Genomic DNA, 55,155 nt, shown 5'->3' with positions numbered 1-55,155 from the left:
AAAGGTCAGGTGTTAAAGTGTGGAACAATGAGCACTGGATGCCGAAGCTATATTGGGATCAAAGGTGGTTTCCATGTTCCCGAATATTTAGGATCAAAAGCAACCTTTACACTGGGGCAGTTTGGTGGGCATGCAGGGCGTAATTTATTAATTGGCGATATGCTTGCGATTACTGAATATTCATCTGATCAAAGCAAAAGTTTAGCCGCAGACCAAATCCCTAAATTTGCGCGTCATTGGGAAATTGCAGTGATGTATGGTCCGCATGGCGCACCAGATTTCTTTACCAAAAACGATATTGATAGATTCTTTAGCAACCAGTTTGAGATTCACTATAATTCCAGTCGTACCGGTATTCGTTTAATTGGCCCAAAACCTGAGTGGGCACGTGAAGATGGCGGTGAAGCAGGTTTACATCCATCAAATATCCATGACAATGCTTATGCAATTGGTGCGATTGATTTTACAGGCGACATGCCGATCATCTTAGGGCCTGATGGTCCAAGCTTAGGTGGTTTTGTTTGTCCAGCAGTGGTGATTCATTCTGAACTTTGGAAAATTGGTCAACTTAAAGCAGGCGATAAAGTTAAATTTATTCCTATCAGTTATGCGCAAGCAAAAGCCTTGGATCAAACATATCATCAAAGTCTTATTGCTTCTGACACAGATGCGGTAAATTTTAATCCTGTATTCCACGCGGAAAATGACACATTAGAAAATGCTGTTTTAGCCACACGCGTAGCACAAGCAGATTTACCGAGTGTGACTTATCGACCTGCGGGGAATAGCTATTTATTAGTTGAATATGGTGATCTGGTTTTAGACTTAAATTTACGTTTCCGTATTCATGCTTTGATGCAATGGGTAAAAGAGCAGAATATCCACGGAATTATTGATCTCACCCCGGGGATTCGTTCATTACAAATTCATTTTGATTCAATTCAAATTGATCAACTTGAGCTCTTGGAAAAACTTCAACATGCGGAAGCGGAACTGCCGGATATACACAATATGCAAGTGCCTTCACGGACCGTGTATTTACCACTGGCATGGGAAGATTCACAAACCCAATTGGCGACTGAGCGCTATACACAAATCGTCCGTCCTGATGCGCCGTGGTGCCCTGATAATATTGAATTTATTCGTCGTATCAATGGCCTAGCATCAAAGCAAGCGGTAAAAGATGTGGTCTATAGTGCCAATTATCTGGTCATGGGATTGGGTGATGTCTATTTAGGTGCGCCCGTAGCCACACCACTTGATCCGCGTCAGCGTTTGGTCACAACAAAATATAACCCTGCAAGAACTTGGACACCAGAAAATGCTGTTGGTATCGGTGGGGCATATATGTGTGTTTATGGTATGGAAGGTCCCGGGGGCTATCAATTTGTGGGACGTACCACACAAATGTGGAGCCGTTATCGTAAAAATGCCAATTTTGAAGCTGGCAAGCCGTGGTTATTACGCTTCTTTGATCAGGTTAAATTCTATGAGGTTTCAGAAGCAGAATTACTACAAATGCGTGAAGATTTTAAAGCAGGGCGTTTGCAACTGCGTATTGAAGAGGGTGTGCTTAATCTTAAAGAATACAATGATTTCCTTGCTGCAAATCAGGACAGTATTCATGCTTTTAAACAGACTCAACAAGCCAACTTTGAGGCAGAGCGCCGTCGTTGGCATGCCGCAGGTTTACAAGAATATGTATCTGAAAGTTTAGATACTGTAGAGGATGGTGAAGCGGTCAGTATTCCCGAAGGTGGTTGTGCAGTTGAATCACATATGCCAGGTTCAATTTGGAAAATCGAATGTGCTTCTGGAGATATTGTTGAAGAAGGTGCAACCCTTGCGGTGATTGAAGCGATGAAAATTGAAATTCCGATTGTTGCACCTGAACGGATGAAGGTAGAAGCCATCACCATTGAAAAAGGCCAGACGGTTAAGACTGGACAGGTGTTGTTTACCTTGGCACCTGTAGCCTGATTAAATAAAAAGAGCCACCTAAGGGTGGTTTTTTATTGACATTTTATTTAGAAATTAATAAATTGGCGTGAATTTTTAAAAAGCATAAATAAATGAGTGAAGAAGATTGTATAAAGTGGCATCCATGTATTAAGAAAATGATAAAAATTTTCGTTAGTTTATGGAGGTGGTTATTTAGTTTATATCCTATAGAAAAGTCTGAATCTAAAACTCCTCATGATATGTTACTGGATAGTATGAGGAGTACTGCTAGTTGTCGTTTTAACGCTTCTGTTAGGTTAAAGTATTTAAATAATTTCTCATTATTTACGGCAACTTATCTTTCTTTGGGATTGATTTTAATACCGTTAATACAGAATACAGATATTCATTTACATTTTTACCCAAAAGTATTAAATCTTATGCAAGTTTTTTTAGCAGTTGCAGTCTTAGTTTATTCAACAATTAATGCAACAGCTAGATATGATGCAAGATCAATTGCTTTAAATGAATGTGGAGATAAAGTAAAGGACTTAATACGAATTCTTAGGGCAAAATCAACAGAAAAAGATATATTGATTACTATTCAAGAGCGTTATAATGATGCTGTGAAAGATTCAGAAAATCATACACGTCTAGATTATTTGAAATATATGCTTGAAAAAACCAAAGATTTTCATATTACTGGTTTGAAGAGATTTTGGTATATAATAAAGTCATATATGCAATCTTTATTTCCATTCTTTTTACCAACACTAATGATTTTAATTGAGACTATTTTTATTCTTGATATGGTTGGAGTTACAGGAATTTTGCCAATGTATTTAGGTGGAGTCCCTCCTCAATAAAGATTATTATCAATTAATTTTATTAAAAAATCTAATAAATGTTTTATTTTTTTATTAATGATTTGGATCTAAATGAATTTTAAATGGAGTTTGTTGATTTTTAGCTTTAATGCGAAGTGTTATTTTAAGAAAAATATTTATAAAATATATTTTTAGATAAGCTATAATTAAATAAATCTATGATTTATAAAGTTCTTTCAAATACAGAACTTATTAAAAAAAATTACTAAATAGGGCTTCTCTATTAAAAAGTAAGTATTTCTGTAATTATCAATTAATCGCGCTATGCTTGTGCATTTAATTTATTTTTGCCCAAAAATCATCCATAAATACACGCTAAAACCAGCAAAAACGTGGTTAAAAACTGGCACATTTTCTGCATTGTTATATCAGTAATACAAAAACCTAATTTGGTAATACTGAGATGGAGTTGTGCTATGAATCATGTCAAAGCAACAGTCAAAAAAACACATCCGCTTAAAGCATTTTTTATTGATTTATTCAGTGTACGTGCAGGCGTATATATCAAACAAAACACTCAAAAAATTTCTGTCAACAAGGTAAAAGGATAAGTTTGTGGCTAAACAAAAGTTGGCTCGAATCAGCATTACTGTACCTGAAGCAACGCTAAATGCACTCGATCAGAAAATTGTTGATCAGCACTACGAAAGTCGCTCTCAAGCGATTGTTGACATGATTAATAAACACCTGATTGCGGAACAGGCGCAAGCAAATGAAGTTATGGTCGGCACTTTGACCATCCTTTATGATGCAGGACAAATGCCACTTCGAAATCAACTAATTGATTTACAACAACAGTTTTTAACACAAGTGATCAGTTCACTGCATATTCAACTTGATCAACAAAAAATTTTACAAGTCATGCTGATGCAAGGGGCAAGTTCTGAGCTTCGGCATATAAGCCAACAATTTACAGCACTCAAGGGTGTGATCAAAGGGCATCTAGAGCTGATGGATGCTGTGATGCCACCAATTCTGCAAAATGATTAAATCGGGAGTAGAGTGATGCAAGACTTATGGACGATCCAAGACTGGCAAAATGCATATACCAGTCAGCAAATCAAGATTGAGGGTTTAATCGATTATGTTAAAACCATTCACAATGACGATCATGCTTGGATTGAAATCGCATCTGCCACGCAAATTCAGGCACAAATCGAAGCGTTAAAACAGCAAGATATAGCTGATTTACCTTTATACGGTGTGCCATTTGCTGTTAAAGACAATATCGATGTCGCAGGGTTCCATACCACCGCCGCGTGTAAAGACGTTGAATATTTAGCAACCACAGATGCAGTGGTGATTGCCAAGTTAAAAAAAGCCGGTGCTGTGGTGATTGGAAAAACCAACCTTGACCAGTTTGCAACGGGATTGGTCGGGGTACGTTCACCTTATGGTGCGGTCAAAAATAGTTTTAATCCAGAATATATCAGCGGTGGTTCAAGCTCTGGTTCATCGGTTGCGGTTGCAAATGGTAGTGTGCCATTTAGCTTAGGGACCGATACAGCAGGTTCGGGTCGTGTGCCAGCAGGGCATAACAATATTGTTGGTCTTAAACCGACCAAAGGCTGGTTTTCAACCACAGGCTTAATGCCTGCTTGTAGAACAATTGATGTAATTTCTATCTTTGCTTTGAGCAGTGACGATGCTTGGACGGTTGCCAGTGTTATGCAGGGCTATGATGAAACAGATGAATATTCACGCACTCACCCCGCCAATGTTCCGACTCAGTTTTCTAAAGGGAAAATTGCCATACCCGCACAGCTTGAGTTTTATGGTGATAGCGAAACTGAAAAAGCTTTCGCAATCGCTGTAGAAAGAATTCAATCACTCGGCTATGAAGTTGAAAATATTGATTTTACGAATTTTAATGCACTTGCCAAAGCACTCTATAACGAGGCTTGGGTTGCTGAACGAACAGTAGCGGTCGAAAAAGTGGTAACACGCGAACAAGCACATCCTGTTATCGCTGAAATCATTGCCCAAGCAGATAGCTTTAGCGCCACCGATGCACTTCAAGCTGAATATAAACGCGCTGTATTGGCTCGAAAAATTAATTTGGCTTTACAAGGCTATGACGCATTGATGGTACCGACCTCACCCACGATTTATTCTATTGCTGATGTTGAAGCTGACCCCATCATAAAGAACTCACACATGGGGGCTTATACCAACTTTGTTAATTTTGCCGATTTAGCTGCAATAGCATTGCCCAATACAATTCGCGCAGATGGTTTACCCAGTGGAGTGACTTTTATCGCGCCTGCTTGGCACGATCAAGCTTTGGCAAATTTTGCCCAAAAATGGCAAGCACTGACAGCGCTTACATTGGGGAAATCTCAGCAGCATTATCAAAAAACGCTTGAGATTACTTCGAAAAATTCAGTCAAGTTAGCGGTAGTGGGCGCACATTTAACAGCGATGCCACTTAATTTTCAGCTCACTACACGTCAAGGGACTTTATTAAACAAAAACTATACCGCTAAAAATTACAAATTATTTGCTTTAAAAAATACCAGTCCAGCAAAACCCGGTCTGCAATCTGATGCAACAGGAACGTCTATTGAAGTTGAGGTTTGGGATATTCCATTGGCAAATTTTGGGGCAATCGTTGCAGAAGTTCCAGCGCCGTTAGGAATCGGTAATGTACAACTTGAAGATGGTAGTTGGGTTAAAGGTTTTATCTGCGAGGGCTATGCAATCAATGACGCTATAGATATCAGTCATTTTGGGGGGTGGCGTGCATATATACAGTCGCTAAATCAAACCAATACACAATTTACAGGCGAAAAAACAGGGGGCGTTTCTGTATGATCCATAAATCTTTATTATCAGTATCACTATTGTCTGCGATGTTGTTCGCTGGTTGTGACAACACAGCAAAAATTCCAGAAGCGAAAGAAGCTACTCAAGCTTCAGCAAATGCGAAAGCAATCACCATCGGTTATAGTGATTGGCCCGGTTTTGTGGCATGGCAGGTTGCGATTGAAAAAGGCTGGTTAAAAGAAGCTGGTCTCAATGTTGAGTTTAAATGGTTTGATTATTCAGCATCACTCTCAGCCTTTTCAGCCAATCAATTAGATGCGGTATTTGTCACCAATGGCGATAACTTGGTGACGGCGTCAGGTGGTACCCAAGGCATGATGATTATGGCGACGGACTATTCTGCGGGCAATGATGTGATTATTGCCAAAGATGGGATCAATAGTATTCAGGATTTAAAAGGTAAATCTGTTGGTGTTGAAAAAGGTCTGGTCGATCACTTGCTCCTTGCAACAGCAATGTCAGATCAAAAAATCCCAATCAATGAAATCAAATTGGTCAATTCTGCGACCAATCAATTACCGCAAGTCCTATCCAGCCCCGATGTTTCAGCGATTGCAGTATGGCAACCTGTAGCCAGTCAGGCATTGAAAGCGGTTGCAGGATCAAAAATCATTTATACCTCGAAGGATAAACCCGGTTTAATTTATGACACCTTGACCGTAAATATGAGTCATTTAACTGCACATAAAGATGAATGGAAAAAGATCCTTCAAGTGTGGGACAAGACGGTGAAATACATCAATGATCCTGCGACACATGCAGATGCTGTAAAAATTATGGCAATTCGTTCTGGGGTTGATCCAAAACAATACGAAACGATGGTGAATGGTACCCATTTACTTGATTTAGAAGCCAATCAAAAAGTCTTTAGTAAAGGCAATGGCTTTGATTCGATCTATGGCTCGTCGTATCACGTCAATAAATTCAACGTGGAAAATGGGATTTATAAAACTGAACAAAATGTCGATGGTTTGATTTATCCAACATTGTTACAAGAGCTGAAATAATGTTTTTTAAAAGAGTCGAATAATTTGAAAAATAGCCTAAGCATGTCTTGGGCTATTTTTTTAGCTGCAAAAGTTTTATTTAGAGCATAGAGATTAATCGCAAACTTTAAACAGATTTGAATGCTAGAGCCGCATTAGAAACTAAACAAATTTTAAAATTTTCACTTTAGTAGATTTGATAAAAAATCAGCAAGTTAAGTTTAAATTGAATAACAAGGGCATCACTTCAATCACATTAAAATATAAATATCTATTGATTATATTTCTGTGCTTTTTGAAAAAAGATGAATAATTAAAATTCCAATAATCATAAATATCAAACCGATGATTGCAGCTAAATCTAAGTGTTGTTTGTAGTAAAAGAAGCCGACTAAAGAGACTAAAATAATACCTGCACCCGACCAAAGCGCATAAGTAATACCAACAGGAATCGTTTTCATGGTCAGTGATAAAAAATAAATGGCAACCGCATATCCGATCACGGTGATGATCGATGCAGACAACTGACTAAAACCATTTGAGGCTTTCATGGCAGAAGTCGCGATGACTTCTGCCACAATGGCAATGATTAAATATAAAAAAGACATTGCTTGAAAATATTCCTTATAAGGCTATTTTTGCATGATGGAAAAGGTGATTTTCTTCATGATCAAACCAATTTTGGCTAGCAGTTGAAGTGCCCGTAAGTGTTGTAAAACAAAAATCTGCCTGAAATACATCAAGTGTGAAATATAAACGGCAATGTTCACCATCGATAATTCGCTGTTGTACCAGTGTGTTGTGATCAAGCTGTTGGAAATTTTCAAGATCAATCTTGCTTCCAACTTTGTCGGTGACAGTACTAAGATCAATGATCTGTTGATCAAAACTGATCGAAACCTCATAGTCTTGGATAGCTTCTAGACTGATCTGTTGCTTTGAAATAGCGTCTGATAACGTCTCAGCAGATTTAAAAGCCTGTTGTATATCGGGATGTCGAGACTTGGCAAAGGCAATAAAATGATCACAAAGGATCAAGCCGCCATCCGTAGGATAACTGGTATTTAACTCAGTATTTTCAATTTTAAATAAACGTAAGCCAAGATAAATGCCACGCGTCGCTTGTTGACGCCAATCCTCAACATAAGCATGGCTGGGTGAAAACTCGAGTATGGCATTGCCAATCGAATACAATTTGGCAGGTTCGGGCCATTGCACATGATTTTGATAATTACTGCTGAGATGCCATGAAAGCAATTGATTTTGAGCATCCCAAAGGGTATCGCCAACCCAACCTTGTCGTTCTAAAACGGGTGTTGATCTAGGGTCTTTTAAGCGTAAATCAATGGTAAATGTCTTGGATTGAAACCAATAGACGAGGGTGTTTTCATCGGTTAAACCATTGGCAAAGGTAATGCTCTTACGGCGGAAAGCACCCAATAAGTATTGGGGCAATAAGCAGGTTGAGTCATCCGTTGGTTTAAGTTGTGTACAGAGGTCTAATAAGTTCATTTCGACTCCTCATTTTGGTTTAAACCAAATGAATAAAGCGGGCGGGCATTTTCAAGTTGAATTTCGCCCCGTGCTACTTTTTCTTTGAGATACTGAAAGGTTTGTGCGGTTTGATTAAAAAGATGTTCACCACCTTTTAAAGGCGCATATTGTGCAGGCTGATCTTTGATTAAAGGCTGAATTACATAGTCATAATCACAAGAGAAGAAAAATGGGAATGAATAGCGTTCTTCAGCCACTTTTTTAACACGATGTTTGGTTGCTAAATATCGGCCATTGGATAAAATCTCCATCATATCGCCAATATTCATGACCAATGTATTTTCAAGCAGGGGGATATCAATCCATTGCCCCGTTTTATCAAGCACTTGTAATCCGGGCGCTGTGGGTAAGAGTAAAGTAAAACATTCATAATCGGTATGCGCACCGATACCTTCTTTATCCTGAATTTCAGGATGGTAAGGATAATGAATTAGGCGAAGTTGGCTGGGGGCTTTGGAAATATGTGCATCAAAATAATGCTCATCTAGACCTAGTGCCAGTGCAAAACTTTGGAAAATTTCATGCCCAACCGCTTTGATATGCTGATAATAGGCAGTGACTTGCTGCTTAAATATCTGGTCATCAGGCCACTGTGTTGGGCCAACCAAGGGGCGACGATCTGCTTGGCTCTGGTGATCATAATTGACATCATAGGCCTCTTTGAGATCATAACTTGTTTCAACAAAGCGTTCTTCACCGATCGGCACATAACCACTATGATTTTCTGATAAGCCAATATAATGCTGCATCTTAATGGCAGTATCTTGGGCAAAGTATTGCTGGGCAGTGTGATAAAGCTTTTGAAATAACTCAGGTTTAAATTGTTCTCCTGTTAAATATAAGAAACCAACATCTTTACATGCCTGATCTAAAGCGTGTGCGACCGTGAGTCGATCTTGAAGCTCAGGGCTGGAGAGTAAAGAAATGTCCACAAGCGGTAAAACATATGTGTTTGACATGAATATCACCAAGGTTGGCCGTCCAACAAAGAATTTAGCGATTTGGGTCGTCCCAAATGCTCTTAAAATCCGTTTGCTTATTGACCTGTACTGACTTGGGTCATACGCGGTATTTTGGGTAAGTCTTGTAGTGATGGATCAAGCTCATCTTCCTGAGCATGGACCAACTGATCCACTCGCGCTCTTAAATGTTGAAAAGCGGGCGTTGTCATAAGATCTAATGAACGCGGGCGTGGTAAATCTACTTCAATAATTTCTTTAATTTCACCAGGATTGGCTTTTAACGCGACAATACGGTCAGCCAATAAAATAGCTTCATCCATATCATGCGTAACAAAAATAATCGTGATATCAATGTTTTGCCATAAATCCATTAAGTGCTTTTGCATCTTCTGGCGGGTATGCGGGTCAAGCGCACCAAAAGGTTCATCCATCAATAAGATTTTTGGTTCATTAACCAAAGCTCGTGCAATAGCAACGCGCTGTTTCATTCCACCTGAAAGTTGATGTGGATATTGGTTTTCGTATTTGTCTAAGCCAATAATATTGATCCATTCCCGTGCATGGGCTTCCGCAGTCATTTGGCTGGCACCTTTCATTCGTGGGCCGAACATGACGTTTTCTTTAACCGTTTTCCAAGGAAATAGGGTGTATCCCTGAAATACCATGCCACGTTCAGGGCTTGGGCCTGTAATAGCTTCGCCATCGACCAAGATCTCACCACTATGGTATGGATCTAAACCTGCAATCACTCGGCTTAAGGTTGATTTTCCACAACCTGATGGACCGATCACACAAATAAATTCACGCTTATGGATTTTAAGATCCAGTTGATTTAAAACGGTTCGTTCAGTTTTACCATGTTTAAAAACTTGACTGAGTCGTTTGGTCTCTAAGATGACAGGGCGTGCATAAATTTTTTGAAAATATTCAGCTGAATTAAAAGTTGAGTCATTCATTATTTTGCCCCTGCTTTCCATGCGAACATACGCTCGCCCAATTTCATTAATAACACATCGCAAACCAGTCCAATCACCCCGATAATCAAGATCGCAGCATAGACATTGTCAAAGTTTTGATAGCGTGCTTGTTGGGTAATAAACCATGTAATACCTGAGGTGGTACCAATCAATTCAGAGACAATCAAATAGGTCCACGCCCAACCTAGCAAGACACGTAAATCACGGTAAATATCTGGAAAAGCAGCAGGAATCACCACATTGAATAGGCTTTTAAGCTTATTGGTTCCAAGGGTATAGCCCGCTTCAATTAAACCTTTATCGACCATACGGGTTGTATTGGCGATGATAAGGATTTGTTGAAATAGCGTTCCAATTACAATAATCGCGATCTTAGGCGCATCATTGATTCCGAGAATGGCAACAGCAAGCGCACCGAATGCAGGTGCAGGTAAATAACGGAAAAATTCAACAAAAGGTTCTGTAAGTAGCGATATTTTTTGTGAGAAACCACAGAGGATCCCCAGCGGAATACCAAAAATTGAAGAGATTAAAAAAGCGGAAAAAACGATTTTAATACTGTGCCATAAGCTTTGATGAAACCATGGTGTATCTGGTTGTTCTGGCGGTGTGGTAAATGCAGTCACCAAGGCTTTAGCCACTTCATGTGGTGCAGGTAAGTAAATGGGATTAACTAAAATACCTTGTGGTGGTGCAGAATGGTGATCGACCGCATTTTGTGCCTCACTATAGAACACACTTTTTTCAACTCGGCTGCCAACTTGAAAATACGAGACACTACCAGAATCTGTAATTTGCACTTGAGGGTGCCAAATAAAAGGTAAATAACTGACCGCACACCAGAGCAAAATAGGGATCAGAAAAGAACACAAGCTCAGTAATAGCTTGTTCTTTTGACCAATTTCCTTTGCGACATAACCCATATTTACCGCCCTCATTTTAGCTTGAGTATTACGATTATTGAAAAACGTAATATTTATTAAGCAAAATAAGTGCCATGAATAAACAGGAGGGATTGGATTAGTCTGAGTATTTCAGCAGCTCGTGAATACGAGGTGATCAATGATCTTTATAAGTGACTGGTAAAGAACTCAGTAGAGGCTCAATAAAAGGACAAGATAATCAAGAAATGGATAAAGTAGGAATAACGAAAAAGAAATAATCAAACAAGAGATTATGGATGGTAAGCAGTTGATTCACAAGTTCAGTGCTTAAGACAAACATCTAAATGCAATCGATAGCGTGATCAATTGAAAATTAAATCGTCGTTGTATCGAGGGGAATACAACGACATTTTAATCACGAAATACATATCAAATCATAAACTTCAGTTGAATATTTAAGCAGATCCAATTTTATTAGGTTGGCATCCGCTTAAAGTGGAAGAGGTTCTAAACCTTTGACAATATCACTAAATTCAGAACCATTGAGCCAAAATGATTTCTTTAAAAATAATGTGGTCATGATACTTTCAGCGATATCGCTATTGGTATTTTCACAAAATAAACCATACTGGCTGCCTAACACATTATTGTCTTCAATCAAACGAATATAGTAAGCATGTTGTTCGTCTGCATAACCAAGAATTGCATCACGTTGAGTCGCCATTTTTATGTCTCCACATAGAAAATCAATCAATTAAGTGCTTAAGTGGGATCAGAGAACTTATTCAAAAATATCAATAAATTAACAAGATGTCTGTATTCTAAATTATTGATTTATGATAAGTATATTGATTATCTTTGTCGTCCTTGTTCAAATAGATGTATCAAAACTGATCGATAGAGTTATTGTTATTCAAAAAAAACTTGCCGTCAACTTGAATTTGTAACTTTTTCAAGCTATATTGATTTTACAGGCTTTTATGAAGCATATAGGATAAATAATGTCTAAGAAAGTAGAATTTGAACACGGAGGTGCGAGAGCCAATGCTGGGCGTAAGGCACAGTTTAGTGAGCCGACCAAAGTCATCCGTGTCCCAGAGTCACAAGTAGATTTTATCAAAAACTGGTTACTGAAAAATTTCAAAAACGGCCAGCTCAGTGATTTAAGCTCTAGCATAAATATCCAGACCATTCAGCCTAAGAATGATAAGGTTTATCAGATTCCGCTTGCGACAGAACGAGTCGCTGCTGGCGTGCCATTTTCTGTTCAAGATAGCATAGAACAATCATTGGATATGAATGAATATTTAATTCGAAATGAGAGTTCTACCTTTATTGTTAAAGCAAATTCACTTTCAATGCTAGATGTTGGTATTGATATTGAAGATCCATTGATTGTAGATCGTAGTATTTCTGCAAAATCTGGTGATATTGTGATTGCACGTATTGATAATGATTTTACGGTAAAGCGCCTGATGATTGATAAACAGTTTGATCCACCGAAAGTTTGGTTAAAAGCTGAGAATCCAGAATTTAAAAATATTTATATTGAAGAAGGGCAAGAATTTGAAATCTGGGGTGTGGTAACCTATAACTTAAAACGGATGCGTTGATTGAAACAATCTATTCGGATAAGGCTGAAAGTCTTTGCTATTTTAAAGCAACATTCTTGTTGCTTTTTTTATGATAGATTAAAACGATTTGATTCAATGTCCAAATTTTAATGGGTAGGTCTATGTTTGGGATGTCGAATTATTTGAAAAAGATTCATTTCATCAAAAGTCTTTTTAGTTTTATGTCAAAAATATGCTGATGTTATGTTGAGCGTGTAAACGAATAGGATAAAAAATCCGAACGTTAACATTCTTTATCAAAAGCCTCAAAAAAACCAACCTAAACATAACAAGTATTCGGCATATTTTTTGCTGTTATTAAATGAACAAATTAATAGAATGGTAAAACAATGAGCTATCGAATTTTTCCTTGTGTTACTCAGCAAGATGCTGAGATTGTCGTTTTATCTTCAGGTTTAGGTGGGCACGCCTCATTTTGGCAACCACAAATTGAAACCTTAACCCAATATTTTCAAGTGCTTGTTTATGATCAAGAAGGTTGTCATGCAGATTCTGATGCATTGCCAACATCATACTCAATCAAAAATATGGCCAAACAAATTCTCGATATTCTGCATCAACAACAGATCAAACAATGCCATTTTATTGGACATGCTTTGGGCGCAGTCATCGGGGCAGAATTGGCGGTTTTGGTTCAGAATACAGATATATCATTAACCAGTCTCACTTTTATTAATGCTTGGGATGCGCTTGATCCGCATACACAGAAGTGTTTTCAGGCACGTATGACTTTATTAGAAAATGTAGGTGTTGAAGCTTATATACGGGTACAAGCTTTATTCCTATATCCGCCTGCCTATATCTCAAAACATATTCAAAAAATTCAGGATATTGAAAATTCTGGATTTGATGATTTTCCACCGATCAACAATGTATTGGTACGTATGAATGCATTGATGAATTTTAAAATTTTACCTGAACATGTCGCAGCTTTGTCGAAAACAGATGTGTATTATATTGCCAACAAAGATGATTTTTTAGTGCCATATCAAAAGAGCATCGATCTTAAAAAAGCATTGGGACATGGCGTATTGACACTGTTGGAAACAGGAGCACATGCATCCTCAGTAACGGAGAGTAAGACATTCAATCAGATTTTAATTCAAAATTTAGTAGAAGAGGTTTTATAAACCACAACCTAAATATGGATTCACATCAATTGTGCTTAGCGGCCACAACCTACAATGGCTGGTGAGATAAAGCAATCAGTGCTGAACAAATTCAGTAGATTTATGATGTAGTAAAAATGGGGCCTATTTCTGCCAATCGTTGTCCTGTACGATTTATATTTTTTGACGATATTTTAGGTCAAACTAGGATGAAAGCCAGTGCTTTCTTTAGAAAATGAAAGTTAGGAAAAAGCATAACAGCTGCTAATAGGATTATTAATATTGGTTATGTTGCTCATAAAGAATATATGCAAGATTGCCTCGATTAGCTGTTGAGGATGCTTATAAAATATTATAAATATTGATTTTGTTATAGTTATAATTGCGGTTTAAATTTTGATTTTTATTGGGTTATTTATTGTATTTAAATATTGGTTTATTAAAAGCCAATTGTTATGCCATCGAACCGCATTTTTATGCGGTTTTTTATTTTTTGTTCAATCAGATTTTAGAATTTTCAATGATCTAAAATGATGCATTTATGCACTATTTTAGTTTAATTTTTTTGCTTAAGAAAATCGTAAATTTTACCAAAAGGTAAAATAAAAAATAATAATTAAAATTTTTATAATAAAAACAATTCTCTAAATTTAGTGGCATGCAGTATGCATTGTTGATAATTATAAGCTGAGTGAATTTTTAATCAGATTTTTTTAGAATGTTTTTTGTCCAGTGAGGTTTAGCTATGAAAATTGGTGTGTTTTGTCCGATTGGAAATAATGGCTGGTTGCTTTCAGAAAATGCACCGCAATATAAGCCAACATTTGAGTTAAATAAACAGATTGTACAACGTGCAGAGCATTATGGTTTTGACTTTGCATTGTCGATGATTAAATTGCGAGGTTTCGGTGGTAAAACTGAATTTTGGGATTATAACTTAGAAACTTTTACATTAATGGCGGGTTTAGCTGCCGTCACCAGCAAAATTAAAATTTTTGCGACAGCTGCGACTTTGGTGATGCCACCAGCTATCGTGGCACGTATGGCATCTACGATTGATTCAATTTCAAATGGACGTTTTGGGCTAAATGTTGTGACGGGTTGGCAACCACCAGAATATACCCAGATGGGGCTATGGCCAGGGAATGATTATTTCTCTAAACGTTATGATTATTTATCTGAATATGTCGAAATTTTACGTGAACTTTGGGCAACAGGAACATCTGATTTTAAAGGTGAGTTTTTCCAAATGGAGGATTGCCAAGTTAAGCCTAAGCCACAAGCTGATATGAAAATTATTTGTGCAGGCCAGTCTGATGCGGGCTTAGCATTCTCAGCAAAATATGCAGATTATAATTTTGTCTTTGGCAAAGGGTTAAATACACCAACCGCCTACGCTGAAATTAATGACCGTTTAAAAATACATACCGACCAAACTGGAAGAGATGTACAAACCTATGTGCTGTTTATGGTGATTGCCGCAGAGACAGATCAACACGCCATGGCGAAATGGGAGAGCTATAACCAAGGCGCAGATCTAGAGGCGATTAATTGGTTAATGAACCAAGGCGGCAAAGATCAAACATCGGGTACAGATACCAATATTCGTCAAATGGCTTCAAGTGTTTCACCCGTCAATATCAACATGGGAACAATCGTTGGTTCTTATGAAAATGTAGCCAAGATGCTGGATGAAATTTCTACAATTCAAGGTACAGAAGGGATTCTTTTAACTTTTGATGATTTTATACAAGGAGTTGAGGATTTTGGACAACGTATTCAACCGTTGATGACTTGTCGCGAGGAGGTTGTTGCAAGCTATCAAAAACCAGCTCAACCCGTTTTGGAGAAAAGCGCATGACTATGATGAATGACGCTAAAGCTGTAGAACATCTGGTCTGTACAGATTTTACCGCGCATGCAGGAACCGGCAGAGTCTTAAAAGCAGAACCAGAATCAATTCAGCTTGCACCAGAACAAACGGCGCTTATTGTGATTGATATGCAAAATGCTTATACCTCAATCGGTGGTTATTTAGATTTGGCTGGTTTTGATGTTTCAGCCACTCAACCTGTGGTCGCCAATATTAAAAAAAGCATTGATGCAGCACATACCGCGGGCATCCAAGTGATCTATTTCCAAAACGGATGGGATGAGCAATATGTAGAAGCTGGTGGCCTAGGTTCTCCTAACTTTCATAAATCCAATGCCTTAAAAACCATGCGTAAAAATCCTGATTTACAAGGCAAGTTATTGGCAAAAGGGGGGTGGGATTTTGCATTAATTGATGAGTTAAGGCCTCAAGCTCAAGACATTGTGATCGAGAAACCACGCTATAGCGGTTTTTTTAATACAGCGCTGGACAGCATTTTACGTGCTCGTGGCATCCGAAATTTAGTTTTCGTCGGGATTGCCACCAATGTTTGTGTGGAATCAACCCTGAGAGATGGTTTTTTCTTGGAATACTTTGGTGTGGCGCTTAAAGATGCATGTTATCAAGCGGGTCCTCCAGCAGCGCAAGATGCAGCCTTATATAACATTCAAACTTTTTTTGGATGGGTGTCTGACACGACGTCATTTGTAAAGACTTTTAATACTCAACAGGCACAGCCAAATCACCTCACTTTCAGTCGAACGGCTTAATGGTTTTCAACAGATTATGTGTCTTGTGCCTTCTCTTGTATTGAAGTCTATGGCGAAGATGCTTTCAGGAAAAATAAAGGAATTCAAAATGTCGAAACAAGTTGTGATCCCAGCAGGTACGGCTAAGCCTCTTGCACCTTATGTGCCAGCAACCAAAGCAGACAATATTGTTTATGTCTCAGGTACGTTGGCTTTTGATGAAAATAATGATGTGGTCTGTGTCGGTGATGCCGCAGGGCAAACCCGGCATATTTTAGAAACCATTAAAAGCGTCATCGAAACTGCAGGTGGGACAATGGATGATATTACCTTTAACTCAATATTCGTCAAAGATTGGGCGGATTATGCCGCAGTAAATGTGGTCTATGCTGAATATTTTCCCAATGATAAACCCGCTCGATATTGTATACAGGTCGGACTGGTTAAACCTGAAGCCTTAGTAGAAATTGCATCTGTAGCACATGTGGGATAGAGCATGTCTAGATTTGTCTATGCGTTTTAATCATTTTTTTCAAAAAGAATTTTAACCTCGATGAACATTTGCGCATTGGGGTGGGAGCGTCATGATGCAAATGATCAAACAAGAAAGTGCACTTGCTGGTGAAATAATTGAGTTTAACACGCCGTGTGAAGCCAATGTCCATTTAGAAATCGATCAAGCTATCTTTAGACAAGGTATGTCTAATCTGGGTGCTGCGGTCAATGTGATTACCACCAAAGGCGATGCAGGGCAGGCAGGTTTTACCGCATCCGCAGTGTGTAGTGTAACGGATTCACCTCCAACTTTATTGGTATGTCTCAATCGGGCTGCTTCGGTATATCACATTTTTTCTGAAAATAAAGTTTTATGTGTCAATACATTGGGTTCAAATCAAGCCGAATTATCAAATCTCTTTGGTGGCAAAACACCGATGCAACAGAGGTTTGCGCAAGCTGAATGGAGTGAGCTGGTGACGGGTTCTCCCGTATTAGATAACGCCCTAATTTCATTTGACTGTGAAGTGGTATCCAGTCAAGTGGTCGGCAGCCACGATGTATTGTTTTGTCAGGTCAAAGCAATTCGTCACAACCCAAGTTTAAATGCGCTTCTATATTTCAAACGCAGTTACTGTGAACCTCAAAATGTATGTTGATCTCTCAATATGGGGACTTAGAAAATGGCGACAAAAGAACCATGGTTTACATCATTTAAACCATACACAGGAAATTTAGATCAAACCCCTGTGCAAATTGATGAATATTTACCTGTCGGAAAAAGTATCGTTTTGGGCTTACAACATGCTTTTGCAATGTTTGGTGCAACAGTTCTCGCGCCTTTGCTGATGGGCTTTGATCCCAATTTAACTATATTTATCACGGGTATCGGCACAATTTTATTCTTCTTGATGACGGGTGGAAGAATGCCGAGTTATCTCGGATCGAGTTTTGCATTTATCGGTGCTGTTGCAGCTGCAACGGGCTATGCAGGTGTGGGGTCAAATCCGAATATTGCCTTGGCTTTGGGGGGGACCATCGCTTGTGGTTTGCTGTATGCCGCGATTGGTTTAATTGTCATGAAGACGGGAACGGGTTGGATTGAAAAGTTGATGCCACCGATTGTTACAGGGGCAATCGTGATGATCATTGGACTAAATTTGGCACCCGTCACCATTAAAAGTGTTTCAGCAAATTCATTTGATACTTGGATGGCAATTCTAACCATTCTGTGTATCAGTGCGATTGCTGTATTTACCCGAGGCATGATGCGTCGCTTATTATTGTTGTTGGGTTTGGTCTGTGCATATGTCTTATATTTTATCCTTGCCAATGTAATGGGCTTTGGCAAAGCTATCGATTTTGCAGTCATCAGCAATGCTGCATGGTTAGGCCTACCACATTTTGTTGTACCGACGTTTAATGCCAATGCCATGCTGTTAATTGCGCCTGTGGCAATAATTCTGGTCGCTGAAAATTTAGGTCACTTTAAAGCAGTATCTGCAATGACAGGCCGTGATTTATCACCTTATATGGGACGTGCTTTTTTTGCCGATGGTGTATGTACCAGCTTGTCAGCTTCTGTTGGTGGGACAGGCATGACCACCTATGCTGAAAATATTGGGGTTATGGCTGTCACTAAAATTTATTCAACCACTGTCTTTGTGATTGCTGGGATCTTTGCCATTTTGTTGGGCTTATCACCTAAGTTTGGAGCTGTGATCAGTACTATTCCTGTTGCGCTTTTAGGTGGTGCTTCGATCGTGGTGTTTGGTTTAATCACAGTGGCTGGTGCAAAGATTTGGATTGATAACAAAATTGATTTCACTAAAAACAGTAGCTTAATTATTGCTGCGGTCAGCTTGATCATGGGGGCAGGTAATTTTAGTGTACATATTGGTTCATTTGATCTTGGTGGAATCGGTACAGCAACTTTGGCCGCAATTTTATTAAATCTATTTTTAAATCGTGGAGAAAAACAGCCTGATGAGATCAAGCTAGAATCAAGTGATGCTGAAAAGTCCATATCACAGTCTTCTTAAGGCGAAGGGATAAGATTGTGACTTCAAATGATTAAACAGCAGATTTTACCGTGAAAAGGGTGGCATTTATTGGTTGTGGGGAATGGGATTGCGTATGACATCTCATTGAGCAAAATTTTGTACACGAGTGAAAGTATAAAATCGTGATTTTGCAAAGGTCAATCACATGCACAAAAATTGGGACGCTCGCAGTGAGTTTGTAAAAAGCGCTACAAGCAGAGGTGATTTTTCCTTATTTGACTATAAACACAAGAACCGCATATAGGGGATGAATTCAAGCTTTAATATTGCAATTTTAAAGCGATTGTTGGGGAAATTCTGATTCATATTCATGGATGAAATTTATACAGATATTACGGGTTTTTATGGCGATGCCCTATGCGACAAATTTTGTCGCATAGGGCATTTTTCTATCTAGTATTTAATTCTCCAATAAATATAATAGAACCTGTAAGCACGATGAGATTTAAAATATGAAAGACTGGATTAAGATACGCGAAATTTTAAAAAATATTCAAAATCGACAAAATAAAAATCAGGCTATTTACTTAGTCGGTATGGTCGACTTAAACGAACTGGATATTTCATGGTTGATTGATGAAGACTACATTGAAATTGATGATGCTATTTCTTACTTAGACAATAGAGATATTGTTTTTATTAAGGATTTAACTTTTAAGGGTAAGAAATTGCTCTATCAGCTCAGTATTTAAATCTATTTTTTATAACAACGAATGAGGGCGTTTTATAACAATAATGAAGAATTAAAATAAATAATAATTTAATTTTTTAATTTAATAAAAACAAATAAAAGATAAAGCTTTATTATAATAATTTGATAAATATAAATAACAATAAAAAATATGATAATTAATAATTTTAATCCAAATCAATATTCAATTGTTGGTTTGGATTTTTTATATTCTGTAACCCCAAAATTGATGCTTTAGTCGCCATTCACGAATTAAAACTTGTTAATTTGTTGAACTCTCGTTAAAAGTAATGATGTGTTATACATTGGCAATAAAAAGGATTTTAGGATGAAACGTCCAAAGCATATTGATAAGGCTGAATGGGAAGCACGTTGTCAGTTGGCAGCACTGTATCGTTTAATTGCACACTATAGAATGACCGATTTGATTGATACCCATATCAGTTTACGTGTCCCACATGAGCCTGATCATTTTCTGATTAACCGCTATGGTGTGACATTTGATCAGATGAAAGCATCAGATTTGGTGAAGATTGATCATGAAGGGAATATTGTGGCCGATTATGACCAAGGGAAAATGGTTAATGTTGCAGGTTTCGTTATTCATTCTGCCTTGCACCATGCCAAAGATGATATTCACTGTGTTATTCATACTCATACGGCAGATGGGATTGCGGTGTCTGCACAAGAAAAAGGTTTATTACCTTTGTCGCAACATGCGCTGAAATTTTATAATAATATTGCTTATCATGAATATGAGGGCATCGCTTTTTCCACCGCAGAGCGAGAGCGTTTGGTTGAGGATTTAGGCAATTATCGTTGCATGATTTTACGTAATCATGGTTTGCTCGCCACTGGCAATAGTATTGCTAGAGCATTTCATGAAATTTATTTTTTAGAGCGGGCTTGTCAAGTTCAGATCAAAGCCATGAGTAGCTCGAAACTTCATTATCCGAGTAAGCAAATATGTGAATATACGGTCAAGCAATTTGAAAGTGATGCTGCTGAACCGATTATTCAGGCCGCTTGGAATGCTGCTTTATCATTGATTAAAGATCAGAAAAAAGATTATTGCGCTTAAACACTGCTGCTAACTTATTCAATAAGCTCGACATAAAAAAACCTCCATATATTACATACGGAGGTTTTTTATTGCATACGGATTAGCTGTTTAAATCAAACCAAATAAATTGGCTATCTTCATGTGCAGTGAGTGTTGAATCTTCGTCAAATAAATAAGCATCACCTGCTTTAACGACTTGACCGGCAATATCAATCTCACCTTCGATCACATGTACATAGTTAAATTTTTGGGTTGCTTTCACTTCAAGTGTGTGACCTTTTTCCAAATATGCCGCTTTAATTTCAGCATCTTGACGAATATGCATCGGCGCATTGTCATTTGGTCCCACAATCAATTGCCATTCATTTGGTGATTTTTTAGGATCACGTTCAATTTGTTGATAATTCGGTTCAGCATCTTGAACATTTGGAATCACCCAAATTTGTAGCATATGAACGGCTTCATCACCTTGGTTGATTTCACTGTGTTGTACACCTGTACCCGCACTCATCAATTGCCATTCACCCGCATGGATATGACGTTCATTTCCCATACTGTCTTTGTGTGAAATGGTACCTTTGAGTACACAGGTCAAAATTTCCATATTGTCATGTGGGTGAGTACCGAAACCTTTATGTGCTGCAATGGTATCGTCATTGATTACACGTAAAGAACCAACACCCATATATTTAGGATCGTACCAGCTACCAAAAGAGAAACTATGTTTGGTGTCTAACCAACCCATTTTTACGTGACCACGGTTTTCGCTGTGATGTAAAAAAGTATTCATCTCAAGTCTCCAATTCTTTATTTTTTAACATGAGTAAATATTAATATTTAAGTAATTGGGATGAAATAGCAAAATAGCAACATGTTGTTTTGTTTTTGGAACGATAAGGTTTTTAGCTTTTGCAATGAAAACCAGTGTATGCACACTGGTTTTCATTGCATCAAGTATAAGATTATTCTAAGAATTTAACCGTTACACCCGATTTAACTTTTTTACCTAAATCATTGGCATCCCAGTTGGTCAAACGAATACAACCATGTGAAGCTGTTTTCGAAATTGCAGATGGGTTTGGCGTACCATGAATACCAAATGATTTTTTACTCAAGCCAATCCAGATGTTGCCTACAGGGGCATTTGGACCAGGTGGTAATGATAATGGTTTTAAGTTTTTGCCTTGTACAAAGTTACTTGGCGAGTAACTATACCAAGGGTTGCGAGCAACACCGGTAACTTTATAGGTTCCAGTTGGCGAAGGCGTATCAGAACTACCAATTGTGGCAGGGAATGAGCCGACCATTTGGTTTTGCGCATTAAATAAATACAATTGTTTCGCACCTTTATGCGCCACAATTAAATGGATATTTTCAGGCAATTCGTTACGGATATTGGTGACAACGATTTTTTCACCAACTTTGTTAAATGTTGCTTTAGGATTAAGTTTCTTTAAGAACTCTTCATCCATATGGAATTTTTCACCCAACATTTCGGTGACACGGGTGTAGTACAAACCTGGCATTTTTGCTTGTAAAGCATAATCACGCGGAATTGATTTTGCATAAGGACCTTTTAGATCTTCAGCCGTTATCGTGTATTCCACAAAAGCAGGTTTATTGCCTTGTTGAGACACTAAAGCATCCCAAGTTTCTTTGGTCAGCTCACCCGTCGGTTTAATGCCATTCATTTGTTGGAATGAAGCAATGGCTTTCAGCGTATTCATACCGCTTGAACCATCAATTGCACCAGGTGAAGCATGTGCATTATTTAACATGACATGGGCACGGGCATAGACAGGGAATTGACCCTTGCCAATATTTTCGTACCATTGTGCATTGTTGATCCCATCTAAAGTCCATGATGCTTTCGGTGCATTAGGATTGCTTGCCGTTTTTGCAGTCGTGGTCTGTGGAGATGATGGGGCAATAGCGGTACCTGAGTTTTTATCCTCAGTTTTTTCTAAATTTTGTAGCGTGTTTGCAGCTTTGTCTAAGTCTTGTTGCTCTTGCTGGCTTATCTGTGTTTCTACACTTGAAGCAGAACTGTCAATAGCAAGTGGATCAATAGGATCTTCAACGGGAGCAGCAACTTTTTTAGGCGTTAGAGGTTGCTCAGCTGTAGATGCAGCAAAAGCTGTACCTGTTAATAAACAGCTTAAACTCAAAGCAAGAATTGAGCGAACGAACATGTAGATCAACCTTAAGAATTATTCATAATTTATGACTAAAAATCTGTGTAAGTATTGCAGAAATTATAAGGTGTTGCAGTATTTGTTTTGTGTTAATCATTTTTTTCTATAGACATTTTCTCTGTCAGCTGGTTTTGTTTTATTTTCGTATACCAAACGAAATTTAAATCAAAGCAAGCAAATAAAACTTTATTGAGAAAAATTTTCTAGAAATGGTTATGTAGCAGGCCTTTTTGCTATGATGGGGCGAATTTAATTTTTGATTGGGAAAGTAAATGACGACCTTAAAAAATGATCGTTTTCTACGTGCCTTATTGCGTGAACCTGTAGATACGACTCCGGTTTGGATGATGCGTCAGGCTGGACGTTATTTACCAGAATATCGTGAAACACGTGCGAAAGCAGGTGATTTTCTTTCTCTTTGTAAAAATACAGAATTTGCTTGTGAAGTGACTTTACAGCCTTTGCGCCGTTATGAGCTTGATGCCGCAATTCTATTTTCAGACATTTTGACTGTTCCCGATGCTTTGGGTTTAGGGCTTTATTTTGAAACAGGTGAAGGTCCTAAATTCCATAAAACAGTTCGTACTGAACAGGATGTGGCAAATTTACCCAAATTCGATGCCAAATCTGATCTGGCTTATGTCATGAATGCGGTTTCAACCATTCGTTCAGCTTTGGGTGGTCAGGTGCCTTTAATTGGTTTTTCGGGTAGTCCGTGGACCTTGGCAACCTACATGGTGGAAGGTGGTTCAAGTAAAGACTTCCGTTTTACCAAACAGATGATGTATGCACAACCTGAAGTTTTACATGCTTTATTAGATCGTTTAGCCGATGCTGTAATTGACTATTTAAATGCTCAAATTGAGGCTGGTGCTCAAGCTGTACAAATTTTTGATAGCTGGGGTGGTGCATTGGCGCATCGTGAATATCTAGAATTTTCACTCAAATATATGCAGAAAATTGTTGCAGGATTAAAACGAGAGCATGAAGGGCGCAAAGTACCTGTGATCTTATTTACCAAAGGCGGTGGTCAATGGTTAGAACCAATGATTGCAACAGGTGCAGATGCATTTGGCTTAGATTGGACAACCCAGTTAAACGTGGCGCGCCAAACCGTCAATGGGCGTGCAGCGCTACAAGGAAATTTAGATCCAGCAACATTGTATGGTTCAGCTGATTCTATTGAAAAAGCAACCAAAGCCATGTTGGATGATGCTTATGCCAATGGTGAGAAAACAGGTTATATCGCCAACTTAGGTCATGGTATTACCCAATGGGTTGACCCTGAAAAACCAAAAGCATTTATTGACACTGTACACCAATACAGTGCCAAATACTTAGGTTAACTTATTGTTGTAAATGCATTTATGATCTATTTTAAATCATTATATGAATTTCTATTTAAGGCAGCATCGGCTGCCTTATTTGGTATTTTATTGCTGATTGCATTTGTCATTACGGCAAAGATGGGCAGCCATGAATTTTATGGTTTGTTTCGTTATGACTGTTTATTGTTTTATGCGTTGATCATTCAAGCCTGCCTATTGTATTTAAGATTAGAATCCTGGGCAGAAGCGAAAGTTATTGCTTTATTTCATATCATGGCCATGGGGATGGAAATATTTTTAACACACCCGCAAATTGCTTCTTGGCAATATCCGCAACCTGCCGTTTTTAAAATTTTGACCGTGCCTTTATTTGCAGGATTTATGTATTCGGCAGTCGGTAGTTTTTTTGCACGTTCACTGCGTTTGTATCATGTTTCATTTTTAAATTTGCCCAGTTTTGCCAATATGTTGAGTCTGGCACTATTGTCATATATCAATTTCATGAGCAAATTCTTTATTCCAGATTTTCGAAATGTACTATTCATTTGGAGTGTAGTGATTTTTTGGAAAACAAAAATTCGTTTTCAATTACAACAGCATGAATTTCAGCTTCCGATGTTACCAGTATTGGTTGTTTTGGCATTTATAATTTGGGTAGCTGAAAATATTAGCACTTTTAATAAAATTTGGTTGTATCCAAGTCAAGTGGATGCATGGCATATGGTGGGGTGGGGTAAGCTAGGCTCGTGGTATTTACTGTTACTTTTAAGTCTGGTTTTGGTGCTTAAGATTCTTGGAGATCGTAATAAAAAGGGTGAATGGTCACTAAAAAAGTACAATAAATAATTTCGTAATTGTCACATTTAGATTTGCATATCTAAATTTATGTGATAAATCTAAATAGGTGTAATCAAACTTACACATAATGGAAAATAACAATTTACATATGTTGAATTAAAACAATGCATATGAAAATTCTGGAGAATTATATGTTAAAAAAAATCGCTTTGGCTGCTGTATTGGCTGCGGGTTCAAGTGTTGCTATGGCTGATCCAGATGTGGGTTGTGGTGTAGGTTCACAAGTTTGGGCTGGTCAATCTGGAAAAGTACCGAAAATTTTAGCGGCGACCACCAATGGTCTTTTTACTAACCAATTATTAGGTATTACGTTTGGTACTTTAGGTTGTAATGGCAATGGTAAAGTGACTGCGCAAGTTGTGACCTTTACCAATGAAAACTCAGAAGCACTTGCACGTGATATGGCTGTAGGTCAAGGTGAAAGCCTAAACGTACTTGCTTCATTGTTAAATGTTAAAGATGCAGATAAAGCACGTTTCAATGCTGTAGCGAAGTCAAACTTTGCAAGTATTTATTCAGCAGAAAATCAAAATTCTCTACAAGTATTAGCGTCACTTCAACAAGTGATGGCAAAAGACGAAGTGTTAAAAGCTTACGTTTAATTGCGTCAAAAACCCTGCCTTGTTGCAGGGTTTTTTTATTTAAATTTTATCAAATATACATTATTGAGAAATGAATCGAACATGAGTGAACATTGAGCGAACTCTTGTATTGAGCTGACATTTCTTAATTGCGCAGTTTTATAATATATCTATATAAATTGATGATTGAATGAAATATTTAGCACTTAGTTTAAGCTTACTCAGTTCATTGTTTACCGTTCATTTACATGCGGAATCCGCTTTAGAGAATCAGCACGCATTAGAAAATGCGTTAAAACTGGCGCAACAAAAACAATTAGCCGGTCATATCACCTGGAAACGCTTACTTTATGCAGAAGATGCCTCTGCTAAAGATTTAAATCACCATAACACTAGTCATAAAAGCACAAACCAAAGTGAAGTCAGTTATTCAGGTTATTTTTTTGCTCAAGATGGTCGACAGAACATCCAAAATGAAATGAATGCAGATATCACTGCACTGTTTCAAGTCGCCGATGCCAATCAATCCATTCGTTGTAAATTTCCTGCACGTAGCCAATGGTTGATACAACAACTGAATATTTCACAACAACAATTACCCGTTGTGTCCTGTCCTGAGTTTGATCAATGGTATGGACAAATCAAACCCTACCAAGTGACCTTGATTTATGCGACTGATTTTATGGGTAATCCAAGCTCAATGTTTGGACATACCTTGCTTCGTCTCGATCCTAAAGATCAAAAGCAGCTCAACTTAGTCTCTTATGCTGTGAATTATGCAGCCACAGTAAACAGCGATGACAATTGGTCTTATGCATGGAAAGGGTTAGTTGGGAAATATCCTGGCGAATATTCTTTAATGCCTTATTATCGCAAAGTGAAAGAATATGGTGATTTTGAAAGCCGTGATCTTTGGGAATATGAACTCAATTTAAATCCTGAAGAAACTGCATTTTTGGTAAAACATATTTGGGAAATGCAAAAGGTCAGTTTTCCTTATTATTTTGTCAGTGATAATTGTGCCTATCGTTTATTGGGGTTGATTGATTTAGTCCGCCCAAGCTCGAATTTACGCAAGCAATTTACATATGCAGCGATCCCGATTGAAACCATTAAAGCCGTAGAGCAACAGGGATTAGTACGAGAAGCGGTATATCGTCCAGCGTTAGAAACACAATTAAATTCGCAGGTCAAACAACATGGTCATGCTTTGGCAAAAAAAGCCCATGCAATTGCGGTATTAGAACCACAACAGATGCAAGCAGCTATTGCTGATTATGATGATCAAGATCGCGCAAAAATATTAGAAATGGCCTATGACGATTTATATTTACAATTCGTTGCTCGTCAGGTCGATGCAAGCTTTACTCAACCGCGTTTTAGACAACTGCTAGGCTTACGTAGTCAAATCCCTATAGAGAAACAACGTTTAGCACCTGTGCGTCCCAAAGTTGATCCAGTCAATGGACATGATTCACGTAAGTGGTCAGTGGAAGCAGGTGAGGTTCAGGGTGAAAAATTTGTACAAATTGGTCATCGTCAGGCTTATCACGAACTAAAAGATCCGCAGGGTGGCTTTCGTACAGGCACGCAATTGTTGTTTTTGGATGGTGCTGCGCAATGGCGAGATGATCGACTTAAACTCGAACATCTCGACTTATTAACAGTAAACTCTTATAACCCCATTACCCCGTTTAAAATGCCAATAACATGGGGTTTTACTTTGGGCTGGCAGCAAGAAGCCATTCAAAATGGACAATTTAGTGACCAGCAACAACATGGCGTAGTCAGTGCAAAAGCCCAATCTGGTTATACCCTTGCAGATGATGATCGTAAGAATCTTTGTTATGCAGAACTACAAACACAGCTTCAAGCAGGTAGATCATTGGATAAAGGCTGGCGCGTTGGACTAGGACCAACTTTGGGCTGTCAAAATGTATGGTCAGATCGTTTAAACAGTATTGTTCAAGTCGAATTACCCTATTGGCAAGATTCAAGTGAGTGGAATTTACGTATCCAGAGCACACTGCAATATTCGCTCAATCATCAAAATTCATTAAACGTCAATTGGGAATACCAACAACAAAATCAACTTGATTGGCAAAAAATAGGTTTAGGTTTTGTACATTATTTTTAAAGATAGATCTGGCAAATCGGATTTTGAGAATGTTATTTCGAGAGTAGGGCTTTGAGAATGACATGTTGAGATAGGTATTAATCGATCGCAAGCCAAGGATGTTTATACAAGTAGATTATTGATTCTCATACTTAGAATCTGCTGCCAATTGTTTAGAAAAGGGCTTTTGGTTTTTATAAAGAAATGACCTTGGTACAGTTGCTTAACTGTATCAAGATAACCCGCATCGACAGCATCTTCCAACTCTTTAAAATCCGCATGAATTTCTGCCTGTATTTGATAGGTTCTTGCACAGATTAATTCGCCAACCTTATTTTTTAAATAAGAAATCTCAGATTTAAGCGTATTTAAGCTGATCTGTTCATCGCCATAGAGATAAATATGTAGCTGTTCTAGGGTTAAGCCCAAAGGATTTAGAATTAAAATACAGATGATTTCAAACTGCCGTGGCGTTAAAAGGATCGACTGATCATTGATCATTATTTTCTGTGGGACTGAAAATGCATGGATAGTTAAACGATTAAAGGGCTGTGTATATAATTTTTGTGCAATGATCTCGGCGCATTGTGTAACGGCCAATTGTCCAAAAATATTTGCTTGATTTAAGCTGTGAAATAAAACCACTTCACCACATGCTTCCCCTGATGTTAAATCAAGAATAGGCGCACTATAAATATAGTGATCTGGCTTTGTTTCTAAATTTTGATCTTGCTGGAATTCTGCGAATGGATCTGTATTGGCTGAACACCACAGTAGATTTTTTTGCAGATCTCTAATTTGTATAACAACAGCAGCGAGCAGCGCTGTGTTGAGTAAATCCTGCTGACATTGAATCAGTGCCAATTGTAAAGCTTGCTGGGAACGTGAGTTTGCTTGAGTAGGGGGCAAATTTTCATTTTTGATTATTGGCTTTTTAGCATGTGGTTTTGAGTCCATCGCATAATCCATTTATGCATATATACTAAATAATATCTTAAATTAAATAAACAAATAACAAAGTAAATAAAATATATAAATTTCATTATTTTTCTTTTAATTATTCAATTTTCAATAACTTTTTCCGATTCTCTAGTTTGGTGCTATTCAACTTTTCTCCTACCTTTGTTTGGTAGATTCATTTAAAAGCAGTTTTTAACAACTGATAAGACGTGATGTTCATGGGATTGAACAAAAAACATTGACGTCATCCAAGGAAAGGCACTTTTTTTGCTTATACAAAAGAAGGCAAATTAAAAAGGAACGATAATGGACGCTCGAAATGAACAATCAACTATCGTAAAAACAGAAGATTCCAAAGAATATTTTGCTCAACGAGAATTAAAAAAGGGTGCTGTTGGCTGGTTACTCTTGGTCGGTTTAGGGGTTGCCTATGTGATTTCAGGTGACTTTGCTGGTTGGAACTTTGGTATCGCTCAAGGCGGTTGGGGCGGTATGTTTGTCGCAGTGATTTTTGCTGCGATCATGTATCTATGTATATGCCTCTCAATGTCAGAAATGTCGACCATGCTCCCTACAGCAGGTGGTGGATACAGTTTTGCCCGTATGGCTTTTGGACCATTTGGTGGTTATTTAACAGGAACAGCGATTCTGATCGAATACGCTATCGCTCCAGCAGCAATCGCGACCTTTATTGGTGCATATTGTGAATCCTTATTTGGAGTTGGCGGATGGTTAATTTATTTAATCTGTTATTTGGTTTTTATGGGGATTCATTTAAAAGGTGCAGGTGAAGCACTTAAAATCATGTTTGTGATTACTGCGATCGCAGTGGTTGCAGTGGTGGTGTTCCTTGTTGCGATGATTCCTCATTTTAATAATGCCAATCTATTCGATATTGCAGTTGATTCATCTAAAGCCGGTGCGAGTAGCTTTTTACCCCAAGGTTATTTAGGGATCTGGGCAGCAGTTCCGTATGCAATCTGGTTTTTCCTTGCTGTAGAAGGCGTTCCTTTAGCTGCTGAAGAGGCCAAAAATCCAGCACAATCATTACCACGCGGTTTGATTGGTGCAATGTTGATCTTGGCTGCTTTTGCCATCTTGATTTTAATATTGAGTGCGGGCGCAGCAGGTGCAAGTGTACTTAAAGATTCAGGTGCCCCTTTGGTGGATGCGCTGGTTAAAGTATATGGGCACGGCATGTTGGCGAACTTTGTAAATTTTGTTGGCTTGGCTGGTTTAATCGCGAGTTTCTTCTCGATTATCTATGCCTATTCGCGGCAAATTTTTGCACTTTCTCGTGCGGGTTATTTACCGACGTCTTTATCATTGACCAACAAAAATAAATCGCCATATTTAGCCGTGATTATTCCGGGGATTATTGGCTTTTTATTGTCATTGACCAAACAGGGAGATTTACTGATTTTGATTGCGGTATTTGGTGCGACGATTTCTTATGTTTTAATGATGATGGCGCATATCAAATTACGTATTTCACAACCTGATGTATATCGTCCATATCGAACACCTGGTGGTATTTTTACTTCCAGTATTGCGTTGATCTTATCAATTGTCGCCGTGGTTGCGGGTTTCCTTGTTGATCCTAAAGTCTGGTTTATCGCTTTGGGTATCTATGTGGTCTTCATTGTTTATTTTCTTGTTTATAGTCGTCATCATCTGATTTCAGGCACACCAGAAGAAGAATTTGCCAGCATTAAGGCAGCAGAACAGGAATTATAATTATGAGTTATCGTTATAGTGTTGCTCAGCAACAATATATTTTCCAAGATTTAAAGACCTTAATGGCTAAGGCAACCCCATTACGTTCTGGTGATGAGTTGGCCGGTGTTGCAGCCAGTAATGCAACGGAACGTGTGGCAGCACAGATGGCCTTGGCAGAAGTCCCGTTAAAAACTTTTTTAAATGAAACGGTCATCGACTATGACAAAGATGATATTACGCGTTTAATTATTGATGAACATCGTGCTGATTTATTTGCGCCAATTGCGCACTTTACTGTAGGTGATTTTCGCAATTGGTTGCTGAGTGAAGATGCAACTTCTGAAAAATTGGCCAATTTAGCCAAGGGTTTAACGCCAGAGATGGTTGCTGCTGTGAGTAAAATTATGCGTAATCAGGATTTAATTCTGGTTGCAAGTAAATGTGAAGTGGTGACACAATTTCGCAATACGATTGGTTTAAAAGGTCATTTATCAACCCGCTTACAACCGAATCATCCAACCGATGATGTATTGGGTATTTCGGCCAGCTTATTGGATGGCTTGATGTATGGTAATGGTGATGCTGTGATTGGGATTAATCCAGCCACAGACAACTTACATAATTTGTCGGAATTGTTAAAGTTACTCGACCATATTATTCAAGAATATGAAATACCAACACAATCTTGCGTGTTAACCCATATCAGCTCAGGGATTCAACTTGCAGAACGTAATATTCCAATTGATTTAATGTTCCAATCCATTGCAGGCACACAACTGGCCAATGAAGGCTTTGGTGTTACCTTGGATTTACTTCAGGAAGGATATGAGGCGACTTTAGCACTCAACCGAGGCACAATTGGTCAAAATGTCATGTATTTTGAAACTGGACAGGGCAGTGCCTTATCCAGTAATGCGCATCATGGTGTGGACCAGCAAACTATTGAAGCACGAGCCTATGCAGTGGCACGTAAATACAATCCATTATTGGTCAATACTGTGGTTGGGTTTATCGGTCCAGAGTATTTGTACGATGGGAAACAGATTATTCGTGCAGGGTTAGAAGATCATTTCTGTGGCAAATTACTCGGTGTACCTATGGGTTGTGATATTTGTTATACCAACCATGCCGACGCAGATCAAAATGATATGGATGTGTTACTCACGCTATTTGGTGCTGCGGGAATTAACTTTATCATGGGAATTCCAGGCTCGGATGATGTGATGTTGAATTATCAAACTACATCATTCCATGATGCCTTATATTTACGTCAGTTAATGGGATTAAAACCGGCCCCTGAGTTTTCGGCTTGGTTAGATCAGCAAGGAATTTTGCACCAAGAACAACGGCAAATTCATTGGCCAAGCAGTATGCCAAAAAACTTTGCTAAATTATTATCATAAAAAGGAGAGTAAACCATGAAGCTCTCAAAACTTGAAACTTTTCCAAATGGTTTTCATGAAGATCCTTGGCATAAGTTAAAACAATATACTGATGCTCGTATTGCGATGGGAAGAGTAGGATGTAGCATTCCAACTCAAGAACTGCTTAAGTTTCAACTCTCGCATGCACAGGCCAAAGATGCTGTTTTTCACCAATTAGATACTGAAAATATGCAAGCTCGGCTTAGAGATTTAAAATTTGAAAGTCTCATTGTGGAAAGTAAAGCAACCGACAAAGAAGTATATTTAAAGCGTCCTGATTTGGGCCGTGAGTTATCTGAACAGGCTCAAACTCAACTCACGACTTATGTACAACAGCACCCACAGCAATATGATGTATGTATCGTGGTTGGTGATGGCTTATCTGCACGTGCAATAGAAGAGAATGCCATTGCCTATATCAATTCCTTACGTGAACAAATTGATGCTGAGGGCTGGAAACTGGCGCCAATTGTACTTGCAACAGGGAGTCGTGTGGCATTAGGCGATGAAGTGGCGGAAAGTTTTAATGCACCCTTATTGATTATGTTGATTGGTGAACGGCCTGGTCTAAGCTCACCTGATAGTATGGGGGTATATTACACATGGAAAGCGCGAAAAGGCAGTATGGATTCAAGCCGAAACTGTATTTCCAATGTACGACCTGCAGGGCTGAGTATTCAAATTGCCACACAGCGTTTAATGGCGTTGATGAGGAATTCATTTAAATTACAACTTTCAGGGGTCGATTTAAAAGATGACCACGTTGTTCCATTACAAAGCGATGAGCATCCTAAAAAATTATTATTCTAACGGCTAAATTTTTATATCTTGAACAAAGCAGTGCCTTGATGTTTAAGGCATTGCTTTGTAAATACTAGAGTATTTGTTCAAGCTTAAGTGTTGTGAAAACCTTTAAGTTTAAAAAATAAATCAAAAAACTAAATGTATTTCTCTGAAATATCTTACATTTAATTTCTGTTATGACTCGGCGTTTTTTATTGAATATGCTTGATGCAGCATTTCAGCAAAGCCTATTTTTGAACTGAAAAAGGCATTTGAACGACCCACTTTTTGCTCAATTTAGATCATGATGTTGATGGTATCGCAAGCATATATCGACATGCTTTGAGAGACTTATTCAATCAAAATATCATGAAATAGAGATGCAATGACATGTAAATGAGTCGAAATGACCTATGGAATTATACCCAGTTAAGTAAAATTCTAATAAGCGCACCAGCTAAATTAAAAAAATGATAATCAGCCAGAGGCAGGATCAACCATGGGCATTTTAAAAAAATTTATTAAATCGAGTGTGTATCATGAGCCATTACCTATTCGCCGTGATGTTAGATTTAATCTACCTGCAGAGCGAATCGCAGATTGGCATACCGCCGCAGGTCCAATTTTTACCGCATTGCTAAATACGTTTTCTATTGTCTTGCCTATTGGCGAACGCTTCTTTATTGATGCGGTAAGGGCACATCGTGATTTAGTCCAAGACCCAGAATTACAAAAAGCGGTGACGGCTTTTATTGGTCAAGAAGCAATGCATGGACGTGAGCATGAAGAATATAACCAAGCCTTATTTGCACGCTCACCGATTGCACCAAAATTTGAAGCATTGGTTTTAGAGATTTTTGGTCTGCTTAAACAACACTTACCTGCATATTTTTGGCTCAGTGGAACAATTGCATTAGAACATTTTACCGCTTTATTGGCAGATTCTGTATTACGGACACCTGAGTTATTTGAAGGGGCTGAAGAACATTATGCCAATATCTGGCGTTGGCATGCTTTTGAAGAAACAGAACATAAAGCCGTGGCTTTTGATGTATGGAATACTGCAATGGGGCATGGTCCTTATGCCTATGCTGTTCGTAGTTTTGGATTGGTGGTCGCAACGATTGTGTTCTGGGGCTTAGTGATCCCTGTATTCTTGACCATTGTTAAAGGAGAAGGGAAGTTAAGCGATTTATCCAGCTGGAAAAAGACCTATCATTATACCTTTGGCGGCATTGGTGTATTGAGAAAGCAATTGGGAAATTATATCGATTATTTCCGTCCAAACTTCCATCCGTGGGACCATGAGAACCGTCAATACATGCAACAAATGGAACAATTGATTTATCAATTGGCTGAAAAAAAATAATCAAATATCATATTTAAAGGATTGGCTGTGTGTTTGTGATATATCGCACAGCACATGATTTTGAACAGCTTATCGAGCAGTTCATCATGGTGATTTGCTCGACTAGCTTTAAATCTGTATGAATTAGAAAAAACTTGAGAAAAATGATTCAGCTCAATCATTGATACAAACTATTTAAATAATTTGCCTGCTTGCGAAAGGATCTTTTTGCCTTTTTGAGTGACTTCTAATGTGACATCTGGTGTTTCACTTGCACCTAAAACATGACGATAAACCACATATTGATATGTACCACTGTTAAAAATGTAGTGGTGATTGCCGCCTGAACCATCCATTTCAACACGACCTTGATTTAAAATCAGATCAGGTTTTGTCGCTTGCGACTGTTTTGTTCCCCAAGATGCATAACGGTATTTACCATTGGGCATAGCATCTATACGCACTTGAAATTTGGCGGTTTTAAACTGTAATTCAGGTGTTTTAAAATTTTTAAGTGATGAATGTAATTGAATTTTCTGTTGTGAAATCAATTGCGCTTTATATTTTTGTTCAGCATCACTACTGTAGTTGATGGCTTTAATTTTATGACCATCTAACCATAGTGTGCCACCATTGAGCATCACACCACGCCAACCCATACTTTCCCATTGTGATGGTTTTGAGTTGACGATCTCTTGAATAAGTTGAGTATCAAACACTTGGTTAAAGCGTTGTTTCATCTGGGTTGCATTGGCAATACTTGGGATGGGTTCTTCACGATGTAAGGGGTAGGTAATGTTGTTTGAAATCGCGGTGATATTTTTATTTTTAAATAATTTAATGACACTTTGCACATCTTTTAATTCGTTGGCATTTAGATTGTCGGCAAAGGCGCTAGTGGCAGTTAACGCTGAAATCAAGATCAGTAAATTTTTCATTTAAAATAATGGTATAAGGCTGAGATAATTTAAATCATATAGTTTTAAGTGGACAGTAAGTGAGTGTTTTACAAATATAAGCTATAAGAAAGCAAAAAATATAAAAAAGCTTATATTTGAACCCGCTGATCATCAAAAAAGTCACAAGTCTTAGTGGCTTAAACTTCAACCACAACAAAATATTTTTTAACTGCTTCAAGCACTTCAAATGTACCGATAAATGAAGGTGGGATAATTCCTGCTTCACCAGCTTTAATTTCTACAAATGATGATGTGTTTTTATCATGCAAACGTACAGAACCTTCAATCACCTGAAAAAATTCTTGTTTATTGTCTGCAAATTGAATATCCCAGGCACCGACCTCACATTGCCAAATACCACAATTCATATTGGGATGTTCATACAAACTTTGCGTGAGTCGTTTTGGATTTCCTTTAACCAATCGCTCTGCACGAGGATAATCGATAGTGGTTTCACTGTGCGTTAAACCATGACCTGCCAACCAAATTAAAGACATTGTAAAACCCTATCATAAAATAAAGCCTCAATAAAATGAGGCTTTGATATTTATATTGCTTACTGAATGATCAGTCTTAATGTGCTTCAGGCACGGCAGATAAAAACTCACGACGTGCTTCTTTATCTGTTTTAAAATCACCGACAAATGACACGGTACGTGTGGTCGATTCTTGTTTGCTGACACCACGCATCATCATACACATGTGCGCTGAATCAATGACCACCGCAACACCACGTGCTTGGGTAACTTCAGCCACTGCATCTGCAATTTGCTTGGTCAACTGTTCTTGAATCTGTAAACGGCGAGCAAACATTTCTGTTATACGGGCAAATTTAGACAGTCCTAAAACATTGCCAGAAGGGAGATAGGCAATATGTACACGACCATGAAAAGGCAATAAATGATGCTCACATAACGAATAAAATTCGATATTCTTTACCAAGACCATTTCATCATTATCAGAAGGGAAGACCGCATTATTGGTCACTTCTTCCAACGTTTTGCTATAGCCAGACGTCAAGTACGAAAAAGCTTTAGCCGCACGCATAGGCGTATCTTTCAGACCAGGACGGTCTAAGTCCTCGCCAACGGCAGTTAAAATATTTGCGTAGGATTGCTGCATAGACATAAAACGTGTTCACTTATACGGTTTGAACAAGGACGGCATTGTATCAGAAAAATGAATAATATTTTCTAATTACAAGATAAACCGACACTTAAGAGAGTTTTGATCATTTAAAACAAATGATCATGGATTTCCATTTGATTTTGGATTTCTTTCAGCACGTTTCAGTAAAACCAAAACTGCGCCTGTGCCACCTTGTTTTTCAGGAGCACTGACAAAAGCTAAAACATCACGATGTTGACGAAGCCAGCCGTTCACATAAGTTTTGAGTATGGCTTCTGGACCTTTGCCATGGACAATTTTAATGACATTTTGGTTTTCATCTTTTGCCATTTGAATGATTTGCAATACAGCAGAGCGTGCTTCTTCAACAGTACAACCATGTAAATCAACAGCTTCAAACCAGCGTAGATTACCAGCTTTTAAGTCTTCAAAAACTTTATGTTGTAGTGTTGCGATGCGATAGCTTAAAGCTGCCTGACTTGCAACAGGATTTAAAATCGCTTGAGTATCTGACAGTTCTGCATCATTAATTTCAAATGCACCTTCAGCCGCCGCGCGTTTGGCAAGGGTTTTTGCATCTGGTTTTTTGCGCAAATCACTACGCTCGATTTTGGCAATATTGCCGTTATCGAGTTTGGTTACACCGCCAAGTGCGGTTTTAAACAAATCAGCATCATCTAACTCTTCAGGTGCTGTTACTTGTGCATTCTTACTTTCAGGTTGCACTGCAACTTTTGAAGCATGAGGAGAAGTGATTTGTTTTTTGAATTTTTTTAATAAATCAAGCTGTGATTTAGAGAATGTGGAATCAGATTTACTCATAATTGCAAAAAACAGTAAATGGACGGTATTAGGCGCTCAGTATAGTCTGAATCTTGTCAAAATTGAACTGAATTGAATTCACACAGTTATATCTGCTTTGATCGTGACTTGAATGTTGGGAGTTGAAAAATTTATAGGGGTGATTGGGGAAATATGAAAACAGGGTGAGCGAACTCACCCTTTGACTTTTAATTACACTGTTTCAGGCAGACCAAACAACGCATTAAATGCATGATCAGGGCGTGGTTGCTTCATAAAGCTTTCACCCACAAGGAACGAATGAATATCGTGTTCTTGCATCATGCGCACATCATCTGGTGTTGCAATACCACTTTCAGTGATCAGTAAACGTGAAGGTGGAAGTAACTTCTTCAAACGCAATGAGGTATTTAAATCGACATCAAAGGTTTTTAAATTACGGTTATTCACACCCAGTAAACAACGCTCTGAAAGTTGCAATGCACGTTCCAGTTCAGCTTCATCATGAACTTCAACCAAAACATCAAGGTTCTGCTCAAATGCGGTCTTTGACATTTCTTCAAGTTGTTGATCTGACAAACAAGCCACAATCAATAAAATACAGTCGGCATGTAAAGCACGCGCTTCGATAACGCCGTAAGGATTAATCAAAAAATCTTTACGTAGCGCAGGTAATTCACAGTGACTACGTGCAATCTTAATATTTTCATCAGCACCTTGAAAGAAATCTAAATCTGTTAAAACAGATAAGCAGGCTGCACCGGCTTGCTGGTATTGTTGAGCAATTTCAGCAGGGTTAAAATTTTCACGAATGATCCCTTTTGATGGTGAGGCTTTCTTTATTTCAGCAATCACACCTGGGCGTTTACTGTATAAAGATTTGGCAAAACCACGCACAGGTGTTGCAGCTTGAGCAAGCGCTTCAACATCGTTTAAACTACGTTGTTTTAAACGTTGAGCAAATTCTTCGTATTTACGATCAACAATTTTACCCAACATTGTATTGGCAATATCCACCATGATAACGTCCTCTAATCCTTAAGCTTCATACTCTTTGAGTGTTTTGGTAAATTCAGACAAAATGCCCATTTTTTCTAAAGCTTGCCCACCATAGATAATATCATGTGCTAAAGCGACACCTTGTTTATAACTCTTGGTTAGACCTGAAACATAGATACCAGCACCTGCATTTAATGCCAGCATACTGGCTGCTTTTTCACCTTTTGCTGATTTCTTCTTACCGAGCGCGTCTTTGATTAATGCTAGGCTCTCAGCAGCACTATCAACAGAAAGTCCAGTTAAGGTTTGAGATTCAATATCTACATCTTCTGGCTGAATCATCCATTCCGTGATTTCACCATTTTTTAATTCAGCAACATAAGTCGAGGAAGCCAAACTGATTTCATCTAAGCCATCTTTAGAATGAACCACCATGACGTGTTCAGCCCCCAGTTGTTTTAAAACTTCGGCCAGTGGACGACACAATTCTGTTGAAAATACACCAATCACATAGCGACGTACCCCAGCCGGATTCGTAAGCGGGCCAAGGAGATTAAAAATACTACGGAAGCCCAATTCTTTACGTGGGCCAGCCGCATATTTCATCGCTTTATGATGGTTTGGGGCAAATAAGAAACCAACCCCTATTTCACGGATGCATCGTTCTGTCTGGTGCATATTTAGATCAAGGTTAATCCCGGCCTGTTCTAAAAGATCAGACGAGCCTGATTTAGAAGAAACACCACGATTTCCATGTTTTGCAATAGTTGCACCTGCTGCCGCAATAACAAATGAAGAGGCAGTAGAGACGTTAAATAGGTTTTGTCCATCACCACCCGTGCCAACAATATCAATTAAATGCGGGATATCCCCCACATCAATTTTAATTGCAAACTCACGCATTACACGTGCCGCAGCGGTGATTTCGTCAATACTTTCACCTTTTAAACGAAGTCCCATCATAAATGCACCAATTTGGGCATCTGTGGCTTCACCACGCATAATGGTCCGCATCACTTCCTCCATTTGAGGTTGAGTGAGTTCGATATTTTTAGTGATGTTATTTAAAGCTTGTTGAATATTCATTATCTTGTACTACGCATATTAAGCATAAATTTCTAAAAAGTTTTTAAAGATCTGATGACCATGTTGACTCAGAATGGATTCTGGATGGAACTGCACGCCTTCAATTGGCAATGTCTTATGTTTGACACCCATGATTTCTTCGATAGAACCATCTGCTTCATTGGTCCAGCAAGTGACTTCCAGACACTCAGGCACACTGGCTTGATCAATCACGAGTGAATGATAACGTGTTGCTGAAAATGGAGAAGGCAAGTTGCTGAAGATCCCTTGGTCACTATGATACATGTCAGATAAACGGCCATGCATCACCGTTTTGGCACGCACAATTTCGCCGCCAAAAGCCTGACCAATCGCTTGGTGACCTAGGCACACACCGAGTGTTGGAATTTTTCCTGCAAAATGCTGAATTGCAGGGATAGAAATTCCTGCTTCAGAGGGTGAGCAAGGACCAGGACCGATCACTAAGTACTTTGGTTGCCATCGTTCGATATCCTCTAAGGTCACGGCATCATTGCGAACAACTTTAACGTCTTGGTTTAACTCGCCAAAATATTGGACAATGTTATACGTAAAGCTATCGTAATTATCGATCATTAGAAGCATATCAAACTTAACCTTTTGAAATATATCGCTTAATGTGTAGACTGGATGTGAAGTTACTCACAATGTTACTCACTTTGCTAAGTGTCTATTTAAACAACAGCTTTTACAAAAAAGCCGCTATCTAAGCGGCTACTTTAGCAGATTTTTTACATTTTGTGGCTACAGCTTCATTAACATAGCTATTTAGCCAAAAACTTAGCACACCATCCTTTTGTGGAGGGGTTAGGACGCCATTATTTATTCGATCCCAAAGGGTGGGTTCAGAATAGCCCATTCGTTGCGCAAACTCCTTCACGCTTACTCTGCGTTCATCCTTAATCGATAAAGATCGCTTTAATTCTTGCATCTCGTTAAATATGGCTTGAAGCAGATCATTGTCTCTTTCTGATTTCATTTAATCTATCTCCTTCACTTCAGAACGAATCACATCTTTGCCAAACTTAAAATCGGCAGTTATGTTTTTCTTGCCATCATCAGTCCAGTTAAAAAATTCCATCTGCCCATTTTCCAGCCCCATTAACTCATGATTTGCTTTTAAGAATTCCAAACCAACAGCAAACTCTTTTAAACAATCTTCAATTCGATCATTTGGGATTTTGAAGAAATCAGATAGGGTTCGGATTTCGTAAGTTTTAGTCATCAACCTTCCTCCTTTTCTTCCTTCAACCCATAATCCTGTGTATCAATATCAGCACCACAGAAAGGGCAATTTGAAAAAACAGCATACTTACCTTTAAATTTTCTTGTACATACAGCAACTCGACTAATTCTTTCACCTGTTTTTAGATTTACTGAAAAGCGATTTTGTTCCAAAACTTCAGTACGAATTGCATCTAAAAGAGTAGTGCAAGGATTAACACTACGACCACTTTCAGTCTTTACGCAAAGTTCAATCACGCCACTTCTCCTAAACTCTTAACCACGGTTTCAGGTAAATCCTTTTCTGTTGGTCGCTCTTCAAGTGAGTCTTGCCAGTCGCCTTTGAATTCTGAAACATCACTAAGTTTAACTTGCTCACCATTTAACCATCTCGAACACCAACAAAGCATTGCTCCGTCTTTTAGCGGCTTACTTATAAACCCCATCTTTGCTTTGCTGTGGAATCCAGTAGCAATCCACTTCACTTCTTTCGGCACATTCGACCAGTCGTATTTAGTCATGACTTTGCTCCTGTGCTTCAATCATTGCTTGAATACCAGCACCAACCGCAAACGGATTAAATTTCTGTTTGCCTATTTTTCTAATTGCAGATTGGGTTTTTGATCCTTGAATAAGGGGGTATAATTCTAAATTCTGACAATTCTTATAAACAAATTTGTCAATTTCAGTCCATGTTTCACACATGAATCGAGTTAAATCCAAAACCCCACTTGGCATCAAAACAAACCCTTCAGGGGTGGCTTTATCAACAAATTTAATTTCATATTCAACTTTGAAATCTGGCACATCAGAATTTTCAGGCATCAATATCACTGAGTCACAGCCATTTTCAATAAATGAAAGACGTTCTTCATTTGAAGTGTCAATTGATAAGGCTATTACTCGACCATTTCTCAAGCCAACCAAAACAGGTTTTCTTTCCATCACAACCACCACGCCATTTGCCAAAGTTTTATATAAAGTTTTAGGAGGGTCATGCTACTAATCTCCCTCGTTTGCGTTCTGCATAAAGCTTTTTGTAATAAGCTTGGCAGAAGGGAATTTTGTCTTTGAATTTCTGAATGATTAATTCATCACGCTCAATGACTACAGTTGTTAAGCGTTCTCGAATATCAATTTCAGCAACCAAATTTATTAACTGTTCTTGATCTTCGTAAGGCTTTAAAAGTTCTTCAGGACATGGGAATAACCAGAAATCAATCTCTGCACGCTCACATCCGTAAAGCCACATGTAAGCTTGCATCTGAATGTCATAACCAGCTTTGATTGCTTTGTCTTGAGCTTCATCTTGAAAGAATGGGTGAGTACCAATATCCCACGAACATTTTGTGTCTATAATCAATTTATTTTTTAGATCAAGCACATCACATTCACCAGTGATCAAGTCATTATCAACTCGACCAACATGCTTTTGATAAGCACGAAACCGCATCTTTCCTGACAACTCAATTGCCATTTCTTCAAGCCAATTACCTTTTTGGGTGTACTGGTTGCCTGTGAACGACTTGAATGTGAATAAATCCTCTTTAACAATCGATCGGATTTCAGTTTTAGCTGTATCAGAAAGGCTTTCACCTTTCCTTTTAGGGTCGCCAATCAGCTTGTGAAGGCTTGAAGCACGGAATAGTTTCATCCTTGAGCCTCCACAGCGATTTTTTGAGAATCTGTTAATGAATAACCATTTAAGATGTACGCTTTATCAATTGCACCAGCATTAAGTTGTTCAAGCGCTGCATTAAAATCCTCATCGCTTAGGCTTGGGTTTGGTGCTTCAAGATTTGCCACAGACTCATTGTGATCAATGTATTCAAAATCATTTGATTCAACATCACGAACAATGGCTTGATCCGCCAATTGCGCTGTCTGCATTTCAATTGAAAGCGGTGCTTGCTTAGACAGTAGAAGCTTTGTTACTGTTTTGAGCGCCATAGCTTCAAAGTTATCTTTCCACACACCACCATATTTGAATGACTGGCTGTAACGTCCTGCATGTTTAGTCACATCTGCTTTGCTCATGTAAAGTTCAGCAGTAAAACCATTAAGCAATTTAAAGAAAGCCACATAGCCAATTGCTTCACCTTTATTCTCAACAGTCCAGTCAAACTCATAACCGAGCAGGGGATTTGCTGAGATCAATTGACCTTCAAAAACTGGTGTTGCTGCAATACGGCTGAATTGTCCTGAGCGTTGAGCTAACTGAATAAATCCTTTGTAGCCCATTTGAAATTGAGCTTCATTGCTTTCTTGCCAACGACCTTGACCATCTTTAAATTTGCGCTTGTATGGAACAATGTAGGCAAAACCTAGATTGTTATTGATTGGCAAATCAAGCGTTGCTGCCATCATTGCAGCATTAATCACTGTTGCAGGTACCGCATTTTTTAACTGTGGTTGATTGGCAACTTGCATAACAGAAGCTAAGAATCCTTGAGTTTTCTTGCCTAACACTTCTTCGAATTTTTTACGAATCGTTAAGTCTGAAACATAAGCCTTGATTGACTTGGGATCATGTTCAGCGATTTGATTTTCTTTTTTTACTGGTGCATTCATCTTTTTCTCCTAATTCCCAATTTTCTTGAAACAACCGCATGTACAAAGGAAAAACACACCGTCATTGAGTAATGAATCTTTCTTTTTGCTGACTGATCTTCCGCAGCCTTCACAAATGATGTAATCGACATATAGAACCATGATGTACTCCTAGTGACCGCTATAAGCGATCACGTAATTCTGATTCAAGTTGATTGGCTAAGATGCTTACATCTGATTGATCTAAATAATAATTTTCAGTTTGACCATTTTCGTTAAACACAGTGATTTCTTTGATTTGATTTAATTCAGCATCACGACCTGAAATGAATCCGTTACCATCTTTGAAATAACGTGCATCAAATTCGATTTCCAAAGTGAATTCATGGTTTGCTGTATGAACAACAGCATTTGATTCTGAGATTTCATCTATAACGAAAGGGGCAGTAACGACTTGTTGTTTTGGTTGCGTTGGATCTAAAACAAAAGCTGAGACTAATAAGGCGATAGCCCCTGTGCCTACTAGCATGTTTGACTTGATCTCGTTTAGCTTTGCATTCATACTTATCTCACTCTTTGAGTAAAAGCCCCGACGCCTGCAAGTGATGGGGCTTTTTTGTTTGTGTATGAGGTAAATATAAGAAAACTTAGTTTTATTGTCAATAATTATTCTAAGAAATCTTATATTTTTTAGAAAACTTATTTTATGTATGATTTAACAGACAAAAGAAAACCCTGCAAATAGCAGGGCGAGATAGGTCAAACTTAGTTATTACAGGTTATCCTTCAGTAACCTTGGTGTTGATTATAGGTTTTCGGTGTTACAGGTAAATGAAAACCCACGCTGGGTGGGTTGGATTAAAGCTAGTTGAGTATTTATGGTAGGTGAATTCTATTTCCTAAGTAGTAAAGACAATAAAAAGTAATAAAAACTAATTGAAACAGAAATACAAACAAAATAAAAGTTACAGTCATGTAGGTAATTGAAAACAATGTTGAGTTAACTATAACCAAATCTAAGCTATAAAAATATTTAATGATTGCACCAAAAATAAGCAAGACAATACTTAAAAAAGTTAAATAAGAAAAAGATTGTGCTAAAAATCTTCTTCGTGTCATCTTTTTGCTATCTTTATCAATAGGTGTGCTTCCAACCATATCTATATCCATGCCAGGATTATTAAAAGTTGAAATAGCTGCTAATGCTGCAATATAAAAGCCTGGCATAGTTTGTAGAAAATTTAAAATTATACTAAACGCATCATTGTAATATAGAATCGATTTACATGAAGTAACGCATACAAAGTTGAATTTATGAGTTAAAAATAAAAAAATGCACACTATTACTGAAAATAAGAAAGGAAATATCCAATCCATCCTATCCTTTTTCTTGTTTTCACTTGGGTTATCTTTCCAGCTTATCCAAAGATAATCGCATGGTCTAAGAATTTCTCTACTCATACTTTTCATCCTGTAAAGCTTTTAACTTTAAAAATATTTGTAAGCATAGAGTTGAGTTTATCTCAGGAGTTTCTTTCCAGTCTATAGGGGTGAAAGTGCGATGGTCTATTTTTATAGTTTTAGCCAGCGTAAAATCCAAAGTCTCCGCTGGAGTATATGTATGTGTTACAACTTCACCAAAGTCGTCCTTATATTTAATTCGATATTTGTGTTCAGATAAAGGGATTGGAGTGGATTTACTAAATGTTGACTCCCATAAATGAGTTAGCTTGGTCACTAAAGTAGTCTGAATTTCTTCTGGTGAAGTAACCTCATTTGGAATAACTTGTGGGTCTACTTCAAAATGGAACGAACTAGACGTGCTATGGAAGGAAGAGTGCTGGTCAGTCTTTGTTACTTGATGTGTATGAATTAGCTCTAGATCTTCAATTTTACCAAGCTTAAAAGCATTTAATACGGCATCACTAAAAACATTATCTATTGTTGCTTTAATTTTTTTAGGTAATCTTTGAAAAGCACCATTTTCATCTTTAAAGCCTGAAGGATGATCTTCTGAAAATAGTTTTAATACATCAGGCTGAGTTTTATGGTTTTCATAAATGAATTCCATTGAGCGATCAATTAAGACTCTTAAAAGATTTGGATTAACTCTTGATCCTCGTTCTCTTTCAATAGCTAATTTACCTGAAAATTTGTCATTATTAGTATGAATTACTATGTGCACACGTGAATCATCACCTTCATTTTTTGTTTTATTTGTAAGTCTAGTCTTACCCGTTGAGTTATCTGTATAGCTGCGATTCCTTGCATTTTTATCTGAAATAATTACCAAAAGACTGATATATTTTTTAGCTTCGTTTATCTCAATTAATTTGATACGTGAAATCAATGTATCTTCACTTAAAGGATAGTTGTACTCGCTGTAATTGAGCTTTGCAATCTCTTTAAATACTTCAATTATATCAATTGGCTGTACTGGTTCCTCTAGGTCCCTGTTAAAACGTTTAGCATTAAACCTAAAATCATGAATTGAAAATAAGACTGGTTTGCTCATAAATTCCTCTATTTCCCCGATCTTTTCTAAAGGACTGCGTCGGGTTCGCAGCTTAACTTTTTCTTATCTTTGATCTTCGCTTAGACTTGAAAACATATCTAACTGAATCAATAACTTCACCAACAAAAATACATTCTTCATCAAGTGGAATAATATTTGGTTTAAATTCAGGATTTATTGCCTGTAAATATCTTGAATTGTCAGTCTCAATAACTAAGCGTTTAAAAGTCGCCTCATCATGTTTTCTTACAACAATTACATCCCCAGATTGCATTTCATCATACTGAACAGTTGGGTCTACAAGGATGTAATCACCTTCCTCGAAAACTGGATAATTACTTAGCCCTTGAACTTTAAGATAAAAACATTTGTCACAATCATCAGGAAGAGGAAGCCACTCCTCAACACGTGACATATCTATTGCTTCAACATTCGTAAATACACCAGCTTGAACCCAAGAAAGAACAGGCGCCATTTTAGGGGCGATAGGTGCAACATTATGCTCGTTTTTAGGCTCACCACCTTTACCAGTGAGAATGTACTCAGTAGTTACGCCAAATTCATTTGCCATTGCTTCTAAAGAAGCAGCTTTTGGCAAATAACTATCCTTTTCCCATTCAGTAACAGCAGGCGAACTCACTCCTGCAATCTTTGCTAATTGCACTTGAGTTAATTTTTTCGAACGTCTAAGCGCACGTATGCGCTGACCAGCAGATTGTTTTTCCATATAAGTTATCTTACATATTGCTTTTATAAGTTTTCTTTGATTAAATACTAAGAAATCTTATTTTTAAGGTGTTAGTGATGACCAAACAAGAAGCATTAAAGTTGCTTGGAGTTAATGGCGTTGAGCTAGCTAAGCTTTTGGGAGTTGAACCATCAGCAGTTTATCAATGGCCAGAAAACAAAATCCCATTAGCTCGTGAATACCAAATCCGCGACTTAGCAGATGGAAAAAAACCAATTACTCGCCAACAGGTGGCATAGGAACAACTCATGACCAGACGCAAACCAAAAAAGGATGCATCTATCACTATCCACATGCCAACAGACCACAAAGAACAATTGTCGTCTTTGGCTGAAATGCTTCGAGCAGGACAGGGTGCTAGTGAATATGTGTACGAAAACTTAATCAAACCTCATCTCCAACAGTTGAAAGCTGAGACCAAGATTAAGCAACGGATCTTTGGATTGACAGAGAACCATAAAAACGATGAACAGTTCACAGATTTATCAGGTCGGAACGATCTGACAGACATTAAAAAAGCCTGATGGTCAAGATCAGGCTTCATACATTCATAACGAGATGGAAATGAATATGCATAAAATTTTAACAGACATTGAGCTACAGCGAAAGATTTATTTATTTCAAAAGGCAGTCGAAGAACACGCTGAAATGCGCTCACTTCCGACTGCTCAGTCTGTAGTAGTTGCAAAGGCTGAACTATGGGCATTTATACAAGGGGCAAGCGCATGAGCATTGATGCAACGAATTGGGCATGGCGTGCTGATGTTAAAACTGCTCCTCGTCGTGTTGTTCTGCTAAGCCTTGCTGATCGTGCTGGGGATGATCATAAGTGTTTCCCAAGCATCTCAAGATTATCTAAAGATACCTGTCTTGATCGCAAAACTGTGATGAAGGCTTTGGATGATTTGCAAAAATTAGGATTCATTTTTCACACAGGTGAAGTGCGTGGAAAAGGTGTAAAAGTTTATCAATTGGTCGGTGTTTATGGTCGCCACGATGAACCGCAAAACATCCCAAGCGATACCAAAAACGGTACTGGTGAAGATGATTCTAACAGTACCAAAAACGGTACACCAGACCAATCAACCAGTACCAAAAATGGGATAGGTGAAGAGGGTAACCAGTACCAAATTTCCCATCAACCAGTACCAAATTTCCCATTTTGCAGTACCAAAAACGGTACACAGAATCTCTCAGGGAATCTCCCAATGAATCTCTCTTGTCAACACGAGTGGATTCCAAATCAAAATCAGTTGATCGGAGTTCTTCAGCAAAAGGGTCATGGTCAAAATCTAAAATTCATTTTTGGATTACCAAGTTTTGAATTTGAGCTTGGAGCATTCAACGCTCATTTCGATGGTCAAGTTTTGTCTGATGCCAAAAAACTTTACAAGTTTGCAAATTGGATTTCTGACAAATTTGAACGTCATGTGAAATTACACCCTGAGTACATCGAAGTTTCTCAACCTGAACAATCACAGCAAGCACCAAGCACAGAATTCAAAGGCGTACGCAAATCATTCAAGGGGATGGACCAATGATTGAATTATTTTCTATCCCTGTTGAACAAGCGATTTTGTCTACTGTGATCGGTACTGAGCAGGGCATGGACGAGTACATTGAGCAGATAGATTCAAGTGATTTCTACGCAGCTCAACATCAAATTATTTGGTCTCATGTGAAATCACAGTTTGTGAAAGGCGAAGCGTATGACCAGGTGATGATTTGGGAATTAATTCGTGCTAATGCGGTTGAAGTCAATGCGGTTGATGAAAAATTCATTCTCAACTTGATGGGGTGTTACTGCCCTCATTCACTTTTACCAACACACCTTAAAAAACTTAAAGATTTTGCAACTCGTAGAAAAATTCAGGATGTGAGTAAGCAAATCGGTACAGTTGCTTTGGATATGGTTTCGTACACATCGGAAACCGCTTTAAATCGCGCACAGGCTCTAGTCAGTGGCTTAGAAACAGGTACGGTGGGCAATCGCCTTAAACATGCTCATGAATTCTCTAAGGACGCAATTAAGGAGTTTTTAGAGCGACATACAGCTTTGCATAACAACACGGCTTTTGATGGTGGTATTCGTACTGGATTCTGTGAGTTGGATAACAAACTGGGTGAAGTTGGCAAAGGTGATTTAGTCATCATCGGCGCTCGTCCAAGCATGGGTAAAACAACGCTCGCTCAGAACTTTGCAGCAGACATGATGGTCAACCAAGGATTACCAGTTTTGTTCGTATCAATCGAGATGTCAGGCAAGCAGATTGCACAGCGAATGATTAGTGGAATTGGTCAAATTGAGTTGCGAAAAGTTTTAAGTGGTAAGGCTCAAATTGAGGACTGTGGAAAGATCAATACTGCCGCAATGATCTTAGAAAAAGCACCTTTGATGATTGATGACAATGCTCGTTCAACGACTTCAACAATCCGTAGATCAGCACGAAAAGTGCAAGCTGAATATGGAAAAGTCGGGGCGATATTTGTTGATTATATCCAGCGTGTAACTCCACTCACTAAAAATAATTATGGTCGCTCTGACAAAGATATTGGCGAGATTTCAGGGGAATTGAAAAAGATTGCTCGTGATTTTGAATGCCCAGTATTTGCTTTGGCTCAATTGAATCGGAACCTTGAAAACAGACCGAACAAACGTCCAGTAAATGCCGATTTAAAAGAGTCGGGTGATTTAGAACAGGATGCAGACATCATTATGTTTATCTACCGTGATGAGGTTTACAACAAGGAATCCAAAGAGGCTGGAACGGCTGAAATCATTATTGGTAAAGCACGTAATGGTTCAACTGGGACAGTGAAATTAGCAACCGACTTAGCTCGCTCAACATTTGCAGATTTAAGTCCTAAATATTACGCAATGATGCAAGGGGAGTCGGTATGAATGCGGTTGAGTTTGTGAAAAAACATGGTTGGGAAGAAGCCAAGAAATTCTTGAATTTACCAAGTTACACGATAGACCAATTATTAATGCTCCAGTCTGGTCTAAATTGCAATGAATTGCAAAAACTAGTCGAGAGCTGGGAGTTGGTGAAATCAAAAGGAGGCATTAAATCTGCAAAAAAAGAAGCAGATTGTCTATTTGATAATGATATTGAAGGTCGTGCATTTGAAATTTACAAAGCCATTGAAGACGTGGAAAGCGTAGGGGAATCAGCATGAACACTATGGCAAATCAACAACTATTTGGTCTTGCTGAAAATAGGACAGATGTTTGGGCAACCCCTCAAGATTTTTTCAACAAGTTAAATGCAGTTTTTAACTTTGATCTCGATGTATGTGCTTTAGCTGAAAACGCAAAGTGTGAGCGATTCTTTAGTCCAGAGCAGAACGGTTTAAAGCAAGAATGGACTGGAACATGCTGGATGAATCCGCCATACGGTCGTGAAATTATTGAATGGGTTGCCAAGGCTGCATACACAGCAGAGCAAGGGCACACAGTTGTGGCTTTAGTTCCTGTGCGCACTGATGCACGTTGGTTTCAAGATTATTGTTTGGGTCGTGAAATTCACTTTATTCGTGGTCGTTTGAAGTTTGGAGGTTCCAAGTCAAATGCACCATTCGGCTGTTGTGTTGTGGTTTTTCGTCCGAGTCTAAATGATGTCGAGTGGGAAAGCGTAGGGGGTGGGGTGTGAGAAAAACCAAACAAAAACTATCAGCTACTTGGGAAATCATTAGCACTGCTGAATATGTTGATTCGCTTGATCGTGATGTGATTGACGATGATTTGAAGTTGATCTATCAAGGTTCATTTGTTCCTTTGCTTTTGAGTCATCGAGTTGAGCGTAAACAGATTTGGAAGGTCGCAATTAAAACAACCGCCAAAGCTGACGATGGAACACTTCATGAGCATGAAATGGAGTGGCAGTTCAACAAGCCAATGAGCATCAAAGAAGTGATCAATGGTGCTAAGCACATCAAGGTTGAACAGGGTGGAATTAAGGTGCGCTGGTCTGGTGTTTCTAAGCAATGGCTTGATGCTGTTGATCATGACTTAAAAGACTTAACCGCTGTAAGTGCATGGGCTACAGCCTCATGTGTGGGAATGGTGGAGGATTTAAACCCTGCTGCTGTTTTGTTCAATCGCTTAAATCAAATGGTGGCACTATGACAACTATAAACAACCTGACGATTGAGCAGATGAGAGAGATTGTGGATGGGGCGCCTGATTGGGCAATTTGGTGGTGTGTGGAGAAGAAGAAGTTTCTTGATTTTATTCCATGCTCTAAGTGTTTGGTTATTGAAGACCTCCGCACCGCCATTGCAAAACATGACGAAGATCATTGCAATCATGAATGGAATGACATGACGAGCAATGGTGATAAGTATAGAAGCTTAGTATGCAAACACTGCGATAGCACTAAGAACTATCTACCACTTGATGAAGACCACGTCACAGACATTCGCAATCACGTTAGCCCGAGTACGAAGGTGGTGGATTTATGAGTCTAAGTATCAAAGAAATTAGAGCTAACAAGCCAAATGGTACAACCCATTTCAGAACACCTCATTCTCGTAATTGTACAAATTACTATCGAGTTGAACCGCTTACTAAAGCTGTTTTGTATTGGAGTAACAAAGATGTTGGTTTTTGGATTAGAACAGATTTAACGATTGAAAAATTGGCTGATCTTGGAGCCATGCCGATTGATTATGTGCCAATTGATTGGGTTAGAGTTTTGGAGGCAGAACGTCATGGATAAGTTTAAAGAATGGTTTGCAAGCCAAGATTTCTACACAAACATGCTCTTTATTCATGGTGATGGCTTGTTTGTCAAAGATGGCGATGTTTATCGGGTGTTGCCAGTTCAAATGACTTGGGAGGTGTGGCAATCCCGACAGACTGAGGTTGAAGAGAAAGAAAAACGGATTACTGAACTGGAAAAGTCTGAATTTGCGTTAGCCAAAGTTAAGCAAATACTAAATAAGCACATTAAGACAAGGCTTTTAGAGTCAATCATTGTGCGTGAATTAATTGATTTGTTATTTAGCAACAAGGGGAGAGGCAACAATGCAAATTACTAAACCCCTCATCATCGGCATTGATCCAGACCTTGAAAAATCGGGGGTGGCTGTCTTAGGACAGTCATTCGAGCTGAAAAATTTAACCTTTGCTGAAACTGTTGAACTATTCCGCAGTCACCAGGATCAGATCAAGAAAGTGGTGATCGAGGCAGGTTGGATGAATAAAAAATCAAATCTACATAGTCGTATTGGTCAATCTAAGCGCGCAGGTGAGCGAATTGCTAAGAATGTAGGTGAGAACCAAGCGACAGGCAAATTACTTGTAGAAATGGCGAAATCTTTCGGTTTAGCAGTGGTTGAAGTAAGACCAACCAAAACCAAAAAGAATTCAGAAGAATTTAATCGCATTACTGGCTGGCAAGGTAGAACGAATCAAGAGCAGCGTGATGCAGGTATGTTGATTTGGGGGATGGGTTAATGCAATGGATCTTAGCTTTCTTCCTGTTCATTTTCATGATGGGAGTGAAAATATCTGATGGTGCGGTACTGGATTGGGTTTTCTTTATCGTTGTAGTGGGCATGTTTTTAGCAGCAATAGTGGCAGTACGAGTATTAGGTTAAGGGGCAATTATGAACGCAATAGCAGAGAAGTTTGAACAATTCGAGTGGTTGACTCATGGCATCACTGCTAAGTCACCGCAATTCGGTAGTGATGTACAGGGTACAGGAGAGAAACCATTGGATTATCAAGATCGCTTGGGTGCTATTGCGTCAATGGAAACCCAGTTAGAGAAGTCGATTACTTCGGTGATCATCTTTGGACAAAACAGTAAGAGTGATTTTGAGTTTGTACAGAATCATTTGGCAAAAATCATGATTGCAAATGCATTGAGTGATAAGCGTCGAGAACCAGAAGGGATTCAATTAGATTATTTGGCAGTGTTGATTGCTCGAATGGTAATTGATTTCTCTATTGATCCAGAACTTGAGAATAACTTCACGGCACAAGGTCGGTTGTATTATGCAGGGATTCGTACACATCAAATGTCAGTCGATCAGTATCGCAAGACATGGAAACAATACGAAAATATGATGGTTATTGCTTTGGAAACCTCTATTAAATGTGCTTCAGAAGCCATTGAAAAGTACAGAAAAAATACTTACAAAGATTTGAAAGCATAGGGATTCCATTATATCGGAAACTAAGGTATAGTTTTTCTATACTGGTCGTAATACGGTTCATCCGAGACCAAACAAGGTTCTTAGTTGGTAAGTTGGCTTTAACACCAGCCCCAACGCTTGGAAGCTTGGATTTTTGTTCGCTGTTCAGTATCTTTGTATTCCTTGCTGGTTGGTTCTTTTCGTTAAGAGCCATTCGAAACACCCTTAAAAAGTTTAGAGGAGAAGAATAATGATCAATTTTAATTGGAAGAGAGCGTGGAGAGTGTTGAGTGTGTTGTGGAGTGCAAAAAGCCTTACGTGATCGTGTGAACAAAGTATCTAAGTGGAAGAGCAGAATGGCCGCTCTGAGGTGAAAATCCTCCTCTCCACACCAAATTTTTTAAAGCCCACTTAAAAGTGGGCTTTTTACATTTCAGACCAATCAAAAGTGCTAAACTCCCACCGATAAATAGGAAAACACATGAATATTTGCGTTGGTGGCGAACAGAACGGTCAAGTTGTAGAGAAAAGTCCAAATGATTACTTTCAGCAGTCAATTGTTATTGGTGAAAAGACATATAAGTTTTGGTTTTCAGATAAAGTAAGTTTTCATGATGCGTTTGTCGAGGCTGAAAAGCTGGCAAGGCTGGGGTGAAATAAAGGGCGCTTAGGCGTCTTTTTTTTGCGCCATTGGTTTTAATGAATATGATAATATTATTAAACTTATGTAAAAATTAGAAATTAAAGATATGAATAATTTTATATGCTTTTCAACTTGGGTGGAAACAAATTCCGGCCAAATACAAATTTTAATTGGTATCTTAGCTTTTTTAGTTGCGGTAGTTGCACTATTAAAAATCTTGGATCAAATTAAAATTTCAAACAATCAAACACTATTAACAATTCGACAAATGGATAATTTCAACAAAGAAAGATTGTTTGATTTGAGACTTAAGTTAACTGGGCGAATAGGCGAGCATTTTAAAACAATAAATGCTCTTGCGGATGCCAATAATGGTGTTAGTCTTAAGTTACATGTTTTTTTAATTGAAATAGAAAATAATCACAAAGGCAGCTTAGATGCTATGAGGAGTGTTGCAGAAACTCATAGATCGCAAATAAAAGCTTATTGGGATTTAATTGGAGATAAATCTAAAAAAACAAATGAGCTCCAAAAAAGCTTAAATAATGATATGGATATTGAGTTTATTGAAAGTGTTCTTCTGGAGGTTGAACAAAATCAGATTATTTATAATTCTATGTGGGATGGTATAAAAAATATTGAAAAATCTATTGATGATTTTTGGTTGCCACTTAAAACTGGTGATGTAATGGAAGCTGAGAAAATTAAATACAAATTAAATTGAGTTATTGTTTGAGTTTCTCTAACCACCTCAACGGTGGTTTTTTATTGGAGGTATCTATGCTCCGAATCAAACAAATCTTCTGCCGTCACGTGTGGGAATATTCAGATTTCTTTACAGTGAGAGAGTGTCGGAAGTGTGGGAAGGTGGTTCAGGCTTAGTTCGCTATGCACACTTTTTATTATTTAATAACAATATGTTGTAATTTTACGCTCAGCCATTTGGTTGTTTGAATGTGGTATTATTAATCCTTACAAATAAGTAAGGTTAGTACAAATGCAAAAGAAATTAATTTTATGCTTAGGTGGTCCACTTGATGGAACTAAAATTGAATTTTCAGGAATTAAATTCAATCCTAACGAGTTAGATGAAGACAATATGTATTTTCTTGAGCGTGGAGTGGATGCGTATGGGACTTCTTTAGAAAATTACATATGGAATGGCGAATTTTCTTTATTTGAAAATTTTCTTAATTCTAGATTTCGTCAAATGTAAATTCACCTCTAACAACCCCTTTTTTAAGGGGTTTTATTTTGTCTTGGAGAAAGTCATGCGTTTAGGTCGAATTGTATTAGCAGCATTGGGTATGAGCGCAGCGTTTGCCGAACCTATTAAAAGACATGCCAGTGATTGGGATTCAATCAAGTGGCGAGAGCCAGTAAAAGGCAAATCAAAACCCAACAAGGTATCTCAAGCCAAAAGACGTAAATATAAACGTCAAGGTCGGTTGTGATGGATAGAACCGAAGCACTAAGCAATCTCAAGCGATATGAATCTGAGATCAGTAAATATCAAAGCCTATCTCGTGGTCTTATGACTCGTGATGAAATGATTGTTATTGATCGAAAGATTAGTCAGTTAAAAGAAAGAACTAAAGCAATTAGAAGTATGTTAAGTGTGGAAACATTATAATCCTTTGTTGTATTATTCAAAAATAATATCAATTGAACAAAATCATGAAATTTATATTCATAATTATTTCGGTTGTAAGCATAAGTGCTTGCGTAACTTTTCCTAAAAACTCAGTAGAACTTGAGTCGAAAAGTAAATTTAGATACGAATTCAACATTAACCGAGACTTGCCTAAAGTTGAAGAAAGTTTTGATACTTATATGAGTAAATGTCATGACAGCAAGAAACAACTGACAGTCTATCTTAATCACGCTCGAATAGGCCCTGAAATGGGGTTTGATAAAATTAAGGAAGATGGCCGAGTAAAATATTCTACATATTATGGTGGCGAGTTATCATCAAAGAAATACATTTGGAGTTTTGATTTATCTATTGATGGTGTTAATGATAATGTAACTAATGTGAAAATAGTTACATTTACTAAATTATGGGAAAGCCCATTGAATAATTTAAAAAAAATAGCCAATGGTGAAAGTAATTCTTGTTAGTTTTATAAATTGAATGCTTATCAACCTCCTTCGGGAGGTTTTTTATTGGAGATTCCTTTATGGAAGATATAGAACTTCCGAAAGGGAGTGAGCCACTAGCAAATCAGCAACATGAAAATTTAGCTCAAGCCTATGTTGAGACTGCAAATAAGAAGAAAGCAGGTGAAAAGGCAGGCTATACGGATAAATCAAATGCATTCCGAGCCATTTTAA

General features: G+C 38.2%; 71 protein-coding genes (2 of these 71 running past the window's edge). 44 read left to right on the top strand and 27 right to left on the bottom strand.

Going from position 1 to position 55,155, the window contains the following annotated elements; all coding sequences use genetic code 11:
* The 6 genes from uca to MTO68_RS15650 all read left to right on the top strand — a co-directional run.
* Positions 1–1,980: the 3' portion of an urea carboxylase gene (gene uca / locus MTO68_RS15670; RefSeq protein ID WP_244013338.1), read on the top strand. The gene continues 1,626 nt to the left of window position 1, outside the view; only the last 1,980 of its 3,606 coding nucleotides appear in the window; the start codon falls outside the window, past its left edge; it ends in the stop codon at positions 1,978–1,980.
* Positions 1,981–2,072: 92 nt separating this feature from the next.
* Positions 2,073–2,807, top strand: coding sequence for an SLATT domain-containing protein (locus tag MTO68_RS15665; protein ID WP_244013336.1), 735 nt, complete (start codon positions 2,073–2,075; stop codon positions 2,805–2,807).
* A gap of 437 nt (positions 2,808–3,244) precedes the next feature.
* Positions 3,245–3,379, top strand: a complete 135-nt coding sequence (locus MTO68_RS23130; protein ID WP_279578594.1) for a hypothetical protein — start codon at positions 3,245–3,247, stop codon at positions 3,377–3,379.
* Between the two features lie 4 nt (positions 3,380–3,383).
* Positions 3,384–3,818 (top strand): hypothetical protein, encoded by a 435-nt coding sequence (locus MTO68_RS15660; protein WP_004822751.1) that lies wholly within the window; start codon positions 3,384–3,386, stop codon positions 3,816–3,818.
* Between the two features lie 12 nt (positions 3,819–3,830).
* Positions 3,831–5,642, top strand: a complete 1,812-nt coding sequence (gene atzF / locus MTO68_RS15655) for an allophanate hydrolase (RefSeq protein WP_244013334.1) — start codon at positions 3,831–3,833, stop codon at positions 5,640–5,642.
* The gene (locus MTO68_RS15650) at positions 5,639–6,661 is read left to right on the top strand and encodes an ABC transporter substrate-binding protein (protein ID WP_004822748.1); all 1,023 of its coding nucleotides are present in this window, start codon (positions 5,639–5,641) and stop codon (positions 6,659–6,661) included. The genes atzF and MTO68_RS15650 overlap by 4 nt, the downstream gene beginning before the upstream one ends.
* Before the next feature lie 257 nt (positions 6,662–6,918).
* On the opposite strand, the gene MTO68_RS15645 is transcribed toward MTO68_RS15650, so the two are convergent.
* From MTO68_RS15645 to MTO68_RS15620, 6 genes are all read right to left on the bottom strand, one after another.
* Positions 6,919–7,248 (bottom strand): multidrug efflux SMR transporter, encoded by a 330-nt coding sequence (locus MTO68_RS15645; RefSeq protein WP_244013332.1) that lies wholly within the window; start codon positions 7,246–7,248, stop codon positions 6,919–6,921.
* Between the two features lie 16 nt (positions 7,249–7,264).
* Positions 7,265–8,152, bottom strand: a complete 888-nt coding sequence (locus MTO68_RS15640) for a hypothetical protein (RefSeq protein ID WP_244013330.1) — start codon at positions 8,150–8,152, stop codon at positions 7,265–7,267.
* Positions 8,149–9,153: a 2OG-Fe(II) oxygenase family protein gene (locus tag MTO68_RS15635; protein ID WP_244013328.1), complete on the bottom strand. Its 1,005-nt coding sequence runs from the start codon at positions 9,151–9,153 to the stop codon at positions 8,149–8,151. Before MTO68_RS15635 ends, MTO68_RS15640 begins: the two co-directional genes overlap by 4 nt.
* 77 nt (positions 9,154–9,230) lie before the next feature.
* Positions 9,231–10,112, bottom strand: a complete 882-nt coding sequence (locus MTO68_RS15630) for an ABC transporter ATP-binding protein (RefSeq protein WP_244013326.1) — start codon at positions 10,110–10,112, stop codon at positions 9,231–9,233.
* Positions 10,112–11,056 (bottom strand): ABC transporter permease, encoded by a 945-nt coding sequence (locus tag MTO68_RS15625; protein WP_004724654.1) that lies wholly within the window; start codon positions 11,054–11,056, stop codon positions 10,112–10,114. The genes MTO68_RS15630 and MTO68_RS15625 overlap by 1 nt, the downstream gene beginning before the upstream one ends.
* Positions 11,057–11,507: 451 nt before the next feature.
* A complete protein-coding gene (locus MTO68_RS15620) occupies positions 11,508–11,741 on the bottom strand; it encodes a hypothetical protein (protein ID WP_004724652.1) in 234 nt (77 codons plus the stop codon).
* A 277-nt stretch (positions 11,742–12,018) separates the two neighbouring features.
* Here MTO68_RS15620 and umuD point away from each other — a divergent pair, with 277 nt between their 5' ends.
* From umuD to MTO68_RS15575, 9 genes are all read left to right on the top strand, one after another.
* Entirely contained in the window at positions 12,019–12,630 is a 612-nt protein-coding gene (umuD, locus tag MTO68_RS15615) for a translesion error-prone DNA polymerase V autoproteolytic subunit (protein ID WP_004822739.1), read from the top strand.
* Between the two features lie 350 nt (positions 12,631–12,980).
* A complete protein-coding gene (gene rutD / locus MTO68_RS15610; protein WP_244013324.1) occupies positions 12,981–13,781 on the top strand; it encodes a pyrimidine utilization protein D in 801 nt (266 codons plus the stop codon).
* A 724-nt stretch (positions 13,782–14,505) separates the two neighbouring features.
* Entirely contained in the window at positions 14,506–15,621 is a 1,116-nt protein-coding gene (gene rutA / locus MTO68_RS15605; protein WP_244013322.1) for a pyrimidine utilization protein A, read from the top strand.
* Between the two features lie 5 nt (positions 15,622–15,626).
* The gene (rutB, locus tag MTO68_RS15600; protein ID WP_244015984.1) at positions 15,627–16,403 is read left to right on the top strand and encodes a pyrimidine utilization protein B; all 777 of its coding nucleotides are present in this window, start codon (positions 15,627–15,629) and stop codon (positions 16,401–16,403) included.
* A gap of 88 nt (positions 16,404–16,491) precedes the next feature.
* Complete coding sequence (gene rutC / locus MTO68_RS15595; protein WP_244013320.1) at positions 16,492–16,875, top strand: pyrimidine utilization protein C; 384 nt, start codon at positions 16,492–16,494, stop codon at positions 16,873–16,875.
* A gap of 91 nt (positions 16,876–16,966) precedes the next feature.
* On the top strand, positions 16,967–17,536 hold the full coding sequence (gene rutF, locus MTO68_RS15590; protein WP_081407363.1) for an NADH-dependent FMN reductase RutF: 570 nt from the start codon (positions 16,967–16,969) through the stop codon (positions 17,534–17,536).
* Between the two features lie 24 nt (positions 17,537–17,560).
* Positions 17,561–18,919 (top strand): pyrimidine utilization transport protein G, encoded by a 1,359-nt coding sequence (rutG, locus tag MTO68_RS15585; protein ID WP_244013318.1) that lies wholly within the window; start codon positions 17,561–17,563, stop codon positions 18,917–18,919.
* A 473-nt stretch (positions 18,920–19,392) separates the two neighbouring features.
* A complete protein-coding gene (locus MTO68_RS15580; protein ID WP_004724636.1) occupies positions 19,393–19,632 on the top strand; it encodes a hypothetical protein in 240 nt (79 codons plus the stop codon).
* 327 nt (positions 19,633–19,959) lie between these two features.
* Positions 19,960–20,712, top strand: coding sequence for a class II aldolase/adducin family protein (locus tag MTO68_RS15575; protein ID WP_056517856.1), 753 nt, complete (start codon positions 19,960–19,962; stop codon positions 20,710–20,712).
* Between the two features lie 82 nt (positions 20,713–20,794).
* On the opposite strand, the gene MTO68_RS15570 is transcribed toward MTO68_RS15575, so the two are convergent.
* Both MTO68_RS15570 and MTO68_RS15565 read right to left on the bottom strand, forming a co-directional pair.
* A complete protein-coding gene (locus MTO68_RS15570; RefSeq protein WP_004724634.1) occupies positions 20,795–21,484 on the bottom strand; it encodes a pirin family protein in 690 nt (229 codons plus the stop codon).
* A gap of 172 nt (positions 21,485–21,656) precedes the next feature.
* Positions 21,657–22,886, bottom strand: a complete 1,230-nt coding sequence (locus tag MTO68_RS15565; RefSeq protein WP_034611785.1) for a L,D-transpeptidase family protein — start codon at positions 22,884–22,886, stop codon at positions 21,657–21,659.
* Positions 22,887–23,161: 275 nt separating this feature from the next.
* On the opposite strand from MTO68_RS15565, the gene hemE reads away from it, so the two are divergent.
* From hemE to MTO68_RS15545, 4 genes are all read left to right on the top strand, one after another.
* Complete coding sequence (gene hemE / locus MTO68_RS15560) at positions 23,162–24,235, top strand: uroporphyrinogen decarboxylase (RefSeq protein ID WP_244013316.1); 1,074 nt, start codon at positions 23,162–23,164, stop codon at positions 24,233–24,235.
* Positions 24,236–24,256: 21 nt separating this feature from the next.
* Entirely contained in the window at positions 24,257–25,063 is an 807-nt protein-coding gene (locus MTO68_RS15555) for a DUF817 domain-containing protein (protein WP_244013314.1), read from the top strand.
* A gap of 143 nt (positions 25,064–25,206) precedes the next feature.
* The gene (locus MTO68_RS15550) at positions 25,207–25,677 is read left to right on the top strand and encodes a DUF3015 family protein (RefSeq protein WP_004822723.1); all 471 of its coding nucleotides are present in this window, start codon (positions 25,207–25,209) and stop codon (positions 25,675–25,677) included.
* A gap of 169 nt (positions 25,678–25,846) precedes the next feature.
* Positions 25,847–27,793 (top strand): DUF4105 domain-containing protein, encoded by a 1,947-nt coding sequence (locus MTO68_RS15545; protein WP_244013312.1) that lies wholly within the window; start codon positions 25,847–25,849, stop codon positions 27,791–27,793.
* A 102-nt stretch (positions 27,794–27,895) separates the two neighbouring features.
* On the opposite strand, the gene MTO68_RS15540 is transcribed toward MTO68_RS15545, so the two are convergent.
* Entirely contained in the window at positions 27,896–28,729 is an 834-nt protein-coding gene (locus MTO68_RS15540) for a helix-turn-helix domain-containing protein (RefSeq protein ID WP_244013310.1), read from the bottom strand.
* A gap of 309 nt (positions 28,730–29,038) precedes the next feature.
* Here MTO68_RS15540 and eat point away from each other — a divergent pair, with 309 nt between their 5' ends.
* The 4 genes from eat (at position 29,039) to MTO68_RS15520 (ending at position 34,027) form a co-directional block, all read left to right on the top strand.
* Positions 29,039–30,469, top strand: coding sequence for an ethanolamine permease (gene eat / locus MTO68_RS15535; RefSeq protein ID WP_244013308.1), 1,431 nt, complete (start codon positions 29,039–29,041; stop codon positions 30,467–30,469).
* Positions 30,470–30,471: 2 nt separating this feature from the next.
* Entirely contained in the window at positions 30,472–31,854 is a 1,383-nt protein-coding gene (locus tag MTO68_RS15530; RefSeq protein WP_004724618.1) for an ethanolamine ammonia-lyase subunit EutB, read from the top strand.
* A 15-nt stretch (positions 31,855–31,869) separates the two neighbouring features.
* Complete coding sequence (gene eutC, locus MTO68_RS15525) at positions 31,870–32,685, top strand: ethanolamine ammonia-lyase subunit EutC (protein WP_244013306.1); 816 nt, start codon at positions 31,870–31,872, stop codon at positions 32,683–32,685.
* A gap of 472 nt (positions 32,686–33,157) precedes the next feature.
* Positions 33,158–34,027, top strand: a complete 870-nt coding sequence (locus tag MTO68_RS15520; RefSeq protein WP_004724615.1) for a metal-dependent hydrolase — start codon at positions 33,158–33,160, stop codon at positions 34,025–34,027.
* Between the two features lie 170 nt (positions 34,028–34,197).
* Here the strand turns inward: MTO68_RS15520 and MTO68_RS15515 are convergent, their stop codons facing one another.
* The 18 genes from MTO68_RS15515 to MTO68_RS15430 all read right to left on the bottom strand — a co-directional run bounded on the left by MTO68_RS15515 (position 34,198) and on the right by MTO68_RS15430 (position 46,013).
* Complete coding sequence (locus MTO68_RS15515; protein ID WP_244013304.1) at positions 34,198–34,944, bottom strand: hypothetical protein; 747 nt, start codon at positions 34,942–34,944, stop codon at positions 34,198–34,200.
* 158 nt (positions 34,945–35,102) lie between these two features.
* Positions 35,103–35,462 (bottom strand): cupin domain-containing protein, encoded by a 360-nt coding sequence (locus tag MTO68_RS15510; protein ID WP_004822710.1) that lies wholly within the window; start codon positions 35,460–35,462, stop codon positions 35,103–35,105.
* 76 nt (positions 35,463–35,538) lie between these two features.
* Positions 35,539–36,087, bottom strand: coding sequence for a GTP cyclohydrolase I FolE (folE, locus tag MTO68_RS15505; protein ID WP_171064926.1), 549 nt, complete (start codon positions 36,085–36,087; stop codon positions 35,539–35,541).
* A gap of 126 nt (positions 36,088–36,213) precedes the next feature.
* Complete coding sequence (locus MTO68_RS15500) at positions 36,214–36,915, bottom strand: Smr/MutS family protein (protein ID WP_244013302.1); 702 nt, start codon at positions 36,913–36,915, stop codon at positions 36,214–36,216.
* Positions 36,916–37,107: 192 nt separating this feature from the next.
* A complete protein-coding gene (trpC, locus tag MTO68_RS15495) occupies positions 37,108–37,914 on the bottom strand; it encodes an indole-3-glycerol phosphate synthase TrpC (protein WP_244013300.1) in 807 nt (268 codons plus the stop codon).
* An 18-nt stretch (positions 37,915–37,932) separates the two neighbouring features.
* Positions 37,933–38,979 carry an anthranilate phosphoribosyltransferase gene (gene trpD, locus MTO68_RS15490; protein ID WP_244013298.1) on the bottom strand — a complete coding sequence of 349 codons (1,047 nt, stop codon included), beginning with the start codon at positions 38,977–38,979 and terminating at the stop codon, positions 37,933–37,935.
* A gap of 18 nt (positions 38,980–38,997) precedes the next feature.
* Complete coding sequence (locus MTO68_RS15485; RefSeq protein WP_004724599.1) at positions 38,998–39,582, bottom strand: aminodeoxychorismate/anthranilate synthase component II; 585 nt, start codon at positions 39,580–39,582, stop codon at positions 38,998–39,000.
* 121 nt (positions 39,583–39,703) lie between these two features.
* Entirely contained in the window at positions 39,704–39,976 is a 273-nt protein-coding gene (locus MTO68_RS15480; RefSeq protein ID WP_096735538.1) for a hypothetical protein, read from the bottom strand.
* Positions 39,977–40,222: a hypothetical protein gene (locus tag MTO68_RS15475; RefSeq protein WP_244013296.1), complete on the bottom strand. Its 246-nt coding sequence runs from the start codon at positions 40,220–40,222 to the stop codon at positions 39,977–39,979. It abuts the gene before it with no gap.
* On the bottom strand, positions 40,222–40,479 hold the full coding sequence (locus tag MTO68_RS15470) for a hypothetical protein (RefSeq protein WP_244013294.1): 258 nt from the start codon (positions 40,477–40,479) through the stop codon (positions 40,222–40,224). Before MTO68_RS15470 ends, MTO68_RS15475 begins: the two co-directional genes overlap by 1 nt.
* A complete protein-coding gene (locus tag MTO68_RS15465; RefSeq protein ID WP_244013292.1) occupies positions 40,476–40,742 on the bottom strand; it encodes a hypothetical protein in 267 nt (88 codons plus the stop codon). The genes MTO68_RS15470 and MTO68_RS15465 overlap by 4 nt, the downstream gene beginning before the upstream one ends.
* Positions 40,735–41,166: a hypothetical protein gene (locus MTO68_RS15460; RefSeq protein ID WP_244013290.1), complete on the bottom strand. Its 432-nt coding sequence runs from the start codon at positions 41,164–41,166 to the stop codon at positions 40,735–40,737. Before MTO68_RS15460 ends, MTO68_RS15465 begins: the two co-directional genes overlap by 8 nt.
* A gap of 49 nt (positions 41,167–41,215) precedes the next feature.
* Positions 41,216–41,875, bottom strand: a complete 660-nt coding sequence (locus tag MTO68_RS15455; RefSeq protein WP_244013288.1) for a hypothetical protein — start codon at positions 41,873–41,875, stop codon at positions 41,216–41,218.
* Positions 41,872–42,792, bottom strand: coding sequence for a recombinase RecT (locus tag MTO68_RS15450; protein WP_244013286.1), 921 nt, complete (start codon positions 42,790–42,792; stop codon positions 41,872–41,874). Before MTO68_RS15450 ends, MTO68_RS15455 begins: the two co-directional genes overlap by 4 nt.
* A 160-nt stretch (positions 42,793–42,952) precedes the next feature.
* A complete protein-coding gene (locus tag MTO68_RS15445) occupies positions 42,953–43,333 on the bottom strand; it encodes a hypothetical protein (RefSeq protein ID WP_244013284.1) in 381 nt (126 codons plus the stop codon).
* 314 nt (positions 43,334–43,647) lie between these two features.
* Complete coding sequence (locus MTO68_RS15440; protein ID WP_244013282.1) at positions 43,648–44,232, bottom strand: hypothetical protein; 585 nt, start codon at positions 44,230–44,232, stop codon at positions 43,648–43,650.
* Positions 44,225–45,286 carry a hypothetical protein gene (locus tag MTO68_RS15435; RefSeq protein WP_244013280.1) on the bottom strand — a complete coding sequence of 354 codons (1,062 nt, stop codon included), beginning with the start codon at positions 45,284–45,286 and terminating at the stop codon, positions 44,225–44,227. Before MTO68_RS15435 ends, MTO68_RS15440 begins: the two co-directional genes overlap by 8 nt.
* A 52-nt stretch (positions 45,287–45,338) precedes the next feature.
* Complete coding sequence (locus MTO68_RS15430; RefSeq protein WP_244013278.1) at positions 45,339–46,013, bottom strand: S24 family peptidase; 675 nt, start codon at positions 46,011–46,013, stop codon at positions 45,339–45,341.
* Between the two features lie 77 nt (positions 46,014–46,090).
* Here MTO68_RS15430 and MTO68_RS15425 point away from each other — a divergent pair, with 77 nt between their 5' ends.
* The 21 genes from MTO68_RS15425 to MTO68_RS15325 form a co-directional block, all read left to right on the top strand.
* Positions 46,091–46,273: a Cro/CI family transcriptional regulator gene (locus tag MTO68_RS15425; protein ID WP_244013276.1), complete on the top strand. Its 183-nt coding sequence runs from the start codon at positions 46,091–46,093 to the stop codon at positions 46,271–46,273.
* 9 nt (positions 46,274–46,282) lie between these two features.
* Positions 46,283–46,558, top strand: a complete 276-nt coding sequence (locus MTO68_RS15420; protein ID WP_244013274.1) for a hypothetical protein — start codon at positions 46,283–46,285, stop codon at positions 46,556–46,558.
* Positions 46,559–46,604: 46 nt separating this feature from the next.
* Positions 46,605–46,763 carry a hypothetical protein gene (locus MTO68_RS15415; protein WP_244016018.1) on the top strand — a complete coding sequence of 53 codons (159 nt, stop codon included), beginning with the start codon at positions 46,605–46,607 and terminating at the stop codon, positions 46,761–46,763.
* Positions 46,760–47,575: a helix-turn-helix domain-containing protein gene (locus MTO68_RS15410; RefSeq protein ID WP_244013272.1), complete on the top strand. Its 816-nt coding sequence runs from the start codon at positions 46,760–46,762 to the stop codon at positions 47,573–47,575. Before MTO68_RS15415 ends, MTO68_RS15410 begins: the two co-directional genes overlap by 4 nt.
* A complete protein-coding gene (locus tag MTO68_RS15405; protein ID WP_244013271.1) occupies positions 47,572–48,936 on the top strand; it encodes a replicative DNA helicase in 1,365 nt (454 codons plus the stop codon). Before MTO68_RS15410 ends, MTO68_RS15405 begins: the two co-directional genes overlap by 4 nt.
* Positions 48,933–49,214, top strand: coding sequence for a hypothetical protein (locus MTO68_RS15400; RefSeq protein WP_244013270.1), 282 nt, complete (start codon positions 48,933–48,935; stop codon positions 49,212–49,214). Before MTO68_RS15405 ends, MTO68_RS15400 begins: the two co-directional genes overlap by 4 nt.
* Positions 49,211–49,687, top strand: coding sequence for a phage N-6-adenine-methyltransferase (locus MTO68_RS15395; RefSeq protein WP_244013268.1), 477 nt, complete (start codon positions 49,211–49,213; stop codon positions 49,685–49,687). Before MTO68_RS15400 ends, MTO68_RS15395 begins: the two co-directional genes overlap by 4 nt.
* Positions 49,684–50,163 (top strand): hypothetical protein, encoded by a 480-nt coding sequence (locus MTO68_RS15390; RefSeq protein ID WP_244013266.1) that lies wholly within the window; start codon positions 49,684–49,686, stop codon positions 50,161–50,163. The genes MTO68_RS15395 and MTO68_RS15390 overlap by 4 nt, the downstream gene beginning before the upstream one ends.
* Positions 50,160–50,498, top strand: a complete 339-nt coding sequence (locus tag MTO68_RS15385) for a hypothetical protein (RefSeq protein WP_244013264.1) — start codon at positions 50,160–50,162, stop codon at positions 50,496–50,498. Before MTO68_RS15390 ends, MTO68_RS15385 begins: the two co-directional genes overlap by 4 nt.
* Complete coding sequence (locus MTO68_RS15380) at positions 50,495–50,755, top strand: hypothetical protein (protein ID WP_239046283.1); 261 nt, start codon at positions 50,495–50,497, stop codon at positions 50,753–50,755. Before MTO68_RS15385 ends, MTO68_RS15380 begins: the two co-directional genes overlap by 4 nt.
* On the top strand, positions 50,748–51,077 hold the full coding sequence (locus tag MTO68_RS15375; RefSeq protein WP_244013263.1) for a hypothetical protein: 330 nt from the start codon (positions 50,748–50,750) through the stop codon (positions 51,075–51,077). The genes MTO68_RS15380 and MTO68_RS15375 overlap by 8 nt, the downstream gene beginning before the upstream one ends.
* Positions 51,064–51,495: a hypothetical protein gene (locus tag MTO68_RS15370; RefSeq protein ID WP_244013262.1), complete on the top strand. Its 432-nt coding sequence runs from the start codon at positions 51,064–51,066 to the stop codon at positions 51,493–51,495. Before MTO68_RS15375 ends, MTO68_RS15370 begins: the two co-directional genes overlap by 14 nt.
* Complete coding sequence (locus tag MTO68_RS15365; RefSeq protein ID WP_244013260.1) at positions 51,495–51,638, top strand: hypothetical protein; 144 nt, start codon at positions 51,495–51,497, stop codon at positions 51,636–51,638. Before MTO68_RS15370 ends, MTO68_RS15365 begins: the two co-directional genes overlap by 1 nt.
* 9 nt (positions 51,639–51,647) lie before the next feature.
* Positions 51,648–52,199, top strand: a complete 552-nt coding sequence (locus MTO68_RS15360; RefSeq protein ID WP_244013258.1) for a hypothetical protein — start codon at positions 51,648–51,650, stop codon at positions 52,197–52,199.
* A 460-nt stretch (positions 52,200–52,659) separates the two neighbouring features.
* Positions 52,660–52,833 (top strand): hypothetical protein, encoded by a 174-nt coding sequence (locus tag MTO68_RS15355; RefSeq protein WP_244013256.1) that lies wholly within the window; start codon positions 52,660–52,662, stop codon positions 52,831–52,833.
* A gap of 94 nt (positions 52,834–52,927) precedes the next feature.
* Complete coding sequence (locus MTO68_RS15350) at positions 52,928–53,545, top strand: hypothetical protein (RefSeq protein WP_244013254.1); 618 nt, start codon at positions 52,928–52,930, stop codon at positions 53,543–53,545.
* A 273-nt stretch (positions 53,546–53,818) separates the two neighbouring features.
* Positions 53,819–54,037: a hypothetical protein gene (locus MTO68_RS15345; RefSeq protein ID WP_244013252.1), complete on the top strand. Its 219-nt coding sequence runs from the start codon at positions 53,819–53,821 to the stop codon at positions 54,035–54,037.
* A 55-nt stretch (positions 54,038–54,092) separates the two neighbouring features.
* A complete protein-coding gene (locus tag MTO68_RS15340) occupies positions 54,093–54,275 on the top strand; it encodes a hypothetical protein (protein WP_244013250.1) in 183 nt (60 codons plus the stop codon).
* Positions 54,275–54,454 carry a hypothetical protein gene (locus MTO68_RS15335; protein ID WP_244013248.1) on the top strand — a complete coding sequence of 60 codons (180 nt, stop codon included), beginning with the start codon at positions 54,275–54,277 and terminating at the stop codon, positions 54,452–54,454. Before MTO68_RS15340 ends, MTO68_RS15335 begins: the two co-directional genes overlap by 1 nt.
* A 44-nt stretch (positions 54,455–54,498) precedes the next feature.
* Positions 54,499–54,942, top strand: a complete 444-nt coding sequence (locus MTO68_RS15330; RefSeq protein ID WP_244013246.1) for a hypothetical protein — start codon at positions 54,499–54,501, stop codon at positions 54,940–54,942.
* A 59-nt stretch (positions 54,943–55,001) separates the two neighbouring features.
* Positions 55,002–55,155, top strand: partial view of a terminase small subunit gene (locus MTO68_RS15325; RefSeq protein ID WP_244013244.1) — the beginning only. Its footprint extends 350 nt past the window's final position; only the first 154 of its 504 coding nucleotides appear in the window; it begins with the start codon at positions 55,002–55,004; its stop codon lies off the right edge, out of view.

The organism is Acinetobacter sp. NyZ410, from assembly GCF_022828975.1.
GTDB lineage: Bacteria > Pseudomonadota > Gammaproteobacteria > Pseudomonadales > Moraxellaceae > Acinetobacter > Acinetobacter guillouiae.
Note: the sequence above shows the minus strand (reverse complement) of the source record. Positions and strands in the feature narration are given on the sequence as shown.

Excerpts from the sequence above, each read along its gene's own strand:
- MTO68_RS15665 (WP_244013336.1), top strand. The coding sequence starts at position 2,073 with ATGAGTGAAGAAGATTGTATAAAGTGGCATCCATGTATTAAGAAAATG.
- MTO68_RS23130 (WP_279578594.1), top strand. The coding sequence starts at position 3,245 with ATGAATCATGTCAAAGCAACAGTCAAAAAAACACATCCGCTTAAAGCA.
- MTO68_RS15650 (WP_004822748.1), top strand. The coding sequence starts at position 5,639 with ATGATCCATAAATCTTTATTATCAGTATCACTATTGTCTGCGATGTTG.
- MTO68_RS15645 (WP_244013332.1), bottom strand. The coding sequence starts at position 7,248 with ATGTCTTTTTTATATTTAATCATTGCCATTGTGGCAGAAGTCATCGCG.
- MTO68_RS15640 (WP_244013330.1), bottom strand. The coding sequence starts at position 8,152 with ATGAACTTATTAGACCTCTGTACACAACTTAAACCAACGGATGACTCA.
- MTO68_RS15635 (WP_244013328.1), bottom strand. The coding sequence starts at position 9,153 with ATGTCAAACACATATGTTTTACCGCTTGTGGACATTTCTTTACTCTCC.
- MTO68_RS15630 (WP_244013326.1), bottom strand. The coding sequence starts at position 10,112 with ATGAATGACTCAACTTTTAATTCAGCTGAATATTTTCAAAAAATTTAT.
- MTO68_RS15625 (WP_004724654.1), bottom strand. The coding sequence starts at position 11,056 with ATGGGTTATGTCGCAAAGGAAATTGGTCAAAAGAACAAGCTATTACTG.
- MTO68_RS15620 (WP_004724652.1), bottom strand. The coding sequence starts at position 11,741 with ATGGCGACTCAACGTGATGCAATTCTTGGTTATGCAGACGAACAACAT.
- umuD (WP_004822739.1), top strand. The coding sequence starts at position 12,019 with ATGTCTAAGAAAGTAGAATTTGAACACGGAGGTGCGAGAGCCAATGCT.
- rutD (WP_244013324.1), top strand. The coding sequence starts at position 12,981 with ATGAGCTATCGAATTTTTCCTTGTGTTACTCAGCAAGATGCTGAGATT.
- rutA (WP_244013322.1), top strand. The coding sequence starts at position 14,506 with ATGAAAATTGGTGTGTTTTGTCCGATTGGAAATAATGGCTGGTTGCTT.
- rutB (WP_244015984.1), top strand. The coding sequence starts at position 15,627 with ATGAATGACGCTAAAGCTGTAGAACATCTGGTCTGTACAGATTTTACC.
- rutC (WP_244013320.1), top strand. The coding sequence starts at position 16,492 with ATGTCGAAACAAGTTGTGATCCCAGCAGGTACGGCTAAGCCTCTTGCA.
- rutF (WP_081407363.1), top strand. The coding sequence starts at position 16,967 with ATGATGCAAATGATCAAACAAGAAAGTGCACTTGCTGGTGAAATAATT.
- rutG (WP_244013318.1), top strand. The coding sequence starts at position 17,561 with ATGGCGACAAAAGAACCATGGTTTACATCATTTAAACCATACACAGGA.
- MTO68_RS15580 (WP_004724636.1), top strand. The coding sequence starts at position 19,393 with ATGAAAGACTGGATTAAGATACGCGAAATTTTAAAAAATATTCAAAAT.
- MTO68_RS15575 (WP_056517856.1), top strand. The coding sequence starts at position 19,960 with ATGAAACGTCCAAAGCATATTGATAAGGCTGAATGGGAAGCACGTTGT.
- MTO68_RS15570 (WP_004724634.1), bottom strand. The coding sequence starts at position 21,484 with ATGAATACTTTTTTACATCACAGCGAAAACCGTGGTCACGTAAAAATG.
- MTO68_RS15565 (WP_034611785.1), bottom strand. The coding sequence starts at position 22,886 with ATGTTCGTTCGCTCAATTCTTGCTTTGAGTTTAAGCTGTTTATTAACA.
- hemE (WP_244013316.1), top strand. The coding sequence starts at position 23,162 with ATGACGACCTTAAAAAATGATCGTTTTCTACGTGCCTTATTGCGTGAA.
- MTO68_RS15555 (WP_244013314.1), top strand. The coding sequence starts at position 24,257 with ATGATCTATTTTAAATCATTATATGAATTTCTATTTAAGGCAGCATCG.
- MTO68_RS15550 (WP_004822723.1), top strand. The coding sequence starts at position 25,207 with ATGTTAAAAAAAATCGCTTTGGCTGCTGTATTGGCTGCGGGTTCAAGT.
- MTO68_RS15545 (WP_244013312.1), top strand. The coding sequence starts at position 25,847 with ATGAAATATTTAGCACTTAGTTTAAGCTTACTCAGTTCATTGTTTACC.
- MTO68_RS15540 (WP_244013310.1), bottom strand. The coding sequence starts at position 28,729 with ATGGACTCAAAACCACATGCTAAAAAGCCAATAATCAAAAATGAAAAT.
- eat (WP_244013308.1), top strand. The coding sequence starts at position 29,039 with ATGGACGCTCGAAATGAACAATCAACTATCGTAAAAACAGAAGATTCC.
- MTO68_RS15530 (WP_004724618.1), top strand. The coding sequence starts at position 30,472 with ATGAGTTATCGTTATAGTGTTGCTCAGCAACAATATATTTTCCAAGAT.
- eutC (WP_244013306.1), top strand. The coding sequence starts at position 31,870 with ATGAAGCTCTCAAAACTTGAAACTTTTCCAAATGGTTTTCATGAAGAT.
- MTO68_RS15520 (WP_004724615.1), top strand. The coding sequence starts at position 33,158 with ATGGGCATTTTAAAAAAATTTATTAAATCGAGTGTGTATCATGAGCCA.
- MTO68_RS15515 (WP_244013304.1), bottom strand. The coding sequence starts at position 34,944 with ATGAAAAATTTACTGATCTTGATTTCAGCGTTAACTGCCACTAGCGCC.
- MTO68_RS15510 (WP_004822710.1), bottom strand. The coding sequence starts at position 35,462 with ATGTCTTTAATTTGGTTGGCAGGTCATGGTTTAACGCACAGTGAAACC.
- folE (WP_171064926.1), bottom strand. The coding sequence starts at position 36,087 with ATGCAGCAATCCTACGCAAATATTTTAACTGCCGTTGGCGAGGACTTA.
- MTO68_RS15500 (WP_244013302.1), bottom strand. The coding sequence starts at position 36,915 with ATGAGTAAATCTGATTCCACATTCTCTAAATCACAGCTTGATTTATTA.
- trpC (WP_244013300.1), bottom strand. The coding sequence starts at position 37,914 with ATGGTGGATATTGCCAATACAATGTTGGGTAAAATTGTTGATCGTAAA.
- trpD (WP_244013298.1), bottom strand. The coding sequence starts at position 38,979 with ATGAATATTCAACAAGCTTTAAATAACATCACTAAAAATATCGAACTC.
- MTO68_RS15485 (WP_004724599.1), bottom strand. The coding sequence starts at position 39,582 with ATGCTTCTAATGATCGATAATTACGATAGCTTTACGTATAACATTGTC.
- MTO68_RS15480 (WP_096735538.1), bottom strand. The coding sequence starts at position 39,976 with ATGAAATCAGAAAGAGACAATGATCTGCTTCAAGCCATATTTAACGAG.
- MTO68_RS15475 (WP_244013296.1), bottom strand. The coding sequence starts at position 40,222 with ATGACTAAAACTTACGAAATCCGAACCCTATCTGATTTCTTCAAAATC.
- MTO68_RS15465 (WP_244013292.1), bottom strand. The coding sequence starts at position 40,742 with ATGACTAAATACGACTGGTCGAATGTGCCGAAAGAAGTGAAGTGGATT.
- MTO68_RS15460 (WP_244013290.1), bottom strand. The coding sequence starts at position 41,166 with ATGGAAAGAAAACCTGTTTTGGTTGGCTTGAGAAATGGTCGAGTAATA.
- MTO68_RS15455 (WP_244013288.1), bottom strand. The coding sequence starts at position 41,875 with ATGAAACTATTCCGTGCTTCAAGCCTTCACAAGCTGATTGGCGACCCT.
- MTO68_RS15450 (WP_244013286.1), bottom strand. The coding sequence starts at position 42,792 with ATGAATGCACCAGTAAAAAAAGAAAATCAAATCGCTGAACATGATCCC.
- MTO68_RS15445 (WP_244013284.1), bottom strand. The coding sequence starts at position 43,333 with ATGAATGCAAAGCTAAACGAGATCAAGTCAAACATGCTAGTAGGCACA.
- MTO68_RS15440 (WP_244013282.1), bottom strand. The coding sequence starts at position 44,232 with ATGAGTAGAGAAATTCTTAGACCATGCGATTATCTTTGGATAAGCTGG.
- MTO68_RS15435 (WP_244013280.1), bottom strand. The coding sequence starts at position 45,286 with ATGAGCAAACCAGTCTTATTTTCAATTCATGATTTTAGGTTTAATGCT.
- MTO68_RS15430 (WP_244013278.1), bottom strand. The coding sequence starts at position 46,013 with ATGGAAAAACAATCTGCTGGTCAGCGCATACGTGCGCTTAGACGTTCG.
- MTO68_RS15425 (WP_244013276.1), top strand. The coding sequence starts at position 46,091 with ATGACCAAACAAGAAGCATTAAAGTTGCTTGGAGTTAATGGCGTTGAG.
- MTO68_RS15420 (WP_244013274.1), top strand. The coding sequence starts at position 46,283 with ATGACCAGACGCAAACCAAAAAAGGATGCATCTATCACTATCCACATG.
- MTO68_RS15415 (WP_244016018.1), top strand. The coding sequence starts at position 46,605 with ATGCATAAAATTTTAACAGACATTGAGCTACAGCGAAAGATTTATTTA.
- MTO68_RS15410 (WP_244013272.1), top strand. The coding sequence starts at position 46,760 with ATGAGCATTGATGCAACGAATTGGGCATGGCGTGCTGATGTTAAAACT.
- MTO68_RS15405 (WP_244013271.1), top strand. The coding sequence starts at position 47,572 with ATGATTGAATTATTTTCTATCCCTGTTGAACAAGCGATTTTGTCTACT.
- MTO68_RS15400 (WP_244013270.1), top strand. The coding sequence starts at position 48,933 with ATGAATGCGGTTGAGTTTGTGAAAAAACATGGTTGGGAAGAAGCCAAG.
- MTO68_RS15395 (WP_244013268.1), top strand. The coding sequence starts at position 49,211 with ATGAACACTATGGCAAATCAACAACTATTTGGTCTTGCTGAAAATAGG.
- MTO68_RS15385 (WP_244013264.1), top strand. The coding sequence starts at position 50,160 with ATGACAACTATAAACAACCTGACGATTGAGCAGATGAGAGAGATTGTG.
- MTO68_RS15380 (WP_239046283.1), top strand. The coding sequence starts at position 50,495 with ATGAGTCTAAGTATCAAAGAAATTAGAGCTAACAAGCCAAATGGTACA.
- MTO68_RS15375 (WP_244013263.1), top strand. The coding sequence starts at position 50,748 with ATGGATAAGTTTAAAGAATGGTTTGCAAGCCAAGATTTCTACACAAAC.
- MTO68_RS15370 (WP_244013262.1), top strand. The coding sequence starts at position 51,064 with ATGCAAATTACTAAACCCCTCATCATCGGCATTGATCCAGACCTTGAA.
- MTO68_RS15365 (WP_244013260.1), top strand. The coding sequence starts at position 51,495 with ATGCAATGGATCTTAGCTTTCTTCCTGTTCATTTTCATGATGGGAGTG.
- MTO68_RS15360 (WP_244013258.1), top strand. The coding sequence starts at position 51,648 with ATGAACGCAATAGCAGAGAAGTTTGAACAATTCGAGTGGTTGACTCAT.
- MTO68_RS15355 (WP_244013256.1), top strand. The coding sequence starts at position 52,660 with ATGAATATTTGCGTTGGTGGCGAACAGAACGGTCAAGTTGTAGAGAAA.
- MTO68_RS15350 (WP_244013254.1), top strand. The coding sequence starts at position 52,928 with ATGAATAATTTTATATGCTTTTCAACTTGGGTGGAAACAAATTCCGGC.
- MTO68_RS15345 (WP_244013252.1), top strand. The coding sequence starts at position 53,819 with ATGCAAAAGAAATTAATTTTATGCTTAGGTGGTCCACTTGATGGAACT.
- MTO68_RS15340 (WP_244013250.1), top strand. The coding sequence starts at position 54,093 with ATGCGTTTAGGTCGAATTGTATTAGCAGCATTGGGTATGAGCGCAGCG.
- MTO68_RS15335 (WP_244013248.1), top strand. The coding sequence starts at position 54,275 with ATGGATAGAACCGAAGCACTAAGCAATCTCAAGCGATATGAATCTGAG.
- MTO68_RS15330 (WP_244013246.1), top strand. The coding sequence starts at position 54,499 with ATGAAATTTATATTCATAATTATTTCGGTTGTAAGCATAAGTGCTTGC.